This window comes from Paludisphaera borealis, assembly GCF_001956985.1.
GTDB classification, from domain to species: Bacteria; Planctomycetota; Planctomycetia; order Isosphaerales; family Isosphaeraceae; genus Paludisphaera; species Paludisphaera borealis.
This window is the reverse complement of record NZ_CP019082.1, coordinates 6,795,917-6,853,587: the sequence shown is the minus strand read 5'-3', so window position 1 is coordinate 6,853,587 and position 57,671 is coordinate 6,795,917. Positions and strand designations below refer to the sequence as shown.

The 57,671-nt window shown below is 67.2% G+C and carries 43 protein-coding genes and 1 pseudogene (2 of these 44 running past the window's edge); 19 read left to right on the top strand and 25 right to left on the bottom strand.

The features are described from left to right. The 5 genes from BSF38_RS26500 to BSF38_RS26480 all read right to left on the bottom strand — a co-directional run. On the bottom strand, positions 1-979 hold the 5' portion of the coding sequence (locus tag BSF38_RS26500) for a hypothetical protein (protein ID WP_076350049.1). It extends 914 nt beyond the left edge of the window; only the first 979 of its 1,893 coding nucleotides appear in the window; its start codon is at positions 977-979; the stop codon falls past the left edge of the window. Positions 980-984: 5 nt separating this feature from the next. Continuing rightward, on the bottom strand, positions 985-1,773 hold the full coding sequence (locus tag BSF38_RS26495) for an anti-sigma factor (RefSeq protein ID WP_076350048.1): 789 nt from the start codon (positions 1,771-1,773) through the stop codon (positions 985-987). A 38-nt stretch (positions 1,774-1,811) separates the two neighbouring features. Further along, complete coding sequence (locus BSF38_RS26490) at positions 1,812-2,369, bottom strand: RNA polymerase sigma factor (RefSeq protein WP_076350047.1); 558 nt, start codon at positions 2,367-2,369, stop codon at positions 1,812-1,814. Between the two features lie 263 nt (positions 2,370-2,632). Continuing rightward, entirely contained in the window at positions 2,633-2,932 is a 300-nt protein-coding gene (locus BSF38_RS26485; protein WP_237170622.1) for a hypothetical protein, read from the bottom strand. Between the two features lie 273 nt (positions 2,933-3,205). Beyond that, a complete protein-coding gene (locus BSF38_RS26480; RefSeq protein WP_076350046.1) occupies positions 3,206-3,415 on the bottom strand; it encodes a hypothetical protein in 210 nt (69 codons plus the stop codon). Between the two features lie 402 nt (positions 3,416-3,817). On the opposite strand from BSF38_RS26480, the gene BSF38_RS26475 reads away from it, so the two are divergent. After that, positions 3,818-5,050, top strand: a complete 1,233-nt coding sequence (locus BSF38_RS26475) for a DEAD/DEAH box helicase (protein WP_076350045.1) — start codon at positions 3,818-3,820, stop codon at positions 5,048-5,050. On the opposite strand, the gene BSF38_RS26470 is transcribed toward BSF38_RS26475, so the two are convergent. The 5 genes from BSF38_RS26470 to purE form a co-directional block, all read right to left on the bottom strand. Beyond that, on the bottom strand, positions 5,019-6,395 hold the full coding sequence (locus tag BSF38_RS26470; RefSeq protein WP_076350044.1) for a BatD family protein: 1,377 nt from the start codon (positions 6,393-6,395) through the stop codon (positions 5,019-5,021). The genes BSF38_RS26475 and BSF38_RS26470 overlap by 32 nt on opposite strands. Before the next feature lie 4 nt (positions 6,396-6,399). Beyond that, on the bottom strand, positions 6,400-8,205 hold the full coding sequence (locus BSF38_RS26465; RefSeq protein ID WP_076350043.1) for a vWA domain-containing protein: 1,806 nt from the start codon (positions 8,203-8,205) through the stop codon (positions 6,400-6,402). 3 nt (positions 8,206-8,208) lie between these two features. Further along, positions 8,209-9,216, bottom strand: coding sequence for a vWA domain-containing protein (locus BSF38_RS26460; protein WP_076350042.1), 1,008 nt, complete (start codon positions 9,214-9,216; stop codon positions 8,209-8,211). A gap of 156 nt (positions 9,217-9,372) precedes the next feature. Beyond that, positions 9,373-10,563: a 5-(carboxyamino)imidazole ribonucleotide synthase gene (locus BSF38_RS26455; RefSeq protein WP_076350041.1), complete on the bottom strand. Its 1,191-nt coding sequence runs from the start codon at positions 10,561-10,563 to the stop codon at positions 9,373-9,375. Then, positions 10,560-11,057 carry a 5-(carboxyamino)imidazole ribonucleotide mutase gene (purE, locus tag BSF38_RS26450; protein ID WP_076350040.1) on the bottom strand — a complete coding sequence of 166 codons (498 nt, stop codon included), beginning with the start codon at positions 11,055-11,057 and terminating at the stop codon, positions 10,560-10,562. The genes BSF38_RS26455 and purE overlap by 4 nt, the downstream gene beginning before the upstream one ends. Positions 11,058-11,407: 350 nt before the next feature. Between purE and BSF38_RS26445 the strand changes: the two genes are divergently transcribed. The 3 genes from BSF38_RS26445 to BSF38_RS26435 are packed head-to-tail and all read left to right on the top strand — an operon-like array spanning position 11,408 to position 14,165. Continuing rightward, positions 11,408-12,526, top strand: a complete 1,119-nt coding sequence (locus BSF38_RS26445; protein WP_076350039.1) for a Gfo/Idh/MocA family protein — start codon at positions 11,408-11,410, stop codon at positions 12,524-12,526. A gap of 22 nt (positions 12,527-12,548) precedes the next feature. Further along, positions 12,549-13,613 (top strand): glycoside hydrolase family 130 protein, encoded by a 1,065-nt coding sequence (locus tag BSF38_RS26440; RefSeq protein ID WP_076350038.1) that lies wholly within the window; start codon positions 12,549-12,551, stop codon positions 13,611-13,613. Between the two features lie 33 nt (positions 13,614-13,646). After that, on the top strand, positions 13,647-14,165 hold the full coding sequence (locus BSF38_RS26435) for a hypothetical protein (protein ID WP_076350037.1): 519 nt from the start codon (positions 13,647-13,649) through the stop codon (positions 14,163-14,165). On the opposite strand, the pseudogene BSF38_RS26430 reads toward BSF38_RS26435, so the two are convergent. From BSF38_RS26430 to BSF38_RS26415, 4 genes and pseudogenes are all read right to left on the bottom strand, one after another. Next, positions 14,155-15,623: pseudogene (locus tag BSF38_RS26430) on the bottom strand (glycoside hydrolase family 130 protein). The gene BSF38_RS26435 and the pseudogene BSF38_RS26430 sit on opposite strands and share 11 nt — an antisense overlap. 120 nt (positions 15,624-15,743) lie before the next feature. Next, complete coding sequence (locus BSF38_RS26425; RefSeq protein ID WP_076350036.1) at positions 15,744-18,026, bottom strand: glycosyltransferase family 4 protein; 2,283 nt, start codon at positions 18,024-18,026, stop codon at positions 15,744-15,746. Between the two features lie 62 nt (positions 18,027-18,088). Then, positions 18,089-18,493 (bottom strand): hypothetical protein, encoded by a 405-nt coding sequence (locus BSF38_RS26420; protein ID WP_076350035.1) that lies wholly within the window; start codon positions 18,491-18,493, stop codon positions 18,089-18,091. Positions 18,494-18,684: 191 nt separating this feature from the next. Then, entirely contained in the window at positions 18,685-19,650 is a 966-nt protein-coding gene (locus BSF38_RS26415; protein WP_083713553.1) for an SGNH/GDSL hydrolase family protein, read from the bottom strand. Positions 19,651-19,960: 310 nt separating this feature from the next. On the opposite strand from BSF38_RS26415, the gene BSF38_RS26410 reads away from it, so the two are divergent. From BSF38_RS26410 to BSF38_RS26390, 5 genes are all read left to right on the top strand, one after another. Continuing rightward, positions 19,961-20,599 (top strand): sigma-70 family RNA polymerase sigma factor, encoded by a 639-nt coding sequence (locus BSF38_RS26410; RefSeq protein WP_083713550.1) that lies wholly within the window; start codon positions 19,961-19,963, stop codon positions 20,597-20,599. Beyond that, the gene (locus tag BSF38_RS26405; RefSeq protein ID WP_083713547.1) at positions 20,586-23,966 is read left to right on the top strand and encodes a WD40 repeat domain-containing serine/threonine protein kinase; all 3,381 of its coding nucleotides are present in this window, start codon (positions 20,586-20,588) and stop codon (positions 23,964-23,966) included. Before BSF38_RS26410 ends, BSF38_RS26405 begins: the two co-directional genes overlap by 14 nt. 117 nt (positions 23,967-24,083) lie before the next feature. Then, positions 24,084-26,357, top strand: a complete 2,274-nt coding sequence (locus BSF38_RS26400) for a peroxiredoxin family protein (RefSeq protein WP_076350032.1) — start codon at positions 24,084-24,086, stop codon at positions 26,355-26,357. A gap of 185 nt (positions 26,358-26,542) precedes the next feature. Next, a complete protein-coding gene (locus BSF38_RS26395) occupies positions 26,543-27,229 on the top strand; it encodes a radical SAM protein (RefSeq protein WP_420819244.1) in 687 nt (228 codons plus the stop codon). A gap of 35 nt (positions 27,230-27,264) precedes the next feature. Then, positions 27,265-27,747 (top strand): DUF1569 domain-containing protein, encoded by a 483-nt coding sequence (locus BSF38_RS26390; RefSeq protein WP_076350031.1) that lies wholly within the window; start codon positions 27,265-27,267, stop codon positions 27,745-27,747. A gap of 15 nt (positions 27,748-27,762) precedes the next feature. Here the strand turns inward: BSF38_RS26390 and BSF38_RS26385 are convergent, their stop codons facing one another. The 4 genes from BSF38_RS26385 to BSF38_RS26370 form a co-directional block, all read right to left on the bottom strand. Continuing rightward, on the bottom strand, positions 27,763-28,425 hold the full coding sequence (locus tag BSF38_RS26385) for a class I SAM-dependent methyltransferase (RefSeq protein ID WP_076350030.1): 663 nt from the start codon (positions 28,423-28,425) through the stop codon (positions 27,763-27,765). Between the two features lie 243 nt (positions 28,426-28,668). Continuing rightward, positions 28,669-28,905 (bottom strand): hypothetical protein, encoded by a 237-nt coding sequence (locus BSF38_RS26380; protein WP_076350029.1) that lies wholly within the window; start codon positions 28,903-28,905, stop codon positions 28,669-28,671. A 264-nt stretch (positions 28,906-29,169) separates the two neighbouring features. Continuing rightward, positions 29,170-29,994, bottom strand: coding sequence for a TatD family hydrolase (locus BSF38_RS26375; protein ID WP_237170618.1), 825 nt, complete (start codon positions 29,992-29,994; stop codon positions 29,170-29,172). Beyond that, complete coding sequence (locus BSF38_RS26370) at positions 29,991-30,455, bottom strand: Fur family transcriptional regulator (protein ID WP_076350027.1); 465 nt, start codon at positions 30,453-30,455, stop codon at positions 29,991-29,993. The genes BSF38_RS26375 and BSF38_RS26370 overlap by 4 nt, the downstream gene beginning before the upstream one ends. Positions 30,456-30,873: 418 nt before the next feature. Between BSF38_RS26370 and nusA the strand changes: the two genes are divergently transcribed. From nusA to BSF38_RS26350, 4 genes are all read left to right on the top strand, one after another. Further along, positions 30,874-32,610, top strand: coding sequence for a transcription termination factor NusA (gene nusA / locus BSF38_RS26365; protein ID WP_083713541.1), 1,737 nt, complete (start codon positions 30,874-30,876; stop codon positions 32,608-32,610). A gap of 451 nt (positions 32,611-33,061) precedes the next feature. Next, positions 33,062-36,256, top strand: coding sequence for a translation initiation factor IF-2 (gene infB, locus BSF38_RS32480; protein ID WP_076350026.1), 3,195 nt, complete (start codon positions 33,062-33,064; stop codon positions 36,254-36,256). A gap of 139 nt (positions 36,257-36,395) precedes the next feature. Then, a complete protein-coding gene (rbfA, locus tag BSF38_RS26355) occupies positions 36,396-36,935 on the top strand; it encodes a 30S ribosome-binding factor RbfA (RefSeq protein WP_076350025.1) in 540 nt (179 codons plus the stop codon). Between the two features lie 122 nt (positions 36,936-37,057). Next, a complete protein-coding gene (locus tag BSF38_RS26350; RefSeq protein ID WP_076350024.1) occupies positions 37,058-37,936 on the top strand; it encodes an endonuclease in 879 nt (292 codons plus the stop codon). A 14-nt stretch (positions 37,937-37,950) separates the two neighbouring features. On the opposite strand, the gene BSF38_RS26345 is transcribed toward BSF38_RS26350, so the two are convergent. From BSF38_RS26345 to BSF38_RS26320, 6 genes are all read right to left on the bottom strand, one after another. Beyond that, the gene (locus tag BSF38_RS26345) at positions 37,951-39,132 is read right to left on the bottom strand and encodes a DUF1501 domain-containing protein (RefSeq protein WP_076350023.1); all 1,182 of its coding nucleotides are present in this window, start codon (positions 39,130-39,132) and stop codon (positions 37,951-37,953) included. A 55-nt stretch (positions 39,133-39,187) separates the two neighbouring features. Further along, positions 39,188-40,558 (bottom strand): DUF1800 domain-containing protein, encoded by a 1,371-nt coding sequence (locus tag BSF38_RS26340; protein WP_076350022.1) that lies wholly within the window; start codon positions 40,556-40,558, stop codon positions 39,188-39,190. Positions 40,559-40,565: 7 nt separating this feature from the next. Next, the gene (locus BSF38_RS26335; RefSeq protein ID WP_076350021.1) at positions 40,566-45,143 is read right to left on the bottom strand and encodes a carboxypeptidase regulatory-like domain-containing protein; all 4,578 of its coding nucleotides are present in this window, start codon (positions 45,141-45,143) and stop codon (positions 40,566-40,568) included. A gap of 51 nt (positions 45,144-45,194) precedes the next feature. Continuing rightward, positions 45,195-45,569, bottom strand: a complete 375-nt coding sequence (locus BSF38_RS26330) for a BlaI/MecI/CopY family transcriptional regulator (RefSeq protein WP_076350020.1) — start codon at positions 45,567-45,569, stop codon at positions 45,195-45,197. 114 nt (positions 45,570-45,683) lie between these two features. Next, positions 45,684-47,774, bottom strand: coding sequence for a carboxypeptidase-like regulatory domain-containing protein (locus BSF38_RS26325; protein WP_076350019.1), 2,091 nt, complete (start codon positions 47,772-47,774; stop codon positions 45,684-45,686). Positions 47,775-47,835: 61 nt separating this feature from the next. Next, complete coding sequence (locus tag BSF38_RS26320; RefSeq protein WP_237170617.1) at positions 47,836-49,272, bottom strand: sigma-70 family RNA polymerase sigma factor; 1,437 nt, start codon at positions 49,270-49,272, stop codon at positions 47,836-47,838. 413 nt (positions 49,273-49,685) lie between these two features. On the opposite strand from BSF38_RS26320, the gene BSF38_RS26315 reads away from it, so the two are divergent. The 3 genes from BSF38_RS26315 (at position 49,686) to BSF38_RS26305 (ending at position 54,457) form a co-directional block, all read left to right on the top strand. Next, a complete protein-coding gene (locus tag BSF38_RS26315; protein ID WP_076351490.1) occupies positions 49,686-50,927 on the top strand; it encodes an aldo/keto reductase in 1,242 nt (413 codons plus the stop codon). 195 nt (positions 50,928-51,122) lie between these two features. Beyond that, complete coding sequence (locus tag BSF38_RS26310; RefSeq protein ID WP_145952335.1) at positions 51,123-53,552, top strand: tetratricopeptide repeat protein; 2,430 nt, start codon at positions 51,123-51,125, stop codon at positions 53,550-53,552. 164 nt (positions 53,553-53,716) lie between these two features. Then, a complete protein-coding gene (locus BSF38_RS26305) occupies positions 53,717-54,457 on the top strand; it encodes a YebC/PmpR family DNA-binding transcriptional regulator (protein WP_076350017.1) in 741 nt (246 codons plus the stop codon). Between the two features lie 25 nt (positions 54,458-54,482). Here BSF38_RS26305 and BSF38_RS26300 read toward each other — a convergent pair whose 3' ends face one another. Beyond that, a complete protein-coding gene (locus BSF38_RS26300; RefSeq protein WP_237170616.1) occupies positions 54,483-55,196 on the bottom strand; it encodes an FMN-binding negative transcriptional regulator in 714 nt (237 codons plus the stop codon). A gap of 96 nt (positions 55,197-55,292) precedes the next feature. Between BSF38_RS26300 and BSF38_RS26295 the strand changes: the two genes are divergently transcribed. From BSF38_RS26295 to BSF38_RS26285, 3 genes are all read left to right on the top strand, one after another. Continuing rightward, on the top strand, positions 55,293-55,931 hold the full coding sequence (locus BSF38_RS26295) for an RNA polymerase sigma factor (RefSeq protein ID WP_083713535.1): 639 nt from the start codon (positions 55,293-55,295) through the stop codon (positions 55,929-55,931). Beyond that, the gene (locus tag BSF38_RS26290) at positions 55,924-56,391 is read left to right on the top strand and encodes a hypothetical protein (RefSeq protein WP_076350015.1); all 468 of its coding nucleotides are present in this window, start codon (positions 55,924-55,926) and stop codon (positions 56,389-56,391) included. The genes BSF38_RS26295 and BSF38_RS26290 overlap by 8 nt, the downstream gene beginning before the upstream one ends. Before the next feature lie 208 nt (positions 56,392-56,599). Beyond that, positions 56,600-57,671: the 5' portion of an arylsulfatase gene (locus tag BSF38_RS26285; RefSeq protein WP_076350014.1), read on the top strand. It continues 611 nt past the right edge of the window; 1,072 of the gene's 1,683 nt are visible here — the first part of the coding sequence; it begins with the start codon at positions 56,600-56,602; the stop codon falls past the right edge of the window.

Below are 57,671 nucleotides of genomic sequence, written 5' to 3'. Positions count from 1 at the left end.
CCGCCAGCTCACGGAACTTGTCGGGCTGGAACGCCTGAACGGCCTGGAGCTTGATCTCCTGCTCGCGGACCACCAGCGCGGCGCCGACGTAGTCGAGCCCCCCGACGTACTGTTCGACCATCGCCATCATGGTGCGGTCGTCGGCCGAGGCCGGCGCGGGTAGGTTGCCGAGCAGCCGGCGCGCCAGCCTGGGCTCGAAGAACAGCCGCGCGACGGCCCGCGACGGCAGCCGGGCGGACATCGACCGGAAGCTCGCCAGATCGGCGACCGAGGCGCTCGCGGGCGCGAGTTGCGCGGTCTTGCGGTCGATGACTTCGTGGATCAGGCTCTCGGCGTTCGAGAACGCGAATGTTCCGTCGGCGAAGATCACGAACGATTCAGGCAAGTGGGCGTCGCCGGGGTGGAACTCGCGGGTGTGGTAGACGGTCTCGCCGCGTTTGCGCTCGGAAAGCTCGGCGATCTCGCCGTTCTGCTTCTGGGTCGAGTTGATCAGCTCGACCAGGCGTTCGAGCAGCTTCGGGTCGCGGGCCTTGAGGATGAGCACGCCGCGGGCCTCGGCGGGGTCGGCGGCCTTGTCGGTCGGCAGCCGGAGGGCCAGAACGACGGCGTCGCCGAAGATCTCGTCGCGGATCTGGTTGAAACTCGCCTGGAAGAACCCCTCGATCTGCTCGCGCGACCGCAGGAAGTCGCGGACCTTGTCGGAATCGAGCCACGCCTTGATTGCGGGCAGCCGCTGAACGTCCTGAGAGAGCAGCGAGCCGACGATCGCCTGCGACTGCTCCCGGAGGTGATCGATCGTCAGGATCACGCCGGCGTCGGCCGGCGCCAGCTTGAGCAGCGCGTCGGAGGGGGCGGGCTCCTCGCCGACGACGACCGAAGCCGCGCCGAGACAGAGGGCCGACGCGACCAGCGCGCACACGGCGTGAAAGTAAAAGCGGAAACAGGCGGCCGGTGGACGTCTCAGGAGTGCGGGCTGCATCGCGGTCAGGCTCCCTTGGCGGTGGGTCGGACGACGGGGCGCTCGGGCTTTTCCGACGTCGGCGTGAGGAGAAATCCGAACGCCTGGCGAGCCGAAGTCGAGAGCGGACGGACGCCGGCGGCCAGCAGGTCGCCCATCTGGTTGAGTAAAACCGGCGAGAACGATTCGGGATCGAGTGATGGGAGGTCGCTCGACGATGGGAAGCCGGCCTTTTGAAACGAGCCGTCCCCCGGCTCGAACGAGGCGTCGATCATCTCTTTGCCGAGCCGAGCGGCGGGTTCGGACGCAAGGCGGGCGAGCTGCCACGAGGCGGCGGTCGCATCGTTGACGGCGCCGTCCAGCAGCCCGCGGCCGAAGCGGCGGCCGTCGGCCGGAACCGGGGCCGAGGACGGTCGCGGCGGTTCGGGCCGAAGCCTCGGGCCGACCGTCACGAGCAAGGCGGCGGCCGCCGCGGACGCCAGGGCGAACGCCGCGAACCGCGGGCGGACGAACCACGACCGGCCGGCGACGGGGACGATGAGTTCGGGCTGGGCCGCGGCCTCGATGATCCGCTCGGTCAGTCCGGGCGACGGCGTCGGCGACGCCTCGGGCCGGGCGGTCCACGCTTCGAGAGCCTGACGCAACGTCTCGAACTGGCGGTGTCGAACCTGGCACGACGGGCATGCGTCGGCGTGTTCACGCAGGCTCCGCTCGCGGGCGACGCGAGCGGCGTCGACGGCCTGGCGGTCGCCGGCGTCGCGGCGGCGGACGTCGAGCAACTGGTTCCAGACTTGATCGAAATCGCGGCAGTTCATGATTCAGCGCCCTTCCACTTCCAGCAGTTCAAGGACCGTCACGCATGAGGGAGCGGTGGGCCGTGGACGCCGCGGCTCGCGAGCTGTTCGGCGAGCTCGGCTCGGGCGCGATGGAGCCAGGTCTTGACGGTTCCAACGGGTCGTTCCACGGCCTGGGCGACCTCCTCGTAAGACAGGTTCTGCTCGTGGTAGAGGGTGAAAACGAGTCGGTAATCGGGCCGGAGCCGGTCGACGGCCCGCGCCAGCTCGCCGGCCAGGTCGTCGGGGTCGCAGAGGCCGGGCCGGGGGTCGACGCGGTCTTCGGTCTCGCCGGCCCCGGACAAGGGGAGCCGGCGGGCCCGCAGGGCCAGGGCCGTGCGGCAGCGGTTGGCGGCTATCTCCAGCAGCCAGGGACGGATCGGCCGCGACGGATCGAAGCCGAAGATCCCGCGGATCGCTCGGATGAACGTCTCCTGCATGGCGTCTTCGGCGTCGTGGCGGTGGTTGAGCATCCGATAGCAGAGGCCGAAGACGACCCCCTGGAACCGCGCGATCAGCTCGCGCGACGCTTGCGGATCTCCGGCCCGGATCGCCTCGACCAGCACGGGGTCGTCCATTTGTGGGTCAGCCTGCCCGGTCACCCGCCCGCCCGTCCGTCCCTTGGGGCCTCCGACCACGCGTCGGTCGTTGAGGAATACCCCGCGGTCGGGGGACTCGTTTCAGGGATTCGCGGATTCGCCGCGTTTCTTTCCTTGAAAGCAATAAAAACGACCATCGGCGGGGCCTCGGCTTCTCCAGTAACTGGAAGCCCGGGGCCGCGCCGATGGTCGAAAAGAAGCCGCGCCCGACTCGCCGAGGCAAGTCAGGCGGCGCGTGGCGATCAGGTCTCGACGGTCGCGCCGGTGTCCTCGAAGCTGAGCAACGCGGTCAGTTCCTCGACGGTGAGGTCCTCGAATTCGCGTCCCTGGAGGTCGAGGCCGGCGTCGAGGCGGACGGCGATGTGGTGCAGCTCCGGAAGGTCGATCCGAAAGGCCAGTTCGGCGAGTTCGTCAGGGTTGAGGTCGCCGAGGTCCTGCTGCATCTCATCGAGCTCGATTTCGAGCCGCGTCATGGCTTCGCGCAGCTCGTCATGGGTCTCGGGGGAACCTCCGACCACCAGGCACTGCGCACTTCGCGTCACGCGCTGTTGGTCGTCGGCGCCGTCGAATCCGAATCCGATGAGGGCGGCACGGATGCGTCGCGGTCGTGAAGTCGATGGCTGCGTCATGATCATCGCGGAGTGGGCCTTTCGCGTGTGGTTGCCGATGGAAAAGGCATGCCGAACGGACGACGTCTTCTCGCCAAACGTCGTCGGCCGTGTTCGTCACGCGTTTGTTATCGGATTCCCCGCACGGGTCGAACAGCGCCGGGGTCGAGATTCCCGGCGCTAAGGCGGACGCGGCCGGCATCGGTCTTACGATCCACCCAGGCATTCCTTCGCGACGTTCCGCGCCACGCGGTAGGCGATCTTGACCGTGATGCCGCGACCTTCCATCTGATCTTCGCTGTACAGCCGCCCCTCGCTGGCGGGAAGCCCGGCCAGGGAGATCGTCAACGGCAGCAAGTCAAGAAATTGACGGTACTTCTGTTGCAATTCGGCGGCCGAGTCGGTGGGTTCGGGCACGGATGGATCTCCTTGGGCTGAGTCGTTTTTCAAGGCCTCGACGCCATGCGGCGGCCGCTCGGTTCAGGGCTCTCCGGATCGAGCGCGCGGCCCGCCGCCCTCTGTTCCATTCCTTATCTAGCGCGGCAAATTTTCGCGGAGCAAGCGCCCAACGCGGTTTCCTTCGGATTTGCCCGCCGGCCGGTCGCGATCGCCCGATCGCGACACCGGCCGCGTCGCGACTTGAGACTTATTTCCGAGGATTCCATCGATCCCGCCGACTTGGCTTTGACGCGGTCGGGGCGATCTGGTAGATTTGACAATGAAGAAATCAATCGAAACGAAAAACCGATGGTCACGGCGGTGAGTTGTCCGTGACGCTTACCCACCACTGTCGTGAAGTCGACTTTCTCGGAGGATTGTTTGATTCGTTCAGTTAAGGAGGAATCCACCACGGGATTCCGCACGATGGGGCTGAGCCCGACGATGCTCAAAGCCCTGACGCTCGCAAGGTATCGCACCCCCTCCCCGATCCAGGCCTCGCTCATTCCCCTCGCCCTTGAAGGGCTGGACGTCATCGGCCAGGCCAAGACCGGCACCGGCAAAACGGCGGCCTTCGGCATTCCGTTGATCGAGATGCTTGAGCCGCGCGGACGAGGTCCGCAAGCGATCATCCTGGCGCCTACCCGCGAGTTGACCCAGCAGATCGTCATCGAAATCCAGAAGCTCGCCCAGACCCGCGGCGACGTGTCGATCTGCGGCCTCTACGGCGGCGAACCGATCGAGCGGCAAATCCGCTCGCTCAGCCGAGGCGTCGACATCGTCGTCGGCACGCCGGGCCGGGTGCTCGACCATATGGAGCGCCGCACGCTGTATCTCGGCGACATTTTCCACTTCGTCCTCGACGAGGCCGACCGGATGCTCGACATCGGCTTCCGGCCCGACATCGAGCGCGTCTTTCGCAAGCTGCCGACGCCGCACCAAACCATGTTGCTCTCGGCCACCATCAGCGCCGAGGTCCGCAAGCTGGCTCAGCGGTACATGCACAAGCCGGAAGAAGTCAACCTCTCGCGGGACGAGCCCTCGGTCGACACGATCCAGCAGTATTACATCTCGGTGAACCACGACCGCAAGCTCGAGCTTCTGGCCTACCTGCTGAAGCGCGACCAGCCGCGTCAGTGCATCGTCTTCACGCGGACCAAGCGGGGGGCCGACCGGCTCGCCGAGCGGCTCCGGCGGACGATCCCCGGCGTCGCGGCGATCCACGGCGACCTCGCGCAGTCGGCCCGCGATCGGGTCATGTCGGGGTTCCGGGCGCGGACCATCCAGATCCTGGTCGCGACCGACGTCGTGGGCCGGGGCATCGACGTCGAAGGCATCAGCCACGTCGTCAACTATGACATCCCCGACGATCCCGAGAACTACGTCCACCGCATCGGCCGCACCGGCCGGATGGGCAAGGACGGGATCGCCTACCTGTTCGTCGGCCCGGATCAGGGCGAGCCGTTGACCCTCATCGAGACGCTCATCAACAAGGTGATCCCGGCCCACAAGGTCGACGGCTTCGAAGTGGCCAGGGCCGCTTCCTCCGCCCCCCCCGCCCGCGAGTTGTTCAACACGGCCGTCACGCGGTCGTCGCATCTCGCCATCCGCTGACCAGCGCGGGGCTCCTCCAACCGCCCGATCGCCCGAGAGCCGTGAAGAGGTCTCGGGCGTCTCGCGACAGTGAGGCGGCCTCGCCCCCCTCGCCCAGCGCCTCACCGGCGCTCTCGGCGAACAAAATCCGATCGCACCGCGCGGCCAGCCGCGCGGCGCTCCGGCCCAGCTCGTCGGACCCGCTCCCTCGGGCGATCGCCACGCGCGCCTCGTCGGGCGTCAACGCGCCGGGAGGCCGGCCGACGCTCAACCGCGCGTACTCCACCAGGACGTCGATCGCGCGCCGGGCCGTCTCCTCTGGTGATTCATCCGCTCGTTCGCCGAGGCTCGTCGCGGCGATTCGGGCGAACCGTTGCGCCGCGCCCCGGCCGGTGCGCGACGCCTCGGCCCATCGCCGCTTCATGCGCCGACCGGCCACGATCGCGACCACCACGACTCCCGCGCCGACCGCCAACCAGACTGTGGCGACGAGCGCCTTGCCGAGCAGGCTTGCGGCGGCGGGCCGGTAGTCGAGCTTCGAGGCGTCAAACGCCGGCACGGCGACGACCTTGAGCGGAACCCCACGCGTCACGCGCGTCAGGTAACGCTTCGTCCTGGGGTCGAACGACGCGATCGAGACCGGCGGCAAGACGACGTCGCCTGGCCGCGAAGGCCGTATGCGGAAGACGAACGTCCGCTCCGGCGGCTCGTCGAGCGTCTGGTCGGCGAGCGCCTCGACGCGGGCCGCGATCGGCAGCGCCCGCAGCCGCGCCAGCTCGGGACGCGACGTCATCCCCCACGCGGCCGGCCCCGAGACCCGAATCCGATACAAGAACTCCTGACCGACCCGCGCTAGTCCCACGTCGGCCTCGGCCTCGGCCGAGAACGGGCCGACGCCGCCAAGGAAGTCGGACGTGCGGCCTTCAATCGGCGGATTCTCGATCTTCAGCCGGAGCGGTTTGCTTTTCCCCTCTTGGTCGTCGAGCCGGGCGACGACGGGCGGAACATCGAGCGTTCCGGGGCCGAGGGGGACGAGGCGGAGCCGGGTGAGGAACAGGTTGTCGCCCGAAACATTCCGGCCGATGCCGCTGGCGCTGATCGGCTTGAACGACGTGTCGACGGCCCAGAGCCTGGCGTCGGCCAGCGTCGGCAAGTCCAGCTTCGGCCGCTGATCGCGCGCCACGACGGCAACGCGCAGGTCGATCCCCTGTCCCACGACGTATGGCCCCGGCGCGGCGTCGAGCCGCACCCGCAGCTCGTCCCCGTCTTGCGCCCGACTCGAATCGAGGTGGAAGCCCAGCGCGGCGGCCAGAAAGGCGGCGACCACGAGACGACTCGACCGATGGGGCAGGAGCGACGTCCGCATGAAGCTACCAATCCTTGCGATCGACGTGAGGGTCGTCGGCCGGAGGTTCGTCGGGGAGTCGCCTTCGCTGGGCGTCGCGGATTTGGTCGACGGCCGCGTCCAGGCGCTCGCCGGGCGATTCGTCGGCGGTCGCCGGGGGGCGTCGACTCGCTCCTCCCGCGCCGCCGGTCCTGCCTTTACGGGGCTGCTGGGGATCTTCGTCGCCTTCGTCGCCCCGGCCGTCGCCCGACGGCGCGTCGCCGGGGCCGTCGTCCTCGCGAGCGTCGCCTCGCCGGGGAGGTTGGGACTTGTTCTTCCGGCTCTGGGACGGGTCTTTTTCGGGCTGGTTCTCGTTGTCCTGCGAGAGGGCCGATTGCAGCTTCTCGATCGCGAACTGGCGGTTGACGGCGGCGTCGCGCCGGACGTCGTCGAGGCCCGGCCCGTGCGCGGTCGAGGCCAGGCACTCGTCGTAGCACCGCACCGCTCCGGTCAGGTCGCCGAGGCAGAGCAACGTGTTGCCCAGCGCGTAATCGATCTTGGTCCGCAAGGCGGCGTCGGCTCGCCGCCGCGCCCCCTGGTAAGCGTCGATCGCTTCGGCGTAGCGTCCCATCTGGAACAGGCAGGCCCCGGCGTTGTAGTAAGGGACGGGTCGAGCCGGGGCCCGAGCGACGGCCGTTTCGAACGCGCTCAGGGCTTCGGGAAATCGCCTGGCGGCGTAATCTGATTGACCTCGGATGACGGCCTCGGCGGCCGATTCGGCCTTCGACGCGGCCGGCGGCGGATCATCAGCCGCGCCAAGCTGGCCGAGCACGGCCAGTCCCAGCATCGCGACGCCGGCCGACCGCTTCGAGAACCATCGCAGCGGCCCGAGGCGATCGACCGGCCGGCAGCCGATCAGCAGGAAGCCGAGGGCCGTCGCCAGGAAAATCGGGAACCGCTCGGGCCGGTCCGCCCCCCGCGCGGCGAGACGATGGGCGCGGGCGACGGGGGCGATGCGATCCTGGTAGAGCAAGCCGAGGTCGGCCGTCGCCAGGCCGAGCTTGAGGCTGGCCCCGCCGCTCCGCTCGGCGATCGCTTCGAGCGCCTCGTCCTGGCGCTTCGAGACCACGGGCTCGCCTTGATACACGAGCGGTTGCCCGGGGGCCGACGACGGAACCGGCCGGCCTTCGGTCGAGTCGCCCAGGGCGATCGTGTGGACGATCACGCCCGCCTGGATCAAGCGTTCGAGCGGACCGTTCCAGCGGCCGATGTGGTCCTCGCCGTCCGAGAAAAGGACGATGGTCCGCCCCTCAGTCGGCTCGTTGGGGTCGAACGCCTCGCGGGCCGCGTCGAGGGCCGCGCCGAGGTCGGTGCCGCCGGGCTGGACGCCCCCCGGGCGGAGTCGTTCCATCGCATCGACGACCGCCCCCATGTTCTGGGTCAGCGGGCATCGCAGCACGCCCCGGCCGGCGAACGCGACGACGGCCGAGCGGTCGGAGGGCTGGCGGGCGAGGTGTCGGACGAGGCTCTTGGCGGTCTCGACGGCCAGGGCCAACCGGTTCGGCGTCGCGTCTTCAGCTCCCATGCTCCGGCTGACGTCGAAGACCAGGACGACGTCCTGGCCGGGGCCGATCGGCGAATCGGGCAAGCCGCCGAACCTCGGCTGCGCGAGGGCCGCGACCGTCAGGGCCAAGGCCGTCAGCATCGTGACCGATCGATCGCCCGGCGCCCGGCCCCAGCGTCCCAGGACCTCCCAAGCGAGCGCCTTGCGGCGGCGACCGCGCACCGCCCAGAGCGTCAGCACGGGCGCGACCAGCAGGAGCCAGAGGTAGAGGGGGTTTCCGAAGTACATGGTTCAGGGCAACCGTCGAAGCCTTCCGCTGGTGAGCAGCCGATCGAGCGTCAAGAGGCCGATCGCCGCGGCCGCCCAGGGGAGGAAGCGCTCGTCGTAACGGGTGTGGATCTCGTTCTGGATCTGACTCTTTTCGAGGCGGCTGATCGTCTCGAACACCTGGTCGAGCGCATCGGCGTCGGTGGCGACGAACGACCGTCCGCCGGTGATCTCGGCCAGCTTCTGGAGCAGGGAGATGTTCGGCCCCTCGACCTCGGTCATGACGGGGAGGTCGGTCTTGGAGTCGGTGCCGTGGACGACGCCCCCCGCCTTGCCGATCGCGATCGTGTGCAGCGTCACGCCGAGATCGCGCGCCAGCTCGGCGGCGAGCCCGGGGTCGAGCGGGTGGGGCACGGCCGGCTGGTTGTTGCCGTCAGTCAGGAGGATCAAGACCTTCTTGGCGGGGGTCGTCCGCCGGAGCGCGTCGAGAGACCAGGCGAGGGCGTCGCCGATGTTGGTGCCGTCGTCGCCGGGCCGGGCCGACCGCACGGCGGCGGCCGACTCGATCAGGAACCGGTGGTCGAGAGTCGGCGGGCAGGCGAGGTCGGGATAGTTGGCGAAGACCACCAGGCCGATCAGGTCGTCCTCGCGGCCCTCGACGAACCGGCTGAACGTGGCGAGTGCGGCCTCCAGGCGGCTGATCTTGTGGGTGTCGGCGTCGGCGGGGAAATCGACCGTGTTCATGCTCGAACTGTGGTCGAGAGCCGCCATGATCGCGACCCCCTTCGCCGCGATCCGGATCACGCCGCCGACGCTCTGCGGCCGGGCCAGGGCGACCACGAGCGCGCCGATCGCCAGGCTCCGCAAGAGCACGGGGAGCCGATGCACGAGCACCCAGGGCGAGAACCCGGCGTCACGCTGGCGGAAGCCGGCGAGGCTGGGCCAGGCGATCCGCCCCCGCCAGCGTTCACGCAGGATCGGCAGCAACATGAAGACCAGGAGGGTGAGCCAGCCGGGATACGCGAGTCGCATAACGGGTCGAGGCCTCTCCGACTGAGGTTTGACGGGAGGGGAAGATTTCACCACGGAGGACGCGGAGCAATACAGAGGGGGAAATCGAAAATTCGTGAATTCGTGTTTCCTCCGTGTTCCTCCCATCCTCCGTGGTGAAATTCTCTTTCCCTCTGTTCACGGAGTCCGCCGCACGAGCGCCCGACGCGCGGCCAACGCTCGGGCCAGGGCGGTTTGCGGGTCGGGGTCGAGAACGGTCAGGTGGCCCATCTTCCGTCCCGCCTTGGCCGTCCGCTTGCCGTACAGGTGAAGCTTGACGCCGGGATCGGCGCGCATCGCCTGTTCCCATCGCGGCTCGCCGTCGGCCCAGAGGTCGCCCAGCAGGTTAATCATCGCGGCCGGCGACGCCAGCGCGCAGTCGCCCAGGGGGAGTCCGCAGAGCGCCCGCACCTGCTGGTCGAACTGGCTGGAGCAGGCGGCTTCGATCGTCAGATGGCCCGAGTTGTGCGGCCGGGGCGCGATCTCATTCACGAGCAGCCGGCCAGCCGACGTCAGGAAGAACTCGACGCAGAGCACGCCGACGGCGTCGAGCGCCTGGGCGACGGCGAAGGCCGCGTCGCGCGCTTCCTGCGCGACGATCGGCCCCACGGGCGCGGGGACCGTCGTGGTGGCGAGGATGTGCTTCTCGTGATGATTGAGGCCCGGCGGATACGCGACCGACTGGCCGTCGCGGCCGCGCACGACGACGACCGAAAGCTCGACGGCGAACTCGACCCACGCCTCGGCCACGCAGGCCGTCTGACCGAGCGCCTTCCATGCGGACTCGGCGTCGGCGGCCTTGTCGACGAGCACCTGGCCCTTGCCGTCGTAGCCCGAGGCCGACGTCTTGAGGATCAGCGGCAGACCCAGTTCGCGGACGGCCGTCTTCAGTTCGTCGTCGGTTCGCACTGGCCGCCAGGGGGCGTGAGGGATGCCGTGACGGGCGAGGAACGACTTCTCGCGGTGCCGGTTTTGACTGATCCAGAGCGTCCGCCAGCCCGGCCGGACGATCCGTCGCCGGGCCAGCCAGCGGAGCGCCGGGGCCGAAACGTTCTCGAACTCGACGGTGATGGCTTCGCCCCGGTCAGCCAGCGCGCGGAGCGCCGGCAGGTGGTCGGGGGGCCCGAGGACCGTCCAGTTGGCGACCTGCGCGGCCGGCGTCTCGCTTGTCGTGCTCAGCACGCCGGCCTGGTAGCCCATCTGCTGGGCCGCCTGGATGAACATCCGGCCGAGCTGGCCGCTGCCGATGACGGCGATCGACGCCGGGGGATAAACGACCCCGCCGCCGCCTTCCGCTCGATCTCGATCGAATTCCGTCGCGGCGCTCATGTGGGCGATTCTCCCACGGCGTCGGTCTGGGTCTTGCGGAAAGTCGCCAGGGCCTCGCGGACGGCCGGATACTTGCGGGCGAGGATCGCCGCCGCGAGCAGCGCCGCGTTCGCCGCGCCCGAGGCGCCGATGGCCAGTGTGCCGACTGGAATGCCTCGCGGCATCTGGACGATCGAGAGCAGCGAGTCGACGCCTTTGAGCGTCTTGCTCTCGACCGGAACGCCGAGCACCGGCAGGATCGTGATCGCCGCCAGCATGCCCGGCAGGTGCGCCGCGCCTCCCGCTCCGGCGATGATCAGTTCGAGCCCTCGGCCCTCGGCTTCGCGGCCGTATTCGAACAGCCGATCGGGCGTGCGATGGGCCGAGACCACGCGCGACTCGTGCGCGATTCCCAGCTCGGTGAGCAGCTCGGAGGCATGCCGCATCGTTTCCCAATCGGACTTGCTGCCCATCACCACGCCGACCATCGGCGATTTGGAGAGATCCTGGCTCATATTCCTGGCGGCCTTCGTCGTCGGTTCGTTGTGCTGACGCGGTTTACTCACGGGTCACGGACGGCCATCAAAACAGGCCGCCGCAAGCATGCCTTCTCCCTGAGGGAGAAGGTGGCCGGTACGGCCGGATGAGGGGGAAAAACGGGGCTTCGTCGAGCGCCTTGGCACTCGAACACCCCTCATCCACCCCTTCGGGGCACCTTCTCCCGCAAGGGGAGAAGGGAAGCCGGCTCGCGCCCCGTCCGAACTCCTAAGATTGTACCCCATCTTTCGCCCGATTTGACCTGGGTGAGCTGAACCGGCACAATGAGGCTCGACCGAAGCACGTCGAAAAAGGAAGCGAGCGACTCATGGACCAGGGCCATATCCGGATCGGCGTCATCGGCTGCGGAGGCTTCGGCCTTTACGCACTCCAGCAATTCGTCCAGATTCCGGGCGTTCGCCTGACGGCCATGGCCGGGACGAGTCGCGAAGCCTCGCGAGCCGCGGCGCATCGGTTCGGCGTCCCCGACATCGAAGACGTCGACACGCTCGTCCATCGCGACGACGTCGACCTCGTCTACATCGCCACGCCGCCGTTCTTGCATCATCCCCAGGCGATGAAGGCGCTGCGGGCGGGCAAGCACGTGATCTGCGAGAAGCCGCTGGCGATGACCGTGGCGCAGGCCGACGAGATGCTGGCCGAAGCCCGTCGCGGCGATCGGCTGCTCACGGCCAACCTGATGCAGCGGTACAACCCGGTCAGCGACGCGGTAGGGCGGCTGATCTCTGAAAAGATCCTCGGCGAGCCGATCCACGCGTTCTTCGAGAACTACGCCTCCGACGAGAACCTCGGCCCCGACCACTGGTTCTGGGATCGCTCCAAGAGCGGCGGCATCTTCATCGAGCACGGCGTCCACTTCTTCGACCTGTTCGAAGGCTGGCTCGGTCGCGGCAAGGTCGTCGCCGCCCAGCGCGGAATCCGGCCGGGCTCGGCACCGCCGATCGAAGAACAGGTCCAGTGCACGATGCGGTACGCCAATGACGTGCTTGTCAACTACTACCACGGCTTCCACCAGCCGGGACGGATGGACCGCCAGGAGATGCGCCTGGTGTTCGAACGCGGCGACGTCACGCTGTTCGGCTGGATTCCCACGCTCGTGAAGGTCCACGCGGTCGCCGACGAGGCCCAGACGCGGGCCTTGTGCGATTTGTTCCCCGGTGCCCGGCTCGACTCGACGTCGACCTACGCCCCCAAGGACCGCGCGTGCTCGGCGCGGCACCAGACGCTCGACGTCTACCAGACACTCGAACTGACCTGGGGCGAGGGGGTCGTCAAATCCCACCGCTACGGCGAGCTGCTCCGCGCCGTCATGGCCGACCAGGTCGCCTGGATTCGCGACCGCTCGCATCCGAGGCGGATCACCGAGACCAACGGCCGCGACTCACTGGCCATCGCCTGCGAGGCCGACCGGCTCGCCCAGCTTTGAGCGACCTGGCTGGAGACGTTTCATGATCTTGCCGAGACATTTCGAGAAGCTGTTGCTGAAGCCGTCGGACCTGAAGCCCTCGCGCGACGATTTCGAGGTCGTCGGCGCGTTCAATCCGGGCGTCGTCCGGGCCGGTGACGAGGTGGTGATGCTGGTCCGCGTCGCCGAGCGCCCGCGCGAGGTCCGGCCCGGCTACACCCCCCTGCCCCATTGGGACGCCGACAAGGGCCTTACGGTCGACTGGACGCCGAACGACGAGCTGACGCCGATCGATCCTCGCGTCGTCGAGCGCAAGGCCGACGGCCTGGTCCGGCTGACGTTCACGTCGCACATCCAGGTCGTGCGCTGCGGCGGCGGCCGAGCGGTCCGCGAAAAGACCGGCGTCCGGTTCGCGCCGGCGGGCGAGATGGAGGAGTTCGGGGTCGAGGACCCTCGGATCACCGAGCTGGACGGGCGCTATTATTTCACGTACGTGGCGGTGTCGCGGCACGGGGCGGCGACGGCGTTGGCGTCGACGACCGACTTCGTGAACTTCGAACGGCACGGCGTGATCTTCTGCTCGGAGAACAAGGACGTCGTGTTATTCCCCGAGCGGATCGGCGGCGACTTCGTGGCGCTCCATCGTCCCAATCCGGCGACGCCGTTCTGCCGGCCCGAGATGTGGATCGCGCGGTCGCCCGACCTCCGGCACTGGGGGAGCCACGCCTGCCTGCACGGCGGCGGAGGCGCCTGGGAGACCGGCCGCGTCGGCGCGGGGACTCCGCCGGTGCGAGTCGACGGCGGCTGGCTCGAAATCTACCACGGCAACCGGAAGCCGACGAAGCCCGGCGAGGTCGGCGCCTACTCGACCGGCGTTCTGCTGCTCGATCCGACCGACCCCTCGCGCGTGATCGCCCGCACCCCCGATTCGATCTTCGAGCCCACCGCCGGCTTCGAGCGAACCGGCTTCGTCCCCGACGTCGTGTTCCCTACCGGGATCGTCGAGTCGCCCGACGGCTGGCTCGTCTACTACGGCGCCGCCGACTCGTGCTCGGCCGTCGTCGAGTTTCGGCGCGACGAGTTGCTGGCGACGCTCGTGGACGTCTGACGGTTCGAGCCCGCCGCATGGTTTGGAGGGGGGATGCTAGGGTTCCTCAGGATCTTCTGCCTCGTCGGGCTGCCAATCTTCGCGATTGCGGTCTGCTCCATCTGGAAGCCTGTCAGGGATCCAGAGCCCGCAAAATCCGTCGCCTTGCGAGTCGCCTGGACGATCGTCGCGCTGATGGCAAGCGTTTTTCTGGGCATGTCGCTGCTCTTCCCGCTCGCGGCCTGGCTCATCTGGAAGCCCACCGCGCGGCCGAAATCGGTCATGGACCGGGTGGCCTGGACCGTATTTGCCTTTGGAATATGCCTGATGGTGACGATGGCCCTATTCGCTCTGACCCAAGAGGGCGACGGCGACTGGCGATCGTGGGATAGGATTCGGCTTCATACGCGCGTCTTCCATCATCCCGGTCGCCGGGCCGCTCGTCGTATACTGGATCCAGGCGACGAGGAAGCGTACGCCGACTTTCCCCGACAAGAAGGTCCCGCCGAACGACGATTGGGACGATGCGGCTTGATCTTGAGGCCGCGTCGAGAGCTGGTGGTCAGGTCTTGACCATCGCGTTCAGGAGTTCGTCGACGGGGACGGTGGCGAAGGTGCTGGCGTAGTCGGACATGGCGTAGGGGATGATTAATTCGCCGTTATGGACCACCGCGCCGCAACTGTAGACGACGTTGGGGACGTAGCCTTCACGCTCGTTGGCGTTGGGTTCCAGGAGCGGTCTTTCGAGCCGGCCGATCACCCGCGAGGGGTCGTTGAGGTCGAGCAGGAAGGCGCCCATCGCGTACTTGCGCATCGGGCCGACGCCGTGGGTGAGGACGAGCCAGCCGGCCTCGGTCTCGATCGGCGAGCCGCAGTTGCCGAGCTGGACGAACTCCCACGAGTAGGTCGGCTTGGCGATCTGCTCCTTGGTGTACCAGAAGTGGAGCATGTCCGAGTACATCAGGAAGATGTTCTCGTTGTCCTGCCGCGAGATCATGGCGTAGAGGCCGTTGACCTTGCGGGGAACAGCGCCATGCCCTTGTTGCGGACCTCGGGGCCGTTGAGCGTGCTGGCCTTGAACCGCAGGAAGTCGTTGGTCTCGAGCAACTGCGGGAGCACGACCTTGCCATTATACGCAGTGTAGGTCGCATAGTAGCGGACCGTGAAGTCGTCTTCCTGAAATCGTACGAACCGGGCGTCCTCGATGCCGTTGGTCTCGGTCGGCGACGAGGGGAAGATGATTCGCTCCGAGACGCTCAGTTCGGGGCTGAAGGTGATCTCGTAATTCGCTCGGGCGAGCGTGAGCATGCCCTGCGCGAGCGGTTCCAGCTCGTGGTGGCGGGGACGGCTCTGGACGAGCGTGCGCGCGACGGCCGCTTCGATCTGTTCGTTGGTGAACTGGTCGTCGAGGGTGTCGAGGACCTGCTCGGCGAACGGGCCGTCGAGCCGCAGCTCGATCAGCTTGCGGAGGAACAAGACCTTGTCGTAAAGCGTGTTGGGCACGAGATTGGGCGCGGTGACGAGCCGGGTCGGCTCGTCCATCTGGATGTCGTTCTGGGCGTCGACCACCCCGCTACGGAAGGTGATCGACGAGATGTGCCCCTCGCCGGTGGCCCGAAGGCTGAGGATGAACCGCTTCGACCCCTCGGCGAGGTCCGACTGGTCGGGAGCCCAGACCATCGATGGATTGAACAAAGCGGCGGACTCAAGCGCGTATTCCTGGGTGAAGTACGACCCGATCAGGAGCTTGCGGTTCTCGCTTAGGGGGAGATCGGTGAGCATCAGCCGCTTGACCTTCTCGAACCGCTGGAGGAAGAACTGGCAGGACTTCAGGTGGCGGTCGCGAAACTCCTGCATCACGTCGTCGAGCAAGACGTTGACCTCGGCCTCGGAGAGGGCGCAGAGCCGTCCCAGAATCCGTTCGATTCGGTGGTCGTCGGCCGGTTCAAAGGGGCGGATCACGACCCGGCTGTTGTTGGGACGGAGGACGATGCCAGTCCGCTTGACGTTGGGCTGCGACGGACGTTTCAACACGCCGTTCCGGGCGGCGGCTTCGGTGCGCGCGTCGAGCGAATCCTGGGCGACCTGGGTCGCGGCGACTTCCATGCTAGTTGGCTCCGGGCAATCCGTTGTCGATGAGAGTGTGAGAATTTATGACGTCTGCACCTGGCGATGCGGAGCCAGGATGCTTTCCAGCAGCTTCATCTCGGCGAGCGAGAGCAAGAACGCGAGCGTCGATTCCGCGCCCTGGTTCTGGTTGATCCGGTCTTCCTGCAAGCCGTCGCAGCAGCCGCCGGACTTGGCGTCGTAGATTTCGAGGCCCAGGTCGTTGCCCCCCAGGAACCACTCGAAGGCGAGGCGGGCCTCGGCGAGCCACTTCGGGTCTTCGGTCGCCTGATAGGCTTCGAGGCTGGCCGAGATCATCGCGTGCGCTTCGACGGGCTGCTGGTCGAACTGGGCGCGGCCCTGCTCGCGGACGTAAAACCCGTTGCAGCCGATCGGCCGGAAATGACCGCTCGGGGACTTGTGATGCTGCACCAGCCATCCGAGCGCGTCGAGGCCGACGCGCGTGGCCTCGGGGTCGCCGCCGTTGCGGCCGCTGGCGATCAGGCCCTGCGCCAGCCGGGCGTTGTCATACGTCAGCCGATCCTCGAACCATCGCCAGTCGTCCGTCGCCGACGCCTCGAAGCGGTCGAGAAGCCGCTGCGTGAGGATGTCGCGGGCCTGGCTGGCGGGCCGGGCCCCGGCCAGCCGCTGGAGGTAATGGCTGATGCCCAGCAGCCCGAAGGCCCAGGCGCGCGGCGAGGTGGTTTCGAGCAGCGCGGGGAGCGCCAGGTCGAAGAGCTGCGAGGCCCAGAACTGGAGGTCGCGGCGCTTCGACCGGTGGACGCAGGCGCCCAGAACCCAGAGCGACCGCCCCTGGCTGTCGTCGGAGCCCACGTCTTCCAGCCATCGCCGGTCGAAGCCCATGAAATTGCGGAACCGGCCCTTCTGGGCGTCGAACGCGTAATTCAGGAACGCCGCGTAGGTCGAGGCCGTCTGCGCGATCTGCGGCGAACTTTGGCCCAGCTGTTCGAGCAGGATCGTCAGCAGGAACGCCCGGGCGTTGTCGTCGGTGCAGTAGCCCTCGGCGAAGTTGGGGATCGTCAGGGTCGCGTGCTGGAACATGCCGGCCGAATCGGTCATGCGGAGCAGGTGGTCGAGCCGCCAGCCGGGCAGGTCCATCGACTGCTCGGCCAGAGTCCGCACGGCGAGTGGCCGGATCGGCACGTCGAGCCGGCTCCGCCGGGCGCGATGGAACGAGTCGACGTACTGGTGGACCACGTGGCTCCAGATCATCTCCCGCCCGAGCATGTAGCCTTTCTTGCGCATGGCGTGGCGGCGGGAGTCGTCGCGCAGCAGCGACCGGATCTCGGTCGCCAGAGCGTTGGAATCGGCGAACGGCACGAGCACGCCGCGGCCCTCGGCCAACAATTCCTCGGCATGCCAGTACGGGGTCGAGACCACCGACTTGCCGCAGCCGAAGGCGTACGCCAGGGTTCCCGAGGTGATCTGCTCGGGGTTGAGGTAGGGCGTGATGTAGATGTCGGCCACGCCGATGAACTCGATCAGCTCGTTGATCTCGACGAACCGGTTGTAGAAGCTGACGTTCTTCTTGATCCCCAGGGTTTGCGCCAGCCGCTCCAGGCTGATCCGATACCGCTCCCCTTGCTCGCGGACGAGGCTCGGGTGGGTCGCCCCGAGCACGATGTAGACGAAGTTCGGGAACTCCTCGAGGATCGACGGCATCGCCCGCAGCATGTGCTCGATGCCCTTATTGGGCGAGAGCAGGCCGAACGTGAGCGCGACGTGCTTCCCCTCGACGCCGAACTGGTCCTTGTAAAAGGCCGGATCGACGAACGGCATGTCGGGGATGCCGTGGAGGATCAGATCGATCTTGGACTCGGGAACCTTCCAGATCTCTCGGAGGAATTTCCGCGCCCGCTCCGACATGACCACGACTCGCGACGACAGGTCGAGCACCTGGTCCATGACCCGGCGCTGGTCTTCGCTGGGGCGGTCGAGGACCGTGTGCAACGTCGTGACGATCGGCATCCGGAGATGGCGGAGGAGCCGGACGATATGGCTGCCGGCGGGGCCGCCGAAGATGCCGTACTCGTGCTGAAGGCAGACGACGTCGGCGTTGCTGAAGTTGAGGAAGTCGGCGGCGCGGAGGTACGAGTCGAGCTCCTGCTCCTCGATCTCGAAGCGGACCTCCGGCGGGTAGTCGTACCCTTCCGCAAGGTCGTTGACCGGGACGACGAAGCAGTCGGCGCCGGGGAACTGAGTGGCCGTCGAGGTGCAGAGGTCGTGCGTGAAGGTGGCGATCCCACACTTGCGCGGGAGATAGTCGCCGATGAACGCGATCTTCCTGACGTCAGAATTCTGGTTCATAAGCGGATCAAAGATCACCCTCTGCGGAGAGATTGGAAAAAAGCAAGAACGGTCGACCTTGGTCAACGACCGAGCGATCCCGCGCGTGACGGAGTGCAATGCCGTCGGCCGGCGCCCACGTTCAGGTTCGCGCTCTGGCCGATCCTGGCGGTGGGATAGTAGTTCCTCGCGATGGGGCGTTGTTGCGGTCTCGGCATGGGCGCGACCTGCGGCTCGCTCGAGTATCGGGTCGACGCGTCCGAAGGGTGCGACGAGTAGGGACGGAGCGGATCGTAGTTGGCGGCCGAGACGGCCGCGGTGGTTTCAAGCGATCCGGCACCCCGTTCGGGGGCCATGCCCGCGTGTCCCCGGGTGGTCGCCGTGCGGCTGTAATAGGGACCTCGCCGGGCCGCCTGGGCGCGGGCCTCGGCGGACGGCCCGAAAAGGGCCGCGAGAGCGACCAAGCTCAAGGCGCAGGCGATCCTCATGGGTCTCGACTCCCCTCGATGCGTCCTCAACTTCCGAATTTGAGCAAACCTCACCACACTATTCATAACGCGTCACGCGCGAGAATTCCAGGGGAGGCCGGGTTGCGTTCCCGCTTCGGACGCTCGGCGCGCGCACGCCCCCCGGCCGCTTTTCGCGCGCCGAGGGGCGTCTCGCCGGTGAGTGGTCGACGTCAGGCGGCCTTGCGACGCCGCGCCGCGCCGACGCCGAGATGCACCGAGAGCCCGGTGCCCGCGATCGCCAGCAAGGCGAACGACGACGGCTCGGGGACGACGGCGTTGAACGCCGCCTGGGCGATGACCTCGTGGACCACCGTCGTCGGGTGGACGGTGTCCCAGAACAGGTGGGCTTGGCCGTCGGCGGCCCCGCCGATCGAGCGGGGGTCCGCATCGGTGACGTTCGTGAGGCCGAAGGCGGCCGGGTCGGCGATGATCTTCCCGAACTCGCCGTTGACGTCCAGATAGGTGATGGAGACCCCGAGCGTCTGCGAGAGATTGGAGACCTCGGCCTGAAGCAGACCGTTGAAGGCCAAGGTCAGCCCGTCGAGGGCGTCACGCATCGGCTGCGGCAGCCCGTTCGTCGCGGGAAGCTCGCCCAGCAGCGGCAAATTCGGCACGAGGAAATGCGTCCCCCCGGCGCCGGCCAGCGCCGAGATCGCGCCGGCGATGTTGGCGACGACCACCGTGGGATCGGTCTGGCCGGCGTTCAAGAAGTCGTTCGCCCCCGCCCACACCGTGAGCAATTGGCTGGCGTTCGGGTTGTGCGAGGCGAGGAACGTGTCGACCTGGAGGCCGAGGTTCGGCGTCCCCATGAACGACAGGCCGGCACCCGATTCCGCGCCTCCCCAGGCGTAGTCGGTGCCCAGCGCGAGGCTGGGAGTCGGGGTCGCGACGCCCAGCTTTCCCGCCAGGAGCTGAATCCAGTTCGGCCCATTCGAATAGACCCCGGGATAGTACGGGGGGGAAGACGGATAGTTGATCGCGAGGTAAGTATTGCCGACGTCGGAGAGGCTGTCGCCGAACGCGACGATCTCCGTGATCCCCCCCGCGTGAGCGGAACCGCCCAGCCCGGTCGCGGCCAGGGCGGCCACAAGAATCATCGTCCGCCACGGCGTCCTTGAACGTGTGTTCTGAGTCATCGTCTCAACGGCTCCATCGTCGAAGTAGGGGAAGCGAGCCAGCGCGCCGGACTCGCTCTGCCCGTCGATCCCTTCGACGGCGGCGGTTCTCGGCTGTGGTCGCGAGGTCGATCATACGACCGTTTCGGGTCGATGCAATCATCCCTCCGCTTCACCAGGAACCAGGAAACTCCCAACCGGACGCGTTGATTTCGATTTTTTGGAGCCCTGATGTGAGGTTGGTTCTTCGCATCACATGATTGACAGGCGCAATCAGTGTTAAACATAATCCACTTCAGCTCATGGCGGACGCGGGGGATCGGCATACCTCATGGACGGCACGGCAGGCATGACTTGGAACACGGCCGTCGATTCCGCCGCCGGTGGATTGGCTTGCTGGATCGAGACGGCCCGCCGCGGCGACGCGGAGGCGCTGGGGAAAGCTCTCGAATCGTTCCGCGCCTACTTGCTCCTGGTCGCCAACGAAGAGCTGGACCCCGACCTGAGGACGAAGCTCGGCGGATCGGACCTGGTGCAGGAGACGTTCTTGCACGCCCAGCACGACCTTGGTTCGTTTCGAGGGAAGACGGACTTGGAATGGCGGCTCTGGCTGCGTGGCATCCTGATTCATCGTCTGGCCAACCACCGCCGCCATTACCGGGCGACGGTCAAGCGCCGGCTGGAGCGCGAGGTCGCGCTTGCGGAGACGCCCGAACGCGAGTGGCCGGCGGAGAGTCCGTCGCCCAGCACCTCGATGGCGACCCGAGAGCTTGAAGAGGCGATTCTGGAGGCGGTCGCTCGGCTGCCCGAGCATCATCGCGAGGTCGTCCTCTGGCATCACCGCGAGCACCTGCCGTTCGACGAGATCGGGCGAAGGCTCGGCGTCTCGACCGAGGCCGCGCGCAAGCACTGGGAGCGGGCGCTCAAGGGCCTGCGCCGGGAGTTGAGAGGCTCACATGTCCTCCCTTGACCCCTCGGGGCTTCGATCGTCGGAATCATTGCCGGAGGACTCGGTTCCGGGCGAAGAGAAGCTCTCGGAGATCGTCGAGGACGACGTGTCGTCGTCGGAATTCCGCGACCTTCAGGCGTGTCTCGGCCTCCTCGACCACGTCTGGCCCCGTTTGAATCCGGCTCCGGATCGAGATGGAGGGACCGACCAGTTCGGGCGGTTCCGGATTCTCAGCGAGCTGGGCCGCGGCGGGTTCGGGATCGTCTTTCTGGCCGAAGATCCGATCCTCGGTCGCAAGGTCGCGCTCAAGGTGCCCCGGGTCGAGGTCTTGTCGCACGGCGAGTCGTGGGCGCGGTTCTTGCGCGAGGCGAAGGCGGCGTCGCGACTCGATCATCCCAATCTGGTCCCCTTGCTGGAGACCGGCGAGATCGGTCCGATCCGTTACATCGCCTCGGTTTACGTGGAAGGCCCCAGTCTCGACGTCTGGCTGGCGCGGCGGGGGGAGCCGGTCCACCCCCGGTTCGCGGCCCGGCTGGTGATGGTCCTGGCCCGGGCGATCGACCACGTCCACCAGCGCGGAATCCTCCACCTCGACCTCAAGCCGGGCAACGTGCTGCTTCAGGACGCCGATCGCGACGGCGAGGCACCCGCCGAAGCCGACCTGTCGGGCCGGACGTCGCTCCCCTTCGTTCCCCGGATCTGCGACTTCGGCCTGTCCCGCCTGCTCGACGCCGAGGGGGACGACTCGCGCACGGTGGTCGCCGCGGGATCGCCCTCGTACATGGCGCCCGAGCAGGCGGAGGGGAGGAGAGAGGGGATCAGCCGGGCGACCGACGTCTACGGCCTGGGGGCGATCCTCTATGAGTTGCTCGCGGGACGGCCTCCGTTTCGGGGCAAGAGCAGCCTGGACACGATCCGCAAGGTCGTGACCGAAGACCCGCAGCCGCCGCGTCGCTTGCGCCCGAACGTCCCGCGCGACCTGGAAACGATCTGCCTCGAAAGTCTGGCGAAGCAGCCGCTTCGCCGCTACGCAAGCGCCGGGGCGCTGGCCGACGACCTCGAAGGCTTCCTCGAGAACCGCCCCATCCAGGCGCGACCGGCCTCGATCTGGGACCGCGCCTGGAAATGGAGCCAGCGGCGGCCGGCGGCGGCCGCGTTCATCGTGCTGGCGGCCGTGGGCCTCGCTTTGGGCTTCGCGGGGCTGAATCGCTACAACGCGGCCCTCTCGGCAAAGAACCTGGAGCTTGGCGAGGCCCTGGTCCTGGCGCGAAGCAACGAGCAAGAGGCGATCGCCCAGAAGCGGCTGGCGGACGACCGTGAACGTCAGACCCGTCGCCACATGGCGACCTCTCAAGTCCGCCAGGCGCAACAGGCGGTCGACGCCGAGCAACTGGAGTTGGCTGATCGGCTGCTCGACGCCTCCGCGCTCGAACTGGGACCCCCTGGCGCGCGCGGGTTCGCCTGGGATTACTTGAGCCGGCGCGTGGGTGACGAGCTTCAGGTGTTGAAGGGCCATCAGGCTTCGGTCGAGTTCCTGGCCGCTTCCCCGGACGGCCGCACCCTCGCCTCGGGCGACGACCCGGGAGAGATCAGGTTGTGGGACCTGAGCGCGGGGACTTGCCGCGTACTCGCGTCCGGACTCGGCGGCCGCGTGATCGGCCTCGCCTTCAGCCCCGACGGCCGAACCTTGGCTTCGAGCCGTCGGGGCTTCACGGGCCGCGTCGCGCTCTGGGACGTCGCGACCGGGAAACTCAAACGGCGACTCGCCGGCGCTCGCGGGACCTGCCATCGCATCTGGTTCTCGGTTGACGGTTCCACGTTGTCCGCCATCCAGGAGGCGCCCCTTAACGACCCGAGACGGCGGTTGTGCTGGGACGTCGAGACGGGAGACTCCCGGCCGGTCGCGGCCGACGCGGCGCGGGTGGGACTCCGCCTCAAGGCCGTCGTCGACCTGCTCGAGGCCAGGCCGGCCGCGACCGTAGCGACCCCCGACGAATCGGGCTTCGAGACGACCGGTCGTGGGGAACCGGGGCTCGCGTTCACGTCGGACGGTCGATTCGCCGTCCTCGGCCTCGACGACGGAACATTCGAAGTCGTGGCCGCGCGCGAAAATCTGCGGATCGCGATCGGCAGGATGGAACGAGGTCGAGTCCGAGAGGTCCTCTTTTTCCTATCGAAGAATCCCGATGTTGATCGGGCCGTGGACCGCATTCTCGAAGTGCTCGAGCCGGTCAAGGCGAGCCTGGGGCTCGACGTCGAGCGGACGGCAGCGATGAGCCCCCTCAACCACGACGCCGTCTACGCTCCCGGAGCAGGGCAACTGGCCCGCTGGGGAAGTTTACGACCGAGCGCATTCCTGATCGATTCCGCCGGCAAGCGCGAGCGCGCGGCGTACCACTTCGGCCTCCCCGTCCCGGTCACGGCCATGACGTACCTGCTCGACGGCGCAACGCTCGCCTTCGGGGCCGTCGACCGCCGGATCAGGCTCTGGCGGTGGAACCGGCCGGTCGAGCCGCCGTCGCTCGTCGGGCACGCCCCGAAGGAAGCGTGGTCGGTCGCCTACAGCCCCGACGGCCGCATCCTGGCGACCTCGGGCGACGACCACGAGATCCGCCTCTGGGACCCCGACTCGGGCGTTCCGCGCGGGACGCTTCGGGGGCACCGGTCCCTGGTCGGTACGATCGCCTGGGCTCCCGACGGCGAAACCCTGGCCTCGGGCGGCCACGACAAGACCGTGCGGCTCTGGGACGTCCGCGGGAGAAGGGGGCGGACCATTTTGAGTGGGCACACCGGGTTCGTCCGCGCCGTGGCGTTCAGCCCCGACGGCCGCATCTTGGCCTCCGCCGGCGATGATCGAACCATCCGACTCTGGAACCCGCGAACTGGCTTGTCCATCGCCGTTCTTTCCGGTCACGGAGACGCCGTCTGGCCGCTGGCGTTCAGTCCGAACGGCGGGACGATGGCCTCGGCGTCGCTCGACGGACGCATCGATTTTTGGGACGTCGCCACATTGCGGAGCCGGGGCTTCGCCGCCGGACCGTCGGTGATCGGGATGGCGTTCAGCCCCGACGGCGCGACGCTCGCGGCGGCATACGTCAGCGAGCCGACCCAATTGTGGGACGTCGCCTCGGGAAAGCCCCGAGCGACCTTGCTGGGCCATCACAGCGACGTCAACTCGATCGCATTCTCACCCGACGGCCGTTCGCTGGCGACCGGCGGCATCGATCGGTCTGTTCGAATTTGGGACTGCGTCGAAGGCGTCGAGATGCTCAGCCTCGTCGGCCACGAAGCGCGCGTCAACGGCGTGGCGTTCAGCCCCGACGGCCGCACGCTCGCTTCGGTCGATCACGTCGGAGCGATCCGGTTCTGGCGTGCGTCGCGGCCCTGACCCCGGCCCCCGGTCCCGGGAAAAGGCTCGCATCGCGCGGCTTGATCGATGACAATACGGCCCGGCGAGCCCCCTTGCGCTTGCCGCCCTCCCCTTGACGAAACTTCGGAGAAGACGATGCGTGATTTCCCGCGCTGGGTTGCGGCGGCGGCGGTCGTCGCCGGATCGTTGTGTTGGTCGGATGCGCCCGCCAAGGCCGACGAGCCCACGAAGCCGACGCCGTCGGCCTCGGAATCGAACCCCGCCGTCCCGGCGGCCGGGCATTCGGTCCACGGCGAGGCGTTCAACGACGGCCCGCGCCGGCAGGCCAGCCTGACGCTCGGTATGGGCAAGGTCCGGTTCGGCGTAACGACCAGCCGCCCGGAAGCCCAGGCGTTCATCGATCAGGGCGTCGGCCAGCTTCACTCGTTCTTCTACTTCGAGGCCGAGCGGTCGTTCCGTCAGGCCGCCAACCTCGACCCCGACTGCGCCATGGCCTACTGGGGCATGGCGATGGCCAACGTGAACAACGCCCGTCGCGCCAAGGGCTTTCTGAAAGAGGCTCGCAAGCGAGCCGCCAAGATCGGCCGCCGCGAACAGCTTTACATCGAGGCCCTTGAAGCCTTCCACGCCGAGGGAGGCAAGGAGAAGGATCGTCGCCAGGGGCTCGTGACTGGTCTTGAGACGATCGTCCAGGACTTCCCCGACGACTTCAACGCCCTCGCCTGGCTGGCGATGACCACCTGGCAGCACAGCGACAAGGACGGCATCGGCAGTCGCCAGGCCGTCGACTTCCTGATCGATCGCGTCATCGAAGCCGAGCCCATGCACCCCGGGGCGCACCACTACCGCATCCACCTCTGGGACTCGAACAAGTCGACCCGCGCCGTGCGGTCGGCGGCTCTGTACGCGAAGACCGCGCCGGGGATCGCCCACGCCTGGCACATGCCCGGCCACACGTACACGAACCTGAAGCGGTTCGCCGACGCCGCCTATCAGCAGGAAAGCTCGGCCCGGGTCGACCACGCCTACATGGCCCGCGAGCGCGTCATGCCGTTCGAGATCCACAACTACGCCCACAACAACCAGTGGCTCTGCACCAGCGACAGCCATATCGGTCGCGTTCACGACGCGATCGCCGTCGCCCGCAACCTCGTCGAGCAGCCGCGCGACCCCGAGAAGAACGGCCCCAACGACGGCGGCTCAGCCCAGCGCAGCGGGCGGATTCGATGGACCGAGCTGCTTACCCGCTACGAACTGTGGGACGACTTGATCGCGGCCGACGCCTCGGGCTCCCTCGACTGGTCGAACGTGCCGATCGAGCGCAAGGAGAAGGCCTATTCGCTGGGCCTGGCCTTCGCGGCCAGGAACGACTCGGCGAACCTCGCCAAGCAGATCGGGGCCCTCAAGAAGATCGCGGCCGATGAGTCGAAAGCGGCGAAGGCCGCCCCCGAGAAGTCGGCCGACGCCATGAAGCCGTACGAGTCGGCCCTCGCCGAACTTGAAGGCCGCGCCGCGCTGGCGAAGGGCGAGATCGCCCCGGCCTTCGAGCACTTCGCCCGTGCTTCCTCGATGCGCGGCGAATCGCTCGCCCGCGCCCATCTCTCGGTCCGCAATTACGGCTTCGCCGAGACCGTGGCGCGGAAGGCCGTCGACCAGAACCCCGACCAGCTCCCACCGCTCGCGGCCCTCGTCGAGGTCCTCCACGCCGTCGATAAGGACAAGGACGCCCAGGACGCTTATCGCCGGCTCGAACCCCTGACCGCGCGCGCCGATCATGACCTCCCCGTACTGCGGCGTCTCGAACCGATCGTGGCCCGATGGAAGTCCGACGGCGCCTGGAAGCCCGCCGAACCGTCGCCGTCGTCGGGCGCCGACGAGTCGGCCGTCGACCGAATCGACCTGGCCACGCTCGGCCCGCTCGTCTGGTCGCCTTTCCCCGCCCTGCCCTTCGCGGGCGTCGATACGACGGGCAAAAGCTGGTCGCTCCCGGACCTGAAGGGGAAGACGACGATCGTGGTGTTTTTCCTCGGCGGCAAATGCGCCCACTGCATGCAGCAGCTTCAACTGTTCGGCAAGGAGTACCAGGGGCTCAAGAAGCGGAACATCGAGATGCTGGCGATCAGCACCGACGAAGAAAAAGGCTGCCGCGAACTGAAGAACAACACCGACGACGTCTCTTTCCCCATGCCGATCCTGGCCGACCCCAAGCTCGAAAACTTCCGTCGTTGGGGGGCGTTCGACGACTTCGAGGACCAGCCGCTCCACGGCACCTTCCTGATCGACGCCGACGGCGGCGTCCGGTTCCAGCGGATCTCCGCCGATCCGTTCCTGGAGATCGAGTTCCTGAAAACCGAAGCGGCGCGGGTGATCCGTCTGCTCGACAAGCCGAAGCCGCCGGCCGCCGGTTGATCTGGGCGGCCGATCGTCCGAATGGCTAGGATGGAGGTCGGATCGCGCCGCGCGCGCGGCGCGATCCCGTACGCCGTCATCCTGGAAGGACGCTGGTCGACCCGCCGATGATTGAACTTGGCCCCGAAGATGTTGAGGCTCGCGTGGAAAACGCGGCCGGATCACGCGCCGAGACGGCGGCGTCGATCGCGCTCGCACGCCGTTTGAAGCCGCTCGAAAACAAGCCGGCGGGCGTTCTGGTCGTCCACGAGATCTATCGCAGCCTCCAGGGCGAGAGCACCTACGCCGGCCTTCCGTGCGTCTTCGTCCGCCTGACCGCCTGCCAGCTGCGCTGCGTGTACTGCGACACGCCGCACGCGTTCCAGCACGGCGAACCACTGAGCCTCGACGACGTGGTCGAGCAGGCCCTGAAGCTCGGCGACGACCTGGTGGAGATCACCGGCGGCGAACCGTTGCTTCAGGACGAGGTGTACCCGCTCATGTCCCGCCTCGCCGACCACGGCAGGACGGTGCTGCTCGAAACCAGCGGAGCCGTCGATACGAGCCTCGTCGATCCCCGAGTCCGGGTGATCCTCGACCTCAAGACGCCGGGCTCGGGCGAGCTGGCGGCCAACGTCTGGAGCAATCTGAACCGGCTCAAGCCGATCGACGAGGTAAAGTTCGTCCTTTGCAGCCGCGACGACTTCGACTGGGCCGTCGACGTCGTCCACCGCCACGATCTCACGCGCCGCTGCCCTGTTCTCTTCAGCGCCGTGTTCGGCCAGGTGAACCCGACCGATCTCGCCGCCTGGATTCTCGAATCCCGATTGCCTATTCGGCTCCAGCTCCAGCAGCACAAGATCCTCTGGGACCCGAAGGCGCGCGGCGTGTAGCCGGAACGGAACGTCCTCTTCATGGAGGAAGCGGCATGCCCGAGCACCGAACTCTGAACTTCGACGGTCTCGACGGCGTCATGCCCGAGGTCGAACGGCTTCTGGCGGCTCATGAGACCATCGGCCGATGGACCCTGGGGCAGATCCTCTACCACCTGGCGGTGGCCGTCCGGCTCTCGATGGAGGGGAAGCCGAATGCCGAACCCGTTGATGGGCGCGACCCCTTGCGTGCCCACCGCAGGCTGTTCTTCCGCGCTGGGCGGTTTCCCGAGAACACCCATCCGCCGCTGGCGATCCTTATTCCGCCCGATTCCTGCGACCCCAACGAACAGGCCGAGGCCCTGCGCGAGGCGATCAGGCGCTTCGAAAACGGCGACGGGCCGTTCGCCTCACACCCCATGCTGGGGGCGATGAGCAAGACCGAATGGGCGAAGTTTCACGGTCTGCACTGCGCACATCATCTCGGCTTCGTCGTCTCCAGGCCGATCGCCGACGGCCTGTCGAGCGACGTTTCCTGAGCGGAACCTCGATGATCAAACGCGCCGGAAACGGCCCATCACCTGGAAAACCATGAAGCCTCGAAGCAGCCTGAAGCTTCCCAAGTTCACGACTCGGCAGATGTTGCGCTTGATGAAAGAGTAATGGTAGGCGTCGAACCAACGATCGAGGCGCAGACCTGCCCCCTCGCACCATCGGAGCAATCGCCGGTGCGTCATGACCTGAAGGTGGGTCTCATCGAAGATCCCCATGGGTTGCTCCGGCCACTCGCCGCCGATCAACGTACAGAGAGCTTCGCAATACCGCATGTTGGGGACGCTGATTACGACCCAACCGCCTGGTTTTACCATCTCCGCGAACAACTTCATACGGTTCCAGGCCATCGGCAAATGCTCAATGACATCGGCCAGGATCAAACCGTCCAGCGACGCTCGCTCAAAGGGCATGCCTTCGTCGGGAGAAACAACCCGAGCGGAAGTGAGCCTGGTTTTAGCGATTTCAATCGCGTGGGGAGAAAGATCGACCCCGTGCACCTCGCGTCCCTGGTCGACCAAGACGCTCTCGGTCGGCGCGTAGCCGCAGCCGATCGACCCGATGACCTGTCCGTCCGGAGGGATCATCCGGAGGATGTACTCACGCACCATGTCCGGATAGACGTAGGGTTGCTCACCCTCAGCAGACGTTGCGGGCGCTGGCATCTCCTAGCTCCTATTCGCTCGTCGGCGCTGAAATCGGTCAAGGAGGCATAATGCAATATGCAATCTGAGGGGCCGAGTTTAACTCAGGAGATCCGCCCCGTGCACGCAGAATCGTCTCTCTCCGAACGTTTGATACGATCGGGCTGCTCCGCGCCGTTGGTCCCGGACGGCTGATCGCCGCATCCGCGTGAAGGAACGGCGTACCGCTCAGAACCAAATCGTCGGCCGTCAGGGCGACGACTTTTACCAGCCCAGCGACGGGCGCATCCCGATGCAGTATTGCAGCAGGATCAAGGCGATCACGTAGCCGGCGACGCGGAGGAGCAACTGGGAGAAGTTACCCGCGACCTTGAGAAGGTCCTGGCCGGTGCTGACCTGCGTGACGCCGCTTTTGAGGGCGATGAGACCGCCCACGGTCAGCAAAAACATGATCGGGACGACGACGAACAACGCCGAAACGATTTGCTCCAGACTCGTCATGAACCTGACTCCCGGACACTATTTTGATGCGGCGTCTTTGAGGTGCGAGCACAAGTGTCACGCGCGGTTTCCGCCCCGTCTCGAAGCCCGAAGGCCGCCGAGGCTCAACGCGCGCCCAAGGATTAAAGTCGAATAGTCAAACTCCGTCGAGACGAAGTTGGCGATTTTTCGCAACACCCTCCTATGCAAACCTTGGGCCGTGCGGGTTGCGCGGATTGGGCTGACGTTCCGGGGGTGATCGAGGCGCGTGGCTCTGAGTCTAAATTAGATCACGTCCGTCTCGGGAAGCGCGAAGAGGCGACGGGCGTTGGCCGTCGTGGCCCGAGCGATCTCGTTGGGCGAGACGCCCCGGACCTCGGCGAGCTTGCGGGCGGTCCAGGCGACGTGGGCCGGTTGGTTGGAACGTCCGCGGACCGGATCAGGGCTGAGATAGGGACTGTCGGTCTCGACCAGGAGACGGTCGAGCGGGACGACGGCCGCCGCGGCGCGGAGGGCGTCGAGCCCCTTGTTTTTGAACGTGAGCATCCCCGCGAACGAAATGTGCAGACCGAGCGCCACGAATTCCCGGGCGAGGTCGATCGTGCCGGTGAACGAGTGCAAGACGCCGCGCACTGGTCTTCCCAACGCGGCGAGCTGGGCGACCACGTCGGCTTCGCAATCGCGGCAGTGGATGACGACCGGCAGGTCGAGGTCGTGGGCCAGGCGGAGGTGGCGGCCGAACCAGTCTTGCTGCTGGTCGAAGGGGACGCGATCCCAATAGCGATCCAGGCCGGTCTCGCCGATCGCCGCAACTCGAGGCCGGGAAGCGAGTTCAACGATTCGCTCCCAATCGCCGTCGACCGTCTCGGCTACATGGTTGGGCTGAACCCCGACCGCCGCGAAGACGCCGGGATGAGTCCCCGCGATGGCGACGACCTCGGCGCTGTCGGCGGCCGTCGTGCCGATGGCGACCACCTGGACGACTCCCGCCGCTCGGGCGTGGGCGAGCGCGTCAGAGAGGTTCGCGCGCAACCGTTCATCTTCCAGATGCGCGTGGGTGTCGACGAGCGGTCCAAATGGCGGCGGGAGCGGCGTCTTCGTCATGGTCATGCGTCGCGCCCGTCGGTCCGCCGGTATCCAAGCAGTTCCAGACGGTAGCCGGTGACCTGAAACCCTTGCCGGCGCAGGTCTTCGGCCAGGAGTGGGTCGAGATGCTCGATCAGCTTGGGATCGAACTCGGTGGGGAGGTCGTGGATGGTCCCGGTGCGGAGGCAACGGAAGTGGTAATGGTCTTCGCTCCGCGCGTCGTACCGAGCCGAGCCCGCGCCGTCGGCGGCGTTGAGCCGGCCGACCACGCCGATCGCCACCAGCGCTTCGAGCGCCTTGTACACCGTCGCCAGACTGATTTTGGGCAGGCTCGATCGGACGGCCTGGAAGACTTCCTCGGCCGTGGGGTGGTGCGGCATGGCCGCAAGTTGGTCGTAGACCGCCAGCCGCTGCGAGGTGGAACGGAGGCCGGCGGCTTCAAGAGCCTTGCGGAGGGCGTCATGGTCGAGAGGGGCTTGGATCATCACTACGAGAATACCCGAAGGCTGGCGCGGCGGCGCGCCGGGACGTGCTCGAACCGCCAAGACGTCTCCCCCCCCCAATCCCCAGGGGGTGATTGCACTTCCATTGTTCGGACGCTTGACAGGGCTGTCAACCTGTTGTTAGGATATACGTTGGGCCGGGACCAGGGATAAAGCCAATTCGGGCTCGGCCCATGCGGGGTTGGGTTCGTTCCCTGCGCCTTGGCGAGTGCGGCCGAGGGCGGGTGCGATCCAAGGAGGCGTTGCCCACTCGATGGTATCGCGGCATGAACCCGAGCCCCGCCTGTGACTGGGCGCGGCTCGGCTTTGTTTTTCGCGGCCTCTTTTGAAGGCTCTGTCGAACGCCGCCCGGTTTTCTTCCATCGAGTGATCTGTTAGCTGCACGCCTCGGAGGAACGGAATGAGCGTCGATTTGGTCCGGATCGTCGATAGCATCCATCGCGACAAGAACATCTCCAAGGAGATCCTGTTCGATGGAATTCAGTCGGCGCTCGCCACCGCGGCGCGGAAGCACTATCCGGACGCCGCCGAGATCGAGATCCATATCGACCGCGACAGCGGCGCGATCGACGCCACTAAGGACGGGGTCAAGATGGACCCCTCCGAGCTCGGCCGGATCTCCGCCCAGACCGCGAAACAGGTCATCATCCAGAAGATCCGCGAGGCCGAGCGCGACAGCCTCTTCGACGAGTTCGAGGACCAGCGCGGCGACCTCGTGACCGGGACCGTGCAGCGGTTCGAGGGGGGGGCGGTCATCGTCAACCTCGGCAAGACCGACGGCATCCTGCCCCGAGGCGAGCAGATCCCCGGCGAGAGCTACCACCCCAACGAGCGGATTCGCGCGATCATCCTCGACGTCCGTAAGGTGGGCCAGCGGGTCAAGATCATCCTCAGCCGCACCCATCCCGACTTCGTCCGCCGGCTCTTCGAGCTGGAGATCCCCGAAATCGCCGACCAAGTCATCGCCATCCGCGCTCTGGCTCGCGAGGCCGGCTACCGCTCGAAGGTGGCGGTGACCTCGATCGACGCCAAGATCGACGCGGTCGGTGCCTGCGTCGGCGTCCGCGGCACCCGAATCAAGAACATCGTCGACGAGCTGGGGGGCGAGCGGATCGACATCGTCCGCTGGAACGAGTCGCTCCAAGTTTTGATTCCCAACTCGTTGCAGCCGGCCGAGATCGACGAGGTCATGCTCTGCCACCTGCTGGGCCGCGCCATCGTCCTGGTGCGCGACGATCAGCTCTCGCTGGCCATCGGCCGGCGCGGGCAGAACGTCCGGCTGGCGTCGAAGCTGGTCGGCTGGGACGTCGAGATCATGACCGCCGAGGAGCTTGACGAGGTGATCGAGAAGGCCGTCAAGACCTTCGAGAAGATCGACGAGGTCGACACCGAGCTGGCCGAGCGACTGGTGGAGCAAGGCATCCTCAGCTACGACGATCTTTCTGTCATGGAAATCAGCGACCTGGTGAATACAATTGAAGGCTTGACCGAAGAGCAAGCCTCGTCGATCGTCAGCCAGGCCGAGACCATGGCCGAGGAGCAGACCGACGAACTGCCGCGCCGCAAGGCCGGTCGCGCCGCGGCGGCCCTGGCCGAGGGCCGCGATAGCGGCGAGTCGCCGCCGGTCGAGGTGAACGGCGACGAGACGGCTTCGGATCTCGCGAGCGAATACGATGGCGAGGCCGCGGCCGAACTGGACGAATCAGGACCCTCGGACGGTGGGCCGTCGGGGGACGAGTCAGGGATCGACGAACTCACGGACTCGACCGGGATGCATGATTCGGCCTTGCCCGCCGAACGTGGCGATGAGGTCGAGGACGACTCGTCTTTCGACGAGGGAGCGGTATCAGAATCGGAATCGGAACCGGAGGGTGACGAGGCGAGCGACGACGAGTATCACGACGTGGCCTTGGCGGAGGAGACCTCGGGTCGTACGGCCCAGGGCCATGAAGTGACTTCACCACCCAGCGACGACGACCAGAGCGAGACTCTCCGCATCGTGACCGACGTCGTCGAGAACGGCGAAGCGCCGTCGACGATCTCGGAACCCGAGCTGGAGCCGCGGGACACGTCGCGACCCGATAACGGGGCCCGTGGGAAAGACCAGAAGCCGGGACGGACGTCGGCCAGCGAGTAGCCGCCGCAGCCGTCCCAAGACCAGGCCGGAGAGGCCGGACAGACCATGCCGACGCGGGTCGCCCCAACGACCCCGTCGAATTTCGCCGTCGAGTTTTCCCTAGGAGACGACGGCCGGGGGCTTCTTGAAGCCGGCCCGGCCAATTCTGCAAACCATGGATCGAAGCACCCGCCCCCAGCCCTGGCCGTCCGAGCCGGGTCGACCGGACCCGCGCATCGTCGACGTCGCCCGCCGCGACGTCCGATCGCGCCCGACGGTCGGATCGGCCCCGGTCTCCGAGACCGCGCGGCCCGCGGGCGGGCGCTCTAGACTCGCCGCCGAAAGCTTGACCCGATCCGCTGAACGGGCTCGTCACGCGGTCGGTCGCTTCGATACAATTCAAATTCCTGAATTTTGTTAGAGGGCCGTGCCAGCCGCGGTCGTCCGGAGCCGGCTCCGGGAGGAGTTGCCTTTGTCCACGCGTGTTCACGAGTTGGCGAAAGAACTAGGCTTGAAAAGCCAGGACTTGCTCGAGCGGGTCCAGGAATGGGGGCTGGACGTCAAGGCTAACCCTCTGGCCAGCCTCGATCCCCCAACCGTGGAGCGGATCAGGGAGCTTATGAACCAGCAGTCCACCGGCACCCAGGCTTCCGGCGTCGCAGCGCCGCCGGCGCGGCCTCCAGCGGCCCCCGAGGCATCGTCTCCGCCGCCCGTGAAACCCACCGTGAGCCCGGCCCCACCTGCGGCTCCGACCCCGCCCACGGCCGAATCGCGCCCCGTCGCGCCGCCGCCGGCCCCGACTCCGGTCGCCAAGCCCGAACCCCCCGCGCCGCGAGCAGCCGAACCGGCCGCCGCTGCGATCGAAATCGCCCCCCCGGTCGAGGAGCCGCCGGCGTCGACCGCCCCTCGGCAGACTCCCCTGTCGGCCCCTCCCCTGGCTCGTCCCGCTGCGGGGCCGGCGAGTTCGCGAGTCAGCGGCCCGCTGTCGGCCCACACGCCGCATCGCAGCACCGGCGGCGGCGCAATCCGCCCCGGCGGCCAGCCGGCTCCGGCCCATCCCTCGGGCGAGCCGCGGTCGCGCCCCCAATCCCCCGCCCAGCCGCACGCCCCAGGTTCCGCTCCGGCTTCCTCGCAGCAGCACGCCGGCGGCGGCTCCTTCCAACCTTTGACGCGGAGTGAATACATGACTTCGGCGGGAATCCGCCCCCCGGTGCAGCGATCCGGGTCGCACTCGGCCGCTCCCCTGAGCCCCAGCCGCCGCACCGGCGAGGAATCAGCCGCCGAGGGACCTCGTCGCGACGCCTCCGGGCCGCGGCGGCCGTTGCCCCCCGTCGCCGCTCCGCAAGCTGCTCCTCCTCGGACCTCCGGTCCCGGACGCCCGGCCGGCGGCGCCCAGCCCGAGGTCAAGAGCCAGCGCCCTGAAAAGCGGATGACCCGCGAAGACATGCTCGCCCTGATGCGATCGGGAGGACTCGCCGCCGGAGGCGCGGCCCCCGCCGCGCCTCCGGCGGCTCGGCCCGGCGGCGGAACCGGCCTGCGTCCGGGAATGCCCGGTCGTCCCGGCCCGGGAATGTCGCCTCGTCCCCCCAGCCCTCCGGGGCCCGGCGGACTCACCCGTGGGCCGGCCCCCGGCCCCGGCGGTGGACCCGCGCCGGCCGCGCCGGCCACGATGGTCGACGAGGAAGAGGAGCGCAAGGCCAAGGGACGCGTCGGCTCGTCGGCCGACCGCGCCGGCCGCCGCGCCCGCCGCAACGAGCGGGCCACCGAACGTCGCGTGACCTCGCCGATGCCCGCGGCCGCCCTGCTCAATGAGGACGAAGAGAACCGCCGCGGCAGCCGCGGCCGCAAGTCGCACAAGCAGGGCGCGCACCGCCTGGCCGCCGCCACCGCGCGGAAGTCGCACGCCGAGGTCGACGCCCCGGTCACCATCCGGACGCTCTCCGAGGCCCTTGGCGTCAAGGCCAACGACATCCTCCGCAAGCTCATGAACATGGGCCAGATGGCGACGATCAACGCCAACCTCGACGACGATCTCGCCGCCGAGCTGGCCCTTGAGTTCGGCATGGAGCTCCAGGTCATCCACGAGCGAACCGCCGAGGACGACTTCCTCGAGGCGTTCGCGCCGCCGGTCGAGTCGGAGAACCTCCTTCCTCGGCCGCCGGTCATCACGATCCTGGGCCACGTCGACCACGGCAAGACCTCGCTGCTCGACCGGATTCGCAAGTCGAAGGTCGTGCAGTCCGAGAGCGGCGGCATCACCCAGCACATCGGCGCCTACCAGGTCGAGTACAACGACAAGCCGATCACGTTCGTCGACACCCCCGGGCACGAGGCGTTCACCGCCATGCGAGCCCGCGGGGCCAACGTCACCGACATCGTGGTTCTGGTCGTGGCGGCCGACGACGGCGTGATGCCGCAGACGGTCGAGGCGATCGCCCACGCCAAGGCGGCCAACGTGCCGATCGTCGTGGCGCTCAATAAGATCGACCTGCCCAACGTCGACACCACGACCAACATCAGCAAGATCTACGGCGAACTCGCTCAGCAGGGGTTGAACCCCGTCGAGTGGGGCGGCGACGTTGAAGTAGTGAAGACCTCGACGGTGACCGGCGCGGGCCTCACGGATCTGCTGGCCACCCTTGAGACGATCGCCGAACTCCACGAGCTGAAGGCCGATCCCACGCGGCCGGCCACCGGCACCTGCCTGGAGGCTTCGCTCTCCGAGGGCCGCGGCGTCCTCGCGACGGTCCTGGTCCGCGAAGGCACGCTCCGCGTCGGCGACATCGTCGTCTGCGGCGACGGCTTCGGTCGCATCCGCGCCTTGTTCGACGATCACGGCCGCTCGATCGAGCAGGCCGGGCCTTCGTTCCCCGTCGAGATCTCCGGACTCGACGTCGTCCCCACGGCCGGCGAGAACTTCGCCGTCACTGACGACATCGCCCGAGCCCGCGAGGTCGCCGAGACCCGCCGCGTCCGGGCCCGCGACGCCTCCCAGGCCGAGCGTCAGACCGTCACGCTGGAAAACCTCTACAACCGGATGGCCGAGCAGAAGGTCAAGTCGCTCAACTTGATCGTCAAGGCCGACGTCCAGGGCTCGATCGAGGCCATCGTCAAGGAGTTGGAGAAGCTGGAGAACGCCGAGGTTCCGATCCGGATCCTCCTCAAGGCCGTCGGCGGGATCAGCGAAAGCGACATCATCCTGGCCGACGCCTCCCAGGCGATCGTCATCGGCTACCGCGTCGCACCCGAAGACCGGGCGATCACGATGGCCGACGAGAAGAACATCGAGATCCGCCGCTACGACATCATCTACCAGGTCACCGACGACGTCAAAAAGGCCGTCGAGGGCATGCTCGTCCCCGAGATCAAGGAGGTCCACCTCGGACGCGCCGTGGTCCGGCTGGTCTACAAGATCTCCAAGGTCGGCTCGGTGGCGGGCTGCTTCGTCACCCAGGGCGTCATCGAGCGCGGGTCGAAGGTTCGCCTGATCCGCGACGGCCGCGAGATCTACAAGGGGGCGATCGACGCTCTCAAGCGGTTCAAGGACGACGTCAAGGAAGTTCCCCAGAACTTCGAATGCGGCATCAAGATCACCAATTTCGAGGACGTGAAGACCGACGACGTCATCGAGGCCTACCGGGTCGACGTGATCCGCCGCACTCTGTAACACCAAGCCTCGCGCCCGCCCAGCCGGGCGACGCGCCGGGGCGGCCTTTGGATTCGCGGGTCGAGCCGGTGAACACGCCGGCCGGCCCGTGTTTCGTCGGCTCGGTCCGGCGTCCCTTAGATAGACCAAGGAACCCTCGATGTCGTCTCACCGCAGCCTCCGAATCGCCGAGGCCATTCGCGAGGTCGTCGCTTCGGCCATCTTGTTCGACGTTTCGGACCCCCGCATCCAGGCCGTCACGGTCCTTCGCGTCGAGGTCAGCCAGGACCTGCGAACCGCGACCGTGTACGTCTCGGTGATGGGTAAGGAAGCCGAACGTAACCTGGCCATGAAGGGGTTGCGGCACGCCACCGGATTCCTTCAGGCCCGGGTCGCCGCGCGGCTGCAAATTCGGTTCACGCCGATTCTCGGCTTCAAACTCGATGACGCCGTCAAGAAGTCGGTCGAGATCAGCCGACTGATCGATGAGGCGGTCGCGGCCGACCAGAAACCACGCGGCGCCTCCGCTCGACTCGCGGCGGACTCGAACCCGGACGACGATCAAGACGACGACGATCTCGATGACGATGATCAAGACGACGACGACGATCAAGACGATGACGACGATCTCGATGACGACGACGATCAAGACGACCTTCCGGACGACGCGTCCGGCCGCTCGCCTCGCGCGAATTCCTGAGCGTTCCCGTTTCGGCGGCCGGCTCTCCCGACGTTTCGGGAAGAGCCGAGCGAGCGCCGCCCGATCTCGGCCGGTCCCCGCATCGTCAGCCGCCCGAACCGCACCCAACCCCAAACAGGTCCATGGCGACTCAAAGCAAAACTCAGTATTTGACGGATCTTCAGGCCTACCTCAAGCGCCGGTACAAGCCCAAGGCTGAGAAGGCGGCGGCCCGGCTCACGGTCATCGAGGCGGTCGTCTACGGGATCTGCCACGAAGACACGACCCGAGAACAGGCCAACCAGGCGCTCTCGCGATTCAAGGATCAGTTCTTCGACTGGAACGAAGTGCGGGTCAGCCCCTTGGAGGAGGTTCAGGAGACGCTCGCCGGCATCCCCGATCCTGCCGCCCGGGCCCATCGCATCCGCCGGTTCCTCCGCCAGCTCTTCGAGAGGACCTACAACTTCACTCTCGAACAGCTCACCAAGAAACCCCTCAAAGAGGCCCTCAAGGCGCTCCAGCCGTTCGAGGTGTTCACGTCCGACTACGTGACGGCGACCGTCGTTCAACAGGCGCTCGGCGGCCACGCGATTCCGGTCGACGAATCCACGCGCAAGGCGTTTGAGCACCTCGGGCTTCACGAGCCCGACGTCTCGACCCTTCGCGGTTTGATCGAGCGCGCCATCCCCAAGAACCGGGGCGCCGAATTCATCGAGCTGCTCGAAGAGATGGCCCACGACGCGGCGCTCGCGACCGACGCCAAGGCGCCGCGATGGGAGCACCACGGCAAGGCCGGCCACGCCCCCTCCCCTCCGCCGGCATCGACCGTGAAACCCGCCAGGGCGAAATCCAAGGAACTCCCCGGGATCAAGCCGGAGGCCGTTGAGCCGCACGCGGCCAAGGACGCCGCCAAGGCGAAGCCCAAGGACGCTCCCAAAGGCTCTGCCGCGCCTCATCCTGGCAAGACCCCCCCGGCCAAGGAGCCCCCGCCGCCGCCCAAGCCGCCCAAGGGCAAGAAATGACCTGACCTTCGCGGCTAGGTCTTGAGGATCATCGGCCGGCTGAACCGTCCACCGAGGATTTCGTCGGCCGGCAGGTTCAGCCAGCCGTCGAGAAGCGTCGCGTAAACGCTCCGGAAATCGATCGACCACTTCAGGTCGTCGTTCTCCAGATCGCCAAGCGAGGGTGCCTGGCCGACGATGCCGCTCTGGACCGACGGCCCGGCGACGAACACGGGGCCGGCGGTGCCGTGATCGGTGCCCAGCGAACCGTTCTCCTCGGGGCGGCGGCCGAACTCGCTGAACGCAAGCACGGCGACGCGGTCGGCCAGCTTGCTCGCCGCCAGGTCGTCCAGAAACGCCCGCAGCGCGTCGGCCAGCTCCCGCAGCAGGGCCGACTGCGCGGGGGCCTGAACCGAGTGGGTGTCGTAGCCCCCCTGGATCAGGTAATACACCCGCGCCGGCGACTTCGCCTTGATCGACCGCGCGACCAGCTCGAAGCGCTTCGCCAATCCCGAGCCGGGATAACGCGCTCCGCCGTCCGGCTTCGCCGCCGCGGCCTCCAGGTCGGCGGCCGTCGCATAGGCGGTCGCCACCGTGCGGTTGACGAAGGCGGTCAGGTCGTCAGTTGAAGTGGCAGATTCGGCTGGCGGCGGGGGGAGGCGGAGCGCCAGGTCGGAGGCGTCGGCGAACGACGTCGAGGCGGCCCGACGAGAGAACAACGCTCGCGGGATGTTCTCGTCGCCGACGTGGATCAGCGCCGGTCCGTCGCCCCGAGGGGCCGCGTCGAGCGCCCGGCCGAGCCAGCCCAGGTTCGCGGCGTCCGGCTTGCCGGGCATCGCGGTCTGCCAGACGGCCATGCTCTCGAAGTGCGAGCGGTCGGGGTTCGGATAGCCGACCCCTTGTACGATCGCCAGCCGGTGGCTCTCGATCAGGTCGGCTGCGGCTCGCATCGACGGGTGCAGGCCGATCCCCTCGCCGACCTTCAAGACCTTGTCGGTTGGAATCCGAAGCTCGCGACGGTGCTTGTTGTAGTTCTCGTCACCGAACGGGACGACCGTGTTGATCCCGTCGTTGCCGCCGTCGAGCTGGAGCACCACCAGCACCCGGCCGTCGCGATCGGGCGTCGCCGCGCGGGTCGTCCTGTCGAGGAATTCCGGGACGACCGGCGCCAGCGAGAGGAACGCCGATCGCCTGAGCAAGTCGCGTCGCGTGAACATGACGAGGCCCCCTGATCGAGTGAAAAGAGCAGGATGTGAACGTGCCTTCCTTCATTCAGACGAGTTGACTTTCCGGACGGGCCAGCAGGAGGGCGACGGCCCGGTTGAGCCGATCGTTCGCCGAGCCGGCGTCGCCCGCGCTCCGCTGGATCGCATCGGCCGAGGATGGATCAAGGACCCGGCCGCTGAGCACTTCGGAGACGAGCTTCAAGGCCGCGTCGGGCTCGCGGGTCTTCACGTTCCGTTCGGCGAGGCTCGCGAAGTCGGGCGGTTTGCCGTCGGCGTGGAGCCGACCCTCGGCGAGTGCGGCGGCGAAGTTCGCACGAGCCACGACGCCCCGGCCCGAGAGCCAGCCGCGTCCGCCCGGCCAGCCGCCGACGTTCGGCGGGAAGAACAACGCCTGGCCGAGTCGCTCGGTCCACTCGGCCAGGAGCAGCGTGCTCGGCGGCCTCGGCGCGAAGCATTCGAGAGCCCTGACCGATCCGACGACGAAGCCCACGGGGTCGCCGATCCGTGCGTGCAGGTTGCGCGGGCCAAAGAAGATCCGCGAGCGGAGGATCGTGTCGACGGCGCGGCCCACGTGCAGGCCGTCGCCGCGAAGCTGTTCCGCGAGCGCGGTCCGCGTCGCGGCGTCGGCGACGTTCTCGCCCAGAAACGTGTTGCAGAGTCGCCAGGCGAGTCGGTCGGCCGTGGCCGGCTGGGCGAGCAGGAGGTCGGCGAGCGCGTCGGGGTCGAGGTTCCCGGTTTTCCCGAGGACCGTCTTCGGCCCGTCGTCGTGACGGTCCGCCCGCATCGTGAACCGACCTTGCGTGACTCCCAGGCCCGTCAGTGCCCGCGCGGCCTCCTTGACGTCGCTCTCGGAATAACGGCCCACGCCCAGTGTGAACAGTTCCATCAATTCGCGCGCCAGGTTCTCGTTCGGCTTCTGCTTGCGGTTCGACGGGGCGTCGAGCCACGCGAGCAAGGCCGGATCGTGCAGGAGCGCCCGCAGGAGGTCGCCGAACGGTCCCCGGCCGAGCTTGCGAAACGTCTCGTTCTGACGGTGCATCGCGCCGACGTCGTCCACCTTGACCTGGCTCGTGGCGAAGTGGTCGTGCCAGGCGAGGGTCAGGCGCTCCTGGAGCGGGTCGTGCGTGAACAGGCAGCGAAACAGCCACCACGCCTGGAGCCGTCGCGCGTCCGACGAGCCCGCCGCCGCGTCGCCCAGCAATTCGGCCGTCCTGGCGAAGTCGGACGGAACGCCCGCCAGCCGGCACGAGCCGTCGAGCACGCGGTCGACGGCCTTCTCCGGCCCGTCGGCCAGGTCGCGTTCCAGCTCCGCCCAGGTCGCCGCGAACCCGGCCCGCCGGCGCAGCGTCCACGCCCGCTCCAGGTTCCAAGGCTCGGCGTCTGCCGGACGGTAGGGAGACCACGGAGACGTGTTCATGGGCCGCTCAATCCTTTCCGAACCGGATTTCGCCGACGTCGGTGGTTTCGCCGGGCTTGACGACGGCTTTCTCGAAGAATGCGAATCGCATCGACTTGATGGCGCCGAGGCTGTCGACGGCCAGCCCGTAGTCGCATCCGGTCGGGACGTCGGGGACGACGAACTTCCCCTTCTCATCAGTGGAAACAGCCGCCAGGCGGGCGCTGAAGTCGCCCGAGGGGAGCAAGTCGGGGCGGACCCTCGCTCCAGAGACTCCGACCCCATCGGCGTCGACGACGCGGCCGATCAAGGTCGCGAGTGGTTCGAGTGTGACGACGACCGGCCCCTTGGCGTCGTTCCCCTTCTTCACCCGCACGACCTTGCCGAGCTTCCGGTCCTTCAGCCGGAACATCACGGTCCGCTCCTCGCCGGGATAGAGATGCGCGACCTCGGCGTCCGACGTCTCGACGGGCTTCGCCTCGTACGAACCACGCGACTGCCGCCCCTGGGATTCCAACTTGGAGACCGGGCCGCCGCCGGAGTCGACGATCCGGATCTTCACGGAATCGCCGTTAGTCGTCTGGAGGTCGACGTGGACGGTCTGAGCGTCGGCCGGCGGGTCGATCTCCTTCATGACGGTCGGCCAGAGTTTTCCCGGATCGACCGGGTTGCGGTAAGTCTCGAAGTGGCCGTTCGGCTTCATCCCGGCGATTTTGTCCGAGCCCGCCCCCTGCATGTACAGCAACTCGCGGTCGTCGAGGAGCGCCTTGGCTCCGACGATCGCTCGGCCTGGCAGGCCGACGAGGCGGAACGAGCCGTCGGGCTTCGATTTGTAGCGGTCCTGATAGCCGACGCCGTCCGTGTTACCGTCCTTGCCGAACTCCGGGGTCGCCTGGGCGAATGTGTTGGAGAGGAACGGCAGATAGTGCAGCCAGGCGTTGGGGATGGGCTTCCCGGTCTCCTGCTCCGTGAGCTTGCCTTCAATCCATACGCCCTTATGCACGGCGACGTCGGCCTTGACCGGCTCCGATCCCGCCGGGTCGGGAAGCTCGAACTCCCGCATAAGGTAAGGCTGTTCGTCGTTCGGCACGATGAGGAGCGTGTTGCCTTTCCCCTTCGGCATCCCGGTCAGGCGGAAACGCCCCGTGGCGTCGGTCCGGGTCTTCAGCGATTTGGTCCCGACAAAATCGGAGCCGGCGAAGCGGTAGCTCCAGACGCCCGCGTCGGCGAGCGGCTCGCCGGTCTTCGCGTCCTTCACGACCCCTTCCACGGGGCGGCTGGGGGCGGCCGAGTAGGTGAAATCCGCGCCGTAGACGGTCTGGGCGCCGTGGCCGTACTGGTTCGCGAAGCCCTTGGCGGGGATCGGGGCTATTCTTCGCGTGACGACGTCGATCAACGTGTACGCGGTCGTCTCGCCTCGCAGGGAGAGCCCCACGACGCGTTCCGCGCCGAGCCCGTCGAACCGGAACCGGCCGTCGGCGTCGGTCGTCGCCTCGCGCCCCTTGACCTCGGGTGCTTTGCGATCCCAGTCGATGACGCCAGCGACGACCCATGGGGGCGAACCGATCTTGACCCCCTCGATCCACGCCGTTAAATCGTCACCCTTTGGAATGCTCACGCTCTCAATCTTTGCCACGACACCCGAGACCGGACGGCCTTCGAGGTCGATGATCCGGCCGGTGATCGGCGCGCCCGCTGCGGGGGGCTTCGCTGCTTGGTCGGCTTGCGCGTCTCGGTTTCCGAACCGGATTTCGCCGACGTCGGTGGTCTCGCCCGGCTTGACGACGGCTTTCTTGAGGATCGCAATCTTCCTCGTCCTGTTCGGGCCGGGGGACTCGACGACCATGGCGTACTCGCACCCGGTCGGGACGTCGGGGACGACGAATCGGCCTTTCTCGTCGGTCGACGTCTCCTCCAGGCGGGAAGCGAAGTCGCCGGAGGGGAGGAGGTCCGTGCGGACCCTGGCCCCGGAGACGGTGGCTCCGTCTTCGTCGACGACTACGCCGGTCAATTTCGCGAGCGGCTCGAGGTTAACGGGCACGGGGCCCGCGGCATCGTCCCCTTTCTTCACGCGGACGACCTTGCCGAGGTTCCTTTCCTTGCTGCGGAACGCCGTGGTACGCTCTTCGCCCGGGTGGAGATGCTGGACCTCGGCCTCGGCGGCGTCGACGTCGTCGCGATCGTACGATCCCTTCGAAGTCCGACCGATCGTCTTCACTGGCTTGACGGGCCGGTCGTCCGGCGCGACGATCCGGACGCGCACGGAGTCGCCCGCGGTCGGCTGGAGGTCGACGCGGAACGAGGTCGCGTCGGCGGGCGGATCGATCTCCTTCATCACCGTCGGCCAGAGCTTCCCCGCAATGACCGGATTGCTGTATGTCTCGAAGTGGCCGTTCTTATTCATCCCGGCGATCGACTCCGACCCCGCCCCTTGCATGTAGAGCTTCACCAGCTTGTCTTGATACTCGATTGCCCCGACGATCGCCCGGCCCGGCAGGCCGACGAGCCGGAACGAGCCGTCCGCCTTCGACGTGTAGCGGTCCTGATGGGCGGCCCCGTGCGCACCGCCGCCCATGCCGAACTCCGGCGCCGCTTGGGCGAAGGTGTTCGAGAGGAACGGCAGGTAGTGCAGCCAGGCGTCGGGCACCGGTTTGCCGGTCTCGCGGTCGGTGATCGCGCCTTCGATCCAGATCCCCTTATGCACGGGGACGTCGACCTGGATCGGATCCGTCCCCTCCGGTTCGGGGAGGTCGAACTCCCGCATGAAATAGGGCTGATCGTCGTTCGGCACGACGTGGAGCGCATTGCCCTTGCCCCTCGGGAACCCATTCAGGCGGAACCGGCCGTGGGCGTCGGTCGTGGTCTTCAGCGAGTGAATGCCCACGAAGTCGGAGCCGGCGAAGCGGTCGCTCCAGACGCCCGCGCCGGCGAGCGGCTTCCCGGTCTTCGCGTCCTTGACGACCCCCTCGATGGCCCGGCCGGGGGCGGCGGTGTAGATGAAATCGGCCCCGTAGATCGTCTCGGATCTGGCTCCGTTGTGATTCGCGAAGCCCTTGGCCGGGATCGGCCCCGTCTTCCTCGAAACGACGTCGAGCGTCGTGTACGCGATTGTCTCGCCTCGCAGCGACAGCCCCACAACGCGCTCCATCCCCAGCCCGTCGAACCGGAACCGGCCGTCGGCGTCGGTCTTCGCCTCGCGGCCTTCGACATCGGGCGTCTTGCGATCCCAGTCGATCAACCGAGCCACGACCCACGGAGGCTCTCCCTTCTTGACGCCCTCGATCCAGGCCGACAGGTCGTCCCCCTTCGGGATCTTCACCCCCCCGATCTTCACGACGACGCCCGCGACCGGCCGGCCTTCGAGGTCGACGATCCGCCCGGTGATCGGCACATCGACGGCGAGGGATTTTTCCTCCTCCAGGGGGGCGGCCTCGGCAGGTTCGGCTGCTTCCGGGGGGGGCGGTTGGCCGCCGACGCCGAGGAGGCCCGCGAACGTCGTCGAGGCGAGACCGAGAATCAGCGTGGCCAGGATCGCCTTCTTGCCGGCGCGGGTCGAGAGCGCCCGCGATGTGTCGAGGATGCGCACGACCCGCCGCGCGAGCATCGAGCGGAGTGAGATCATGCCGACGGCCGACGGGGAACGAGGGGGCAAGGCGCGGCCGGCGAAGCCGAGCAGGAGGCCGGCGTAGCGGGCGCGGTCGGCGCCGAAGTGGACGACGTAGTCGTCGCAGACATCTTCGGCCGTCGCTTCGAGCCGTCGCGAGAGAACCCAGAGCAGCGGCTGGAACCAGAGGACGGCGGCGGCCAGGCGTCGCAGAAGGTTCCACAGACCGTCTCGTCGCGCCAGATGGGCCAGTTCATGAACAAACGTTTCGTGCAAGTTCTCGTCGACGTCGTCGGGCAGCAAGATCGCCGGCCGACGCAGGCCGTCGAGACAGGGGCTGAAGAGGAACGGGCTGCGCCAGACGGTCGGCGCGGCGACGTCCATCCGCGCTGCGACGGCGCGGCAAAGCGCCTCGGCGTCGGCGTCGGCCGGCGCGGCGCAAGCCCGCAACCGTCGCATCCGGCGCTGCTGGACGACAAGCCGCAGGGAGAGGAACAGCGAACCCAGGCCCCACGCCGCCAGGCCGATCACCGCGACGTTCGCGAGGGTGAACCAGCTCCAACGAACCTCCGGCGTCGCGACGGCCTCGGACGCTTCCGTCTCGGCTGGGGCTGTGACGCGGTCGATCTCGGTCTCGTCGGCGGTCGGCGAGGGACTTTCGACCAAGCTTGGCGGGATGAACGCGATGTCGGGGCTCGGAGGCTCCTCGACGCGTTCCACGATCGGCTGTGAGATCACCGGGGCCGGGGGCGGTTTCTCCGGCGCGGGCAGCCGCAGCGAGAAGCCGTCGAAACCCGCCGCGCCGAGGAGCGCCGAGGCGATCGGGCAAACCAGGACGGCCGCGAGCGTCGTTCGATACACGGCCGACTGAAGCGCCGGTCCCCTGCCCCGAGCCAATCGACCGGCCGCCAGGCCCAACGCGAGCAAGACCGACGATTGCACCAGCCAGTTCAGGCCGAACACCGCCACCGGCGTCGTCACTATCGCGAGATCATACCCCATGCCCACCCCCCCTTTGCATTGCTGCGCTTCGCTCGCTCGGCCCCCGGGTTTTCAATCTTTGCGCTTCTGGTCGATGAGCTGCTGAAGCTCGTCAAGCTCCGTCCTCGACAGCCCTTCGTTCTTCAAGAGGTGCGCGACGAGGCTGCCGACGTTGCCGCCGAAGACCCGCTCCAGCAAGTCGCGCGCGGCCGTCCGCTTGACCTTGTCCTCCTTCAGCATCGCGAAGAAGACAAACGTCCGGCCCGACTCCTCGTGGCCCACCGCCCCCTTCGCCTCAAGCTGCCGCAACAGCGTCTGCACCGTGCTGTGCGCGACCGCCTCCGACCCATTCAAGGCGTCGGTGATCTCCCGGGCGCTGGCGCGGCCCTGATCCCAGAGCACCTGCATGATCCGGAATTGCATCCGGCCCAACTGAATCCCACCCATCGGCGTTTCCTCCCGATTCCATGTCGTCCATAGAGGTAAATCTACCCAAGTAAACGATCTTGTCAAGCGGGTGGTTCCGCCGCCGTCGAAATTGCGGCGAGATCGCCTAAGCGATTACTTCGAGACGTCGCCGAGCGACCGGACCTCGCCAGGCTTCAACGTGAGGGGGCCGCCCAGACGGGGGTTCGGAAGCTTCGCAGCGGCTTCCTGGAGGACGTACTCGTGCCCCGGCGCCAGGCCCTCAAACGAGAGCCGTCCCGAGCCGTCGGTCGTCGCGCCGATGGGTCCCAAGGCCCAAGAAACGGGATACTCGGACGATCGTCGGCAGGTCATCGCGACTCGCGGGCGAGACCGTCCCTCGGCGTCGACGAGCCGGCCCGAGACGGCGCTCCAGGGCTGAAGTCGGACGACCAGTGGGCCGGGTTCGGAGTCGCGGACCGCGAGCGTGCCGATCAGGCGACGGGCCTCGTACCGGAACCAGACGACCCGGATGCGATTCATGTTCAGGCCCGTCACCGAGAAGACGGCCTGTGCTCGCGACTGCCACCAACCCTCGCGGGCGACGTCCGCCGGCGGTATGCCTCCCGCCCGGGCGCCGGCGAGGGGCCTCCCCTCCGGATCGAGGACCTTCACGATCGCGTCCGGGCTCGGCGTCAACTCGAAATCGCGGACGATCTCGACGACGTCGGCCGACGCATGGATCACCGCGATTCCGTGGCAGCGGCTCGGAGAGGCCGACCCGTAGACCATGGGGAAAGCGGTTCGCGCATCGGACCTCTCGACGAGGTCGGCGACGAGGAATCGATCGCCGAGGGCCGTGACGGTCAACACGCCGGGGCCGGCCAACACGGTGACGGCGAAACGCCCATCGGCGTCCGTCGATCGGGCCTCCGCCTCGGCTCGATCAGGGACCGTGCGGATGTTCGGGTTCTCGAACGTCGGCAGATACTCGATCCTCGCCGCGACCGGCCCGCCCGTCGATCGATCGACGACCCGACCTCGGACCAGCACGGCCGGAGGAAGCGCGAAATCGAGTCGCGTCGGCTCCGCGTCCGGCGTGTTGCTGAACCTGCGCGTGATCGGATGAAGCGGACGGTCGTCGACCGGGTCGACCCGGACGGCGACGGTTTTGCGACTCGGCAAGCCCGTGAGCCGGTATCGACCCTGTGCATCCGTCGTCGAGCGAACGTACGTCCCCCGCCAATCGAACCGAAGATGGAAATCCGTCGGATAGGCGTCAAGGGAGTTCACATCGGCCCGGACGACGGCCCCCGGCAGTGGCCGCCCGGAGGCTCGCTCGGTTACGACGCCCTCGACCGGCCGCGAGGAGGCGAGCGCCGTCTCGAACTCCGCGGGGTGGAGCACGACGGCGCGCGGGCCGATCCTCCCCGCACGCCAGTTCCAGTTGGGGATTGAAGCCGCGGGACCCATCCGGGTCATGACGTGGACGACTTGCGTCTCGACTCCTCGTCCCTCGACGAGCAACGAAACGATCCTCTCGCGGCCGAGGCCGGCCAGGCGAAAGCGACCATCGGGGGCAGTCGTCGCCATCGGAATCTTGCGGGAGAGATTCGCTTGAAGGGGCTTCGTCAGGCTGTCAAATCCGAACGCTCGGGATGCATCGCCGGCCGCCCCGTTCGCCGCGATCCAGGCTGGCAGCCCCCCCTCGGGCGCTTCGTCGATCTGGATCGCCCGGATCGTGACGGCGGCTGCGGGGAGTCCTTCGAGATCGACGAACCGGCCCGTCACCGGGACGTCGTCCGCCGTTAATTGGAGGGTGACGCCTTGGGGATCGCCGATCTTCAGGTCGTCGGTCCAGGCGGGTCCGTAACCCTCGGCGAAGGCCGCGACGACCGGCCCCGATTCGGCTCGGTCGGTCGAACGGGGTTCGGACAAGACGATGCGCGGGATCTCGAAGTGAAATCGACCGTCGGCGTCCGTGGTCGAGAGGCTTGGAGTCGGCCCACCTTTCGGACTCGGGCCTTCCATGTACAGCATCGCCCTCTTGACCGGCTTGCCGTGCGGACCGACCACCCGCCCGACGACCGCGACGGTCTCGGGAACGGCCGTCGGATCTCGCGCCGGGAGTGGTACCGCAGCCCCTCGGGACGGGTCTACCAACGGCGCGGGCGGGCGCGAGGCGACGGCCAGCGAAAGGGCCGTCGCCAGGAGAAAGAAGACGGATGCGGCTGCGAAGGAACGCATCGAACAAACTCCGATGGTGACGCGGATGATCGTCGCGACTACTAAGCCAATTGATAGCTGCTCACGGTGTAATCCCTTCGCCCATTTCGGCGGAGTCGATGATCTCCCCGCCGTTGCGCGTGATCATGGCGTCCAGGATCTTCGGGTCGATCGACCTCTTGACGAATCGTGTCGCCCCGTCGGCCGTGACCGCCGTAAAGCCGTCCTTGAACTGGCCTCCGAGCTTGGGCGCGGGCTCGCCCGGCGTGTATTTCAGGTCCTCGGGCTTCGTCCAGGGGACCGTGGTCCCGGCCTCGACCACCATCAGCGTGTTGACCGTCCCGTCGGAGATCGCGTCATATGGGTTTTGGTCAGGGCCCAGGGGGAGGCCCTTCGGGTTCTCGAAGAACGCACCTTTGCCATGGAACGCTTGATAGTAAGTCGCTCCTGCCTTCGAGGACGAGGAGGCGACGGGGGCGTAGACCTTCGGCAGTTTCTCCAGGAGCGCCTTGTTGTGGGGGCCGTCCCAAGGTTCATCGAGGCGGAATTGAGCGTGGAGTGCTTTCTCCCCGATGTACGGCAGGATCGCCACTCGCCAGCTCAGCAAAGGCGAGCCGTCGGCTCCGAGTACGGCCGGAGGGGGGAATCTCTTCTCGGCATCAACGTACGCGTGGATTCCCTGGGCGATCTTCCTCAGGTTCGTCGCGCTCCGCGTGATGAGTTCCGTCTCGCGAGGCACCTCTGGCGGTTCAGCCGGCGCGGGGGCGTCGTCCGGGGCTTCCCGTTGGTTGGCGATGGGGGGCGCAGGCTCGCCTCGCCGCGCGGCCAGCGTCGCACCGCCGGCCGCTATCGCCGTGGAGAATAAGATCAACGTCGCCGTTTTCAGTTTGGTCAGCAACATGGACGTGACGACTCCTTGAGAAACCGCGGCGATCGACGGCGGGACGGTCCCGGCCGTCGCAATCAGGATGGTTGAACGGGCCAGTGGGGCCGGTACGGCGACGCGGGTCGCGGCTGGGATGAAGACCGAGAGCGGGACCCCTCGGCGGCTCAATCGGCCTTTTAGACGCGCCCGGGCTCGCGACACTCGGGCGCTGATCGTGCCCACCGGACGACCCAGACGGCGGGCGGCTTCTTCATGCGTCAATCCCTGCAGGTCGCAGAGCACGACCGCCGTCCGGTACTTCTCGGGCAACCGGCCAATCTCGTCGTGGAGCGCCTCGACGTCCTCGGGGGCGGCCGTCTCGGCTTCGCGCCCCCCCGCGGCGACGGTGCGCCCGGCGTCGGCCGCCGCCGATTCCTCGTGCTTCTTACGTCGCTGATTCCGGGTCATGATTTGACGCGCCGCGCGGTGGGCGACGCCGTAGAGCCAGGGACCGACGAGATCGGGGCTTCGCAACGAGCCGGCCTTGCGGGCGAGGACCAAGAAGGCGGCCTGGAAGGCGTCGTCCGCGTCGTGCGGGTTTCGGAGCAGGCCGCGGCAGACGCCCAGGACCATCGGCCCGTGTCGATCCACCATGGCCGCAAAGGCCGTTTCTGCCTCTTCTCCGCGACGATTGGTGTATCGATCGAGCAACTCTCCGTCGGTAAGTCCCACGACCGTTCCCGTACTGAGGAGCCGCTCCATCGAACTCGTCGCACCGAACTGCTTGCCGGTCGTCATCCACAACACCCCCAAGAATCGCTCGTGTCTCTGATACTCGCCCGCCGGAAAGCGTTCCTTGCAAATATTATCGGAAATCCTCGAACCTCCTCGCGGCGGCTGGGTTGCGTCGAATCCCGGATTTTTGAGATGGATAAGCGGCGGATGTCGCTCGATACTGTAGGCGGCGGCCGTCGCCGACGGAATTCGTCCCGCCGGCGCGGGGGGGGCGAGAGCATGGCCTGAGTTCCAGCGCCGGATCACGACCGCGAACAATGGAGAAGCGAGACATGGCTTCATCGCACGAATCGATCGGACCCGACCCGGACCGTCGCGCCTTCCTTAAAGCCGCGGCCGTCGCGCCGGCGGCGGGGCTGGTCTCCGGGGCTTTGGCCCAGGACGCTCCCGCGAAGCCCGAGGCGCTGCCGAGGCGCAAATTGGGCAAGACGGGCGTCGAGCTGACGATGCTCGAACAGGGCGGAATCCGGGGCCCGACCTACGAGCGGATCTTGCGGCTCGCGTTCGCCAACGGCATTCGCACGTTCGATTCGGCGAAGGCCTACGGCACTGAAGGGACGTTCGGCAAGTGGCTCGAACAGTCGCCCGAGGTCCGAAAGCAGATCTTCATCGTCACCAAGGACACGCCCCGCGAGCCGGGCGAGATGCTCAAGCAGGTCGACGAGCGGCTGGCGACGCTCAAAACCGACTACATCGACCTGTTCTTCGTCCACGGCCTCGGCGACAAGCACTCGACCGACGAGGCTGTTAGGTTTGTGAAGAGCAAGGAGTTCGGCGAGGTCGCCGACAAACTCAAGAAGTCGGGCAAGATCAAGTTCATCGGCTTTTCGAGCCACCACCAGGACCGCGCGGCGATGATGCAGGCGGCGGCCGAGGCCGGGATCGTCGACGCGATCATGCTTCAGTACCGCCCCTGGATCGACAAGGATTCGCCGCTCAACAAGGCCATCGACGCCTGCTGGAAGAAGGGCGTCGGTCTGATCTCGATGAAGCAGGTCGCCGGCAACCATCTCGGCGACAAGTCCGCCGGCAACATCCTCGACGACGTGGTCAAGCGCGTGCCGGTGCTCAAGGAGCGCAAGCTGACTCCGTACCAGGGGCTGTTGCACGCGATCTGGACCGACGAGCGGATCACCTCCGCGTGCGTGTCGATGCGCAACACCGATCAGTTGCGCGAGAACGCCGACGCCGCCCGGCGGTTCGAGCCGCTCAAGGAAGCCCAGATCGAACAGCTTCGCGACGCGATGCTCGCGGCCGGGCCGACGCTCTGCGCCGATTGCGACGGCCGCTGCTCTCGCGCCGCCGGGACACCGGCCGCGCTCGGAGACCTCACCCGGTTCTTGACCTATTATCAACAACACGGCGACCGCGCGATCGCGCGTGACGAGTACGCCAAGCTCTCAGGCGAGGCCCGCGACTGGTCGGGCGCCGATCTCGAAGCAGCCCGCGCCGCGTGCCCGGGCAACCTCGACTTCGCCCGCCTGCTGCCGGAGGTCGATCGCCGCCTGGCCTGAGCCGAATCGGAACGGGCCGCGGGTCTGGGCCTCGCCCCAGCCTCGGCCTTCATCAGATCTTGGCACGCCCCGCCGGGCCGTGCTACGATTGGATTCGTAACTACGTCGGACATCGGGCTTAACATACAGACGAGGGACCGTCGTCCCGACTCGCGCCGCGACAGGCTCGGCGCTTCTGGATGGGGAGAGGTGATCATGGTCGGGCCGATCCGATGGTTTCGAGCCTTCCGCATCAGCACGATGCTGCCGGCGATCACGCTGTTCACCTTGACGACTGGCGCCGCGATCGCCCAGGAGCCCTCGGCGCCCAAGCCGGACGCAGCGGCTGAGCAGCCGAAGCCCAAGCCCGATGTCTCGGCCGTTTTCAACCTGCCTGGCGACGACCCGCCGAAGCCGTTCGTTCCGAAAAATCCGCAGACCGTCGAGGACCGCAAGCGGACCGAGTCGATCCGCCTGTTCACGACGGCCCGGGCGCTCGAGGATCGGCGGTCGTTCACGGAAGCGGCGAAGGTGTTGGAAGAGGCGTTCAAGCTCGACCCCGAGTCGGTCGCGATCGCCCGGCGGCTGAGCCGGCTCTACGTGGGTACGCTGGGCCGCCCCGACGACGCCGTCAAATACGGCAAGATCGCCCTGGCCGCCGAGCCCAGCGACACCGACACCCTGGAGCGGCTGTTCGAGTTCTACACGCAGAAGAAGGATTACGTGGCTTGCGAGGCGCTTTTGAAAGAGGTCCTGGCCAATCCCAAGCTCGAACCGCACGCGCCGGGCCGCCTGGTGGCGCAGCTTGAGCTGGGACGGCTCTATTCGGGGCCGCTCTCCCAGGTCGACAAGGCGGCTGACGCCTACGCCCTGCTCATGGCGGAACTCGACGACAAGGCCGCCAACCGCCTGTCTCCCAGCGATGTGCAACGCATCCTCGGCAACGAGCCGGCCAAGACGTACGTGGACTTCGGCGTCGTCTTCCTTGCGGCCAAGCGCGAAGACCTGGCGATCAAGGCGCTCGAGCGCGGGCTGGTCTACGACGAGGAGAGTTCGCAGATCCCCTTGCTCTTGGCGGACACCCTGCTGAAGGCCAACAAGGGACCGCAGGCGCTGGCTCTCGTCGATCGCTACATCAAGCGGCAGCCGCAGGGCGTGGAAGCCTATGAGCTGCTGTCCAAGGTGCTCAAGGAGCTGAAGCAGGAAGACCAGATCACGCCCCGGCTCGAAGCGGCCGCCAAGAGCGACTCCAAGAACGTGCCGCTGCAATACGTGCTGGCCGACCGCTATCGCGAGACCGGCCAGGTTGACAAGGCCGAGGAGCTGTACAAGTCCCTGCTTGCCACCCAGCCGACGCCGGAGACCTACCGGGCCCTGGCCGCGTCGCTCTTGAAGCGGCGCAAGGCGGGCGACCTCCTCAGGGTGATCTGCGAGGCCGTCGGTCGCCCGCGGGGATTAGAGGCCGTCATGCCCCAGCTCCAGGCCGCCGCAAGCGACGACTCGCTTTCCGAGGAGATGCTCGACGAGGGCCTGAAGCAGCTCTCGGCCAAGCCCCCGAGCCTGCCGCAGGCGGCCTTCACCGTCCTGAGCATCATCGCCAACCCCGACCGCGGCTCGCGCAAGGAGTCGCGGCTCGAACGCCTGCTCAAGCTCCAGCGGCTGATGCTCGATCAGACGCCCAACCCCAAGATCTATCTCGAAATCGCCGACACCCAGCAGCGGATGGATCAGTACGGCGAGGCCGCCGCGACGCTCGAACTGATGATGGAGAAGTACCCGACCGAGAAGAACCCGCGCTACCTGAGCGTCCTGTCGAGCTTCTATCGCCGCGCGGACAAGGCCGAAAAGGCCCTCGAAACGGCCCGCAAGGCCGTCGCTCTCGAGCCCAACGATTCCGAGAGCCAGTCGCAGCTCGCCGACCTCCTGGGCGATCTCGGCAAGCTCGACGAGGCCGTCCCGATCCTCGAAAAGATCATCAAGAACGAGACCGGCAATCCGATGTACGAGTTCCGGCTCGGCGGGTTGCTGACCAAGTTCGGACGCAACGAGCAGGCCGTCAAGCTGTTCCAAGACATGCTCACGCGGTACGGTTCCAAGGACGACGTCGCGAAGCTGATCCACAGCAGTCTCTCGGTCATCTACGTCAACCAGGGCGACTACGCCAAGGGCGAGGCCGAGCTGGAAACGGCGCTCCAGCGGTTCCCCGAGGACGCGGGCGTGAACAACGACCTGGGCTATCTCTACGCCGAGCAGGGCAAGAACCTTGAGAAGGCGGAGAACATGATCCGCAAGGCCCTCAAGGAAGACCCCGAGAACTACGCTTATCTCGACAGCCTGGGCTGGGTCTTGTTCAAGAGAGGTAAAATCAAGGACGCGGTCGAGCCGCTTGAGAAAGCCATCGAGCTGCACAAGCAGATGGAGAAGCGGGGCATCGTCCCGCCCGACGCCACTCTTCCCGAGCATCTGGGAGACGTCTACCTCCAGCTCCAGGACATGGAGAAAGCCAAGTCCCTGTGGCAGGAAGCCGAAAAGGCCGCCGCCAAGAGCGTCCCGCCCGACAAACGCCTGGCCGAGATCCGCAAGAAGCTCGGCTCGCTGGGCGCGCTCGATCCAGCGCCTAAAGCCTCCACGCGCCGCACCCCTTGAATCAAACCGTACGAAGCGGCGGCGGCCTCTCCGGGGCGGCGGACGTGTTCGTCCAGAGGGCCCTCGTCGACTCTCCCGGAGTCGCGCAACCCGGTCGACCCGCCCCGATTCCTCATCGAAGTCGACGACACCCATCGGCCGGATTTCAGGAGCTGAGACACGAGATGGCAGGACATTCCCACTCCTCAAACATCGCCCACCGCAAAGGACTTGTGGACGCCAAGCGCGGCAAGCTGTTCAGCAAACTCTGCCGGGCCATCTACGTGGCCGCGCGCACCGGCGGCGGCGACCCCACCGCTAATCTTCGGTTGCGATACGCGATCGACAAGGCGCGGTCGGTCAGTTGCCCCAAGGACAACATCGAGCGGTCGATCAAGAAGGCCACCGGCGAGCTGGGCGGCGAAAACTTTGAAGAGATCGTCTACGAAGGCTACGGCCCTTCGGGCGTCGCCGTGCTCTGCGAGGTGCTGACCGACAACCGCAACCGCACCGCGGGCGAGCTTCGCCGCGCGTTCGAAGCCGCCGGCGGCAACCTGGGCGCGACCGGCTGCGTGAGCTACCTGTTCGCGTTCAAGGGGCTGTTCATCGTCGATCCCCAGCACGCGACCGAAGACCGACTGATGGAAGTCGCGCTCGAAGCCGGCGCCGACGACGTCGAGCTCGTCGAAGGCTACTTCGAGGTCACCTGCGACCATAAACAGTTCGAGGTGGTTCGCAAGGCGCTTGAAGACGCCCAGATCCCGACCGAGAGCGCCGAGACGAGCTACATCCCCGCCACCTACGTCAACCTCGACGCTGACGCTGGCAAGAAGATGCTCAAGCTTAAAGACCTCCTCGACGATAACGACGACGTCCAGAACGTCTACGCCAACGACAACATCCCCGAGGAAGTCCCCGCCGGTTGACTCCGCCCCACCCCCCGGTACGCGGTCACTCCAGGCTCTGACGCATGAGTTCGGCGATGGCGACGGAATCGGCGTCGTCGCGGGACTCGAGCTCCTCCGCCACGCGCCGGCGGCGGCGCTCGGGATGGTTCTGGTTGAGCTTCCACTTGCCCTCCAGTCGCGTGATCTCGACGTGGAAGCCGACGATCGCCTTGAGCTGGCCTCGGACCGACGCCGCCGAGTCGTCGAACGACCATGGGGCCGGCATCGTGCTCTCGTAGGTCGCGACCGACCGCCGTAGGATCTCCAGCAGCTCGTCGTCGTCCTCGACGATCTGGAACCGGCCGTACGCATGGACGGCGACGTAGTTCCACGTCGGCACGGTCCCCTCCTCCTCGTACCACGTCGGCGAAACGTACGTGTGCGGCCCGGAAAAGACCGCGAGCGCCTCGCCTCCGGCCTGTCGCCACTGCGGATTAGCCCGGGCCATGTGCCCGAACAGCCGGCCCCGCGGCCCGGCTTCGGCGTCGAGCAGCAACGGCAGATGATTGGCCGTCAGGCCGTCCGCTCCGTGCGTCGTCAAGACGGCGAAGCTGTACCGCCGCATGAACTCGTGCAGCTTGGCCGTATCGGTCTCGGCGAACGAGGCGGGGACGAACATGTTCTCACTCCAGATCGACGACGAGGCCCAACGGCCGCGCGGGAACGCCCCCGCTGCGCGGCCAAGGCTCTGGACACGATTCAAGACCCCTGGGTTCATCCCGGCCGCTCGTCGGGCCGAAGGCTCACGCTCGCCCAACCTTTTCGGAAAAAAGTCGCCGACCGATTGAACCCCGCGCGACGCCGCGTCGACTGAATGGTGCGGGACTTGAGCGCTCGATCGATCAAGACGGCCCGAGTACGAGCCTCCGCACTCTCGAACCGTCGGACGACGCCATTGACGGACGACCTGGATCGAATCGAGGAGCGGCTGACGGTCCTGCTCGCCCAGCAGGGCGACCGCGACGCGTTCGGCAGGCTCGTGGATCGTTACGACAAGCGGCTGCACTACTTCATCCGCAGGATTCTCGGCGAACCCGACGGCGCTCTCGATCTTATCCAGTCCGTCTGGCTGATCGTACATCGAAGATTGCGACGACTTCAATCTCCGGCCGCTTTTCGCGTCTGGTTGTATCGGATCGCCCACGACCAGGCCGTCACGGAGCTGCGGAGGAAGACCAGGCGACCTGTGCTGTTCGAGGAGACGGCCGCAGGTCAGCCGCTGGACGCCTCGAGCCTGGACGACTCGGCGTTCGAGAATGCCGAGCTGGTTCATGTCGCGCTGCGCGATCTGTCCGTCGACCATCGTCGCGTGCTCACGCTCCGCTTTATCGAAGATATGTCGATCGAAGAGATCGCCGAGGTCGTCGATTGCGGTCCCGGCACTGTGAAGTCTCGTCTACATTACGCGAAGCTCGCGCTTCGTCTCCGTATCGAGGAGCTGCTCGATGGCTGACTCGCATCACACCCGTCGCTTCACGTCGCAACTTCTCCAGCAGGACGAATCCCTGAGCGATTCCCAATATAAGGACTATCGCATGAACCTCGAGAATGCCCTGACAGCCGCCGAACGCAAGGAACAGCTTGCGGCCTACGTCGGCGCCGCGTCATTCGCCGTGGCCCTCATGCTGATGTTCGTCGGCGGGAGCGCAATCCTCGGCGACTTCGACCCCTGGTCCAAGAATGCAAATCCATTGTCGGTGACGGTCGGCGTGATTTATTGCCTCGCCTCCGTGACCTGGCCCCTTGCTCTGGCGGTCGGCTTCTCAAGGTTCCGACCGGCGGTCGGGGCGGCGAAGGAGCGACTGCGCGACGCGATGATCCTCGATCTTCAGCGCGAGATCCGCGCATTGCGCCGGCAAATCGCGCCCGCTTCGCCGGACGAACCTGATCAGGGGAAACCACACGCTGACTGAGCCCCGGCGCCGTTACCAATAACGGGGTGTTAAACATTCGTGGAATCGGGTGGTTCGTGTCATCAGTGCCTCTCCGGGGTTGGCGGGCGGGCGCCTGGTGGGACGGCTTCCGGTGTTCTAGGATCATGCAGACGATCGTGAGCCGACGGCCCCGGCGACGTGCCGCCGGCTTGGAATCCATCGGCACAACCTCAGGCGACCTCGAAGGATGATCAATATACTGAAATGCGGTAATTTGACGTCCCTCGCCCCCGTGGCTCTCGGGGCGTTGCTCGGCTACGTCGCGGCGACCGGGAACCTGGGCGCGACGCCTCGCCGCGCCGACGCCTCGGCGATCAACCCCGAAGCGCCCACACGCCCGTCCCCGGCCGCCCCCGGAGGCGAGCCGACCGCGGTTCACGCCGCGAGCACCGGGAAGAAACCGAACATCCTGGTCATTTTCGGCGACGATATCGGCCAGACGAACCTGAGCGCCTACTCGATGGGCGTGATGGGCTATCGCACGCCGAACATCGATCGGATCGCGCGCGAAGGCATGATCTTCACTGACTACTACGCCGAGCAGAGCTGCACCGCAGGCCGGTCGTCGTTCATCACCGGTCAGGCCACGTTTCGAACCGGTCTGAGCAAGGTCGGCGTCCCCAACGCGACGGTCGGGCTCCGGAAGGAAGACTGCACGATCGCCGAGCTGCTCAAGAACCAGGGCTATGCGACCGGTCAGTTCGGCAAGAATCACCTGGGCGATCGTGACGAGTACCTGCCCACGGCCCACGGCTTCGACGAATTTTTCGGCAATCTCTACCACCTCAACGCTGAAGAGGAGCCCGAGCAACGGACCTACCCGCGTGATCCCGCGTTCCGCAAGAAGTACGGCCCTCGCGGCGTGATCCGATCAACGGCCGGCGGCAAGATCGAGGACACCGGACCGCTCACCAAGAAGCGGATGGAGACGATCGACGACGAGACGTCGGCCGCCGCCGTCGATTACATCCAGCGCCAGTCGAAGGCCGGGAAGCCGTTCTTCTGCTGGTTCAACACCACCAGGATGCATCTGCGGACGCACGTTAAAGCCGACCGTCGCAGCCCCGTCGGCCTGACCGCGAAGACCGAGTACGCCGACGGCATGGTCGAGCACGACGGCCACGTCGGCCAGATTCTCAAGGCGCTCGACGATCTTGAGATCGCCGACGACACGATCGTCCTCTACACGACCGACAACGGCCCTCACGCCAATTCGTGGCCCGACGGCGCCACGACCCCGTTCCGCAGCGAGAAGGATA

Bases quoted from the DNA above. Each gene is read 5' to 3' on its own strand.
- BSF38_RS26320 (WP_237170617.1), bottom strand. From the start codon at position 49,272: ATGGTGGATCGACACGGGCCGATGGTCCTGGGCGTCTGCCGCGGCCTG.
- BSF38_RS26425 (WP_076350036.1), bottom strand. From the start codon at position 18,026: ATGAACCAGAATTCTGACGTCAGGAAGATCGCGTTCATCGGCGACTAT.
- BSF38_RS26465 (WP_076350043.1), bottom strand. From the start codon at position 8,205: ATGTACTTCGGAAACCCCCTCTACCTCTGGCTCCTGCTGGTCGCGCCC.
- BSF38_RS26345 (WP_076350023.1), bottom strand. From the start codon at position 39,132: ATGTTCACGCGACGCGACTTGCTCAGGCGATCGGCGTTCCTCTCGCTG.
- BSF38_RS26330 (WP_076350020.1), bottom strand. From the start codon at position 45,569: ATGGGTGGGATTCAGTTGGGCCGGATGCAATTCCGGATCATGCAGGTG.
- BSF38_RS26385 (WP_076350030.1), bottom strand. From the start codon at position 28,425: ATGCCAGCGCCCGCAACGTCTGCTGAGGGTGAGCAACCCTACGTCTAT.
- BSF38_RS26405 (WP_083713547.1), top strand. From the start codon at position 20,586: ATGTCCTCCCTTGACCCCTCGGGGCTTCGATCGTCGGAATCATTGCCG.
- nusA (WP_083713541.1), top strand. From the start codon at position 30,874: ATGAGCGTCGATTTGGTCCGGATCGTCGATAGCATCCATCGCGACAAG.
- BSF38_RS26350 (WP_076350024.1), top strand. From the start codon at position 37,058: ATGGCGACTCAAAGCAAAACTCAGTATTTGACGGATCTTCAGGCCTAC.
- BSF38_RS26400 (WP_076350032.1), top strand. From the start codon at position 24,084: ATGCGTGATTTCCCGCGCTGGGTTGCGGCGGCGGCGGTCGTCGCCGGA.
- BSF38_RS26415 (WP_083713553.1), bottom strand. From the start codon at position 19,650: ATGACTCAGAACACACGTTCAAGGACGCCGTGGCGGACGATGATTCTT.
- purE (WP_076350040.1), bottom strand. From the start codon at position 11,057: ATGAGCCAGGATCTCTCCAAATCGCCGATGGTCGGCGTGGTGATGGGC.
- BSF38_RS26435 (WP_076350037.1), top strand. From the start codon at position 13,647: ATGCTAGGGTTCCTCAGGATCTTCTGCCTCGTCGGGCTGCCAATCTTC.
- BSF38_RS26375 (WP_237170618.1), bottom strand. From the start codon at position 29,994: ATGACCATGACGAAGACGCCGCTCCCGCCGCCATTTGGACCGCTCGTC.
- BSF38_RS26440 (WP_076350038.1), top strand. From the start codon at position 12,549: ATGATCTTGCCGAGACATTTCGAGAAGCTGTTGCTGAAGCCGTCGGAC.
- BSF38_RS26305 (WP_076350017.1), top strand. From the start codon at position 53,717: ATGGCAGGACATTCCCACTCCTCAAACATCGCCCACCGCAAAGGACTT.
- BSF38_RS26315 (WP_076351490.1), top strand. From the start codon at position 49,686: ATGGCTTCATCGCACGAATCGATCGGACCCGACCCGGACCGTCGCGCC.
- BSF38_RS26495 (WP_076350048.1), bottom strand. From the start codon at position 1,773: ATGAACTGCCGCGATTTCGATCAAGTCTGGAACCAGTTGCTCGACGTC.
- BSF38_RS26325 (WP_076350019.1), bottom strand. From the start codon at position 47,774: ATGCGTTCCTTCGCAGCCGCATCCGTCTTCTTTCTCCTGGCGACGGCC.
- BSF38_RS26445 (WP_076350039.1), top strand. From the start codon at position 11,408: ATGGACCAGGGCCATATCCGGATCGGCGTCATCGGCTGCGGAGGCTTC.
- BSF38_RS26300 (WP_237170616.1), bottom strand. From the start codon at position 55,196: ATGAACCCAGGGGTCTTGAATCGTGTCCAGAGCCTTGGCCGCGCAGCG.
- BSF38_RS26295 (WP_083713535.1), top strand. From the start codon at position 55,293: ATGGTGCGGGACTTGAGCGCTCGATCGATCAAGACGGCCCGAGTACGA.
- BSF38_RS26470 (WP_076350044.1), bottom strand. From the start codon at position 6,395: ATGCGGACGTCGCTCCTGCCCCATCGGTCGAGTCGTCTCGTGGTCGCC.
- BSF38_RS26370 (WP_076350027.1), bottom strand. From the start codon at position 30,455: ATGATCCAAGCCCCTCTCGACCATGACGCCCTCCGCAAGGCTCTTGAA.
- BSF38_RS26410 (WP_083713550.1), top strand. From the start codon at position 19,961: ATGGACGGCACGGCAGGCATGACTTGGAACACGGCCGTCGATTCCGCC.
- BSF38_RS26290 (WP_076350015.1), top strand. From the start codon at position 55,924: ATGGCTGACTCGCATCACACCCGTCGCTTCACGTCGCAACTTCTCCAG.
- BSF38_RS26380 (WP_076350029.1), bottom strand. From the start codon at position 28,905: ATGACGAGTCTGGAGCAAATCGTTTCGGCGTTGTTCGTCGTCGTCCCG.
- BSF38_RS26455 (WP_076350041.1), bottom strand. From the start codon at position 10,563: ATGAGCGCCGCGACGGAATTCGATCGAGATCGAGCGGAAGGCGGCGGC.
- BSF38_RS26335 (WP_076350021.1), bottom strand. From the start codon at position 45,143: ATGGGGTATGATCTCGCGATAGTGACGACGCCGGTGGCGGTGTTCGGC.
- BSF38_RS26460 (WP_076350042.1), bottom strand. From the start codon at position 9,216: ATGCGACTCGCGTATCCCGGCTGGCTCACCCTCCTGGTCTTCATGTTG.
- rbfA (WP_076350025.1), top strand. From the start codon at position 36,396: ATGTCGTCTCACCGCAGCCTCCGAATCGCCGAGGCCATTCGCGAGGTC.
- BSF38_RS26490 (WP_076350047.1), bottom strand. From the start codon at position 2,369: ATGGACGACCCCGTGCTGGTCGAGGCGATCCGGGCCGGAGATCCGCAA.
- BSF38_RS26420 (WP_076350035.1), bottom strand. From the start codon at position 18,493: ATGAGGATCGCCTGCGCCTTGAGCTTGGTCGCTCTCGCGGCCCTTTTC.
- BSF38_RS26310 (WP_145952335.1), top strand. From the start codon at position 51,123: ATGGTCGGGCCGATCCGATGGTTTCGAGCCTTCCGCATCAGCACGATG.
- BSF38_RS26390 (WP_076350031.1), top strand. From the start codon at position 27,265: ATGCCCGAGCACCGAACTCTGAACTTCGACGGTCTCGACGGCGTCATG.
- BSF38_RS26340 (WP_076350022.1), bottom strand. From the start codon at position 40,558: ATGAACACGTCTCCGTGGTCTCCCTACCGTCCGGCAGACGCCGAGCCT.